The organism is Streptomyces sp. NPDC001889 (genome assembly GCF_053594535.1).
Map to the genome: position 1 here is coordinate 171,667 of NZ_JBSFER010000012.1, position 56,670 is coordinate 228,336.

General features: G+C 73.0%; 47 protein-coding genes, 1 tRNA gene and 1 pseudogene (2 of these 49 cut by a window edge). 25 read left to right on the forward strand and 24 right to left on the reverse strand.

The annotated features are described in order from the left end of the window. Positions 1-286, reverse strand: the beginning of a protein-coding gene (locus ACWCRA_RS15925; RefSeq protein ID WP_351550331.1) for an MFS transporter. The gene continues 1,058 nt to the left of window position 1, outside the view; only the first 286 of its 1,344 coding nucleotides appear in the window; the start codon lies at positions 284-286; the stop codon falls past the left edge of the window. Then, on the reverse strand, positions 283-924 hold the full coding sequence (locus ACWCRA_RS15930; RefSeq protein WP_351550334.1) for a GntR family transcriptional regulator: 642 nt from the start codon (positions 922-924) through the stop codon (positions 283-285). Before ACWCRA_RS15930 ends, ACWCRA_RS15925 begins: the two co-directional genes overlap by 4 nt. A gap of 234 nt (positions 925-1,158) precedes the next feature. Between ACWCRA_RS15930 and ACWCRA_RS15935 the strand changes: the two genes are divergently transcribed. Further along, positions 1,159-2,097: a D-alanyl-D-alanine carboxypeptidase family protein gene (locus tag ACWCRA_RS15935; RefSeq protein ID WP_351550528.1), complete on the forward strand. Its 939-nt coding sequence runs from the start codon at positions 1,159-1,161 to the stop codon at positions 2,095-2,097. A gap of 81 nt (positions 2,098-2,178) precedes the next feature. Here the strand turns inward: ACWCRA_RS15935 and ACWCRA_RS15940 are convergent, their stop codons facing one another. The 3 genes from ACWCRA_RS15940 to pdhA (ACWCRA_RS15950) are packed head-to-tail and all read right to left on the reverse strand — an operon-like array spanning position 2,179 to position 5,858. Then, positions 2,179-3,696: a dihydrolipoamide acetyltransferase family protein gene (locus ACWCRA_RS15940; RefSeq protein WP_451067887.1), complete on the reverse strand. Its 1,518-nt coding sequence runs from the start codon at positions 3,694-3,696 to the stop codon at positions 2,179-2,181. 29 nt (positions 3,697-3,725) lie between these two features. Beyond that, on the reverse strand, positions 3,726-4,706 hold the full coding sequence (locus tag ACWCRA_RS15945; protein WP_351550337.1) for an alpha-ketoacid dehydrogenase subunit beta: 981 nt from the start codon (positions 4,704-4,706) through the stop codon (positions 3,726-3,728). 3 nt (positions 4,707-4,709) lie between these two features. Continuing rightward, positions 4,710-5,858 (reverse strand): pyruvate dehydrogenase (acetyl-transferring) E1 component subunit alpha, encoded by a 1,149-nt coding sequence (gene pdhA / locus ACWCRA_RS15950; protein ID WP_351550340.1) that lies wholly within the window; start codon positions 5,856-5,858, stop codon positions 4,710-4,712. Positions 5,859-6,219: 361 nt separating this feature from the next. Here pdhA (ACWCRA_RS15950) and ACWCRA_RS15955 point away from each other — a divergent pair, with 361 nt between their 5' ends. From ACWCRA_RS15955 to ACWCRA_RS15965, 3 genes are all read left to right on the forward strand, one after another. Beyond that, complete coding sequence (locus ACWCRA_RS15955; RefSeq protein WP_351550343.1) at positions 6,220-6,885, forward strand: response regulator transcription factor; 666 nt, start codon at positions 6,220-6,222, stop codon at positions 6,883-6,885. Positions 6,886-7,001: 116 nt separating this feature from the next. Beyond that, positions 7,002-7,523, forward strand: coding sequence for a pyridoxamine 5'-phosphate oxidase family protein (locus ACWCRA_RS15960; protein ID WP_451067861.1), 522 nt, complete (start codon positions 7,002-7,004; stop codon positions 7,521-7,523). A gap of 15 nt (positions 7,524-7,538) precedes the next feature. Beyond that, positions 7,539-8,546 carry a phosphotransferase gene (locus ACWCRA_RS15965; protein WP_351550348.1) on the forward strand — a complete coding sequence of 336 codons (1,008 nt, stop codon included), beginning with the start codon at positions 7,539-7,541 and terminating at the stop codon, positions 8,544-8,546. Between the two features lie 443 nt (positions 8,547-8,989). Here ACWCRA_RS15965 and ACWCRA_RS15970 read toward each other — a convergent pair whose 3' ends face one another. Beyond that, positions 8,990-10,576, reverse strand: coding sequence for a protein kinase domain-containing protein (locus ACWCRA_RS15970; RefSeq protein WP_351550351.1), 1,587 nt, complete (start codon positions 10,574-10,576; stop codon positions 8,990-8,992). Positions 10,577-10,881: 305 nt separating this feature from the next. On the opposite strand from ACWCRA_RS15970, the gene ACWCRA_RS15975 reads away from it, so the two are divergent. The 6 genes from ACWCRA_RS15975 to ACWCRA_RS16000 all read left to right on the forward strand — a co-directional run bounded on the left by ACWCRA_RS15975 (position 10,882) and on the right by ACWCRA_RS16000 (position 18,910). Further along, entirely contained in the window at positions 10,882-12,609 is a 1,728-nt protein-coding gene (locus tag ACWCRA_RS15975) for a protein kinase domain-containing protein (protein ID WP_351550354.1), read from the forward strand. A 498-nt stretch (positions 12,610-13,107) separates the two neighbouring features. Beyond that, positions 13,108-13,482 (forward strand): hypothetical protein, encoded by a 375-nt coding sequence (locus ACWCRA_RS15980; protein ID WP_351550357.1) that lies wholly within the window; start codon positions 13,108-13,110, stop codon positions 13,480-13,482. A gap of 128 nt (positions 13,483-13,610) precedes the next feature. After that, the gene (locus ACWCRA_RS15985; RefSeq protein WP_451067862.1) at positions 13,611-14,306 is read left to right on the forward strand and encodes a PadR family transcriptional regulator; all 696 of its coding nucleotides are present in this window, start codon (positions 13,611-13,613) and stop codon (positions 14,304-14,306) included. 301 nt (positions 14,307-14,607) lie between these two features. After that, positions 14,608-15,378, forward strand: coding sequence for an ABC transporter ATP-binding protein (locus ACWCRA_RS15990; protein WP_351550363.1), 771 nt, complete (start codon positions 14,608-14,610; stop codon positions 15,376-15,378). Beyond that, positions 15,375-18,251 carry an FtsX-like permease family protein gene (locus tag ACWCRA_RS15995; protein ID WP_451067863.1) on the forward strand — a complete coding sequence of 959 codons (2,877 nt, stop codon included), beginning with the start codon at positions 15,375-15,377 and terminating at the stop codon, positions 18,249-18,251. The genes ACWCRA_RS15990 and ACWCRA_RS15995 overlap by 4 nt, the downstream gene beginning before the upstream one ends. A gap of 116 nt (positions 18,252-18,367) precedes the next feature. Continuing rightward, positions 18,368-18,910: a bacterial proteasome activator family protein gene (locus tag ACWCRA_RS16000; protein ID WP_351550369.1), complete on the forward strand. Its 543-nt coding sequence runs from the start codon at positions 18,368-18,370 to the stop codon at positions 18,908-18,910. A 137-nt stretch (positions 18,911-19,047) separates the two neighbouring features. On the opposite strand, the gene ACWCRA_RS16005 is transcribed toward ACWCRA_RS16000, so the two are convergent. Together ACWCRA_RS16005 and ACWCRA_RS16010 are read right to left on the reverse strand one after the other, a co-directional pair. Next, positions 19,048-20,028, reverse strand: a complete 981-nt coding sequence (locus ACWCRA_RS16005; RefSeq protein ID WP_351550372.1) for an NAD(P)H-quinone oxidoreductase — start codon at positions 20,026-20,028, stop codon at positions 19,048-19,050. A gap of 76 nt (positions 20,029-20,104) precedes the next feature. Continuing rightward, positions 20,105-20,785 (reverse strand): annotated as a pseudogene (locus ACWCRA_RS16010) (potassium channel family protein); the annotation flags it as partial. A 175-nt stretch (positions 20,786-20,960) separates the two neighbouring features. On the opposite strand from ACWCRA_RS16010, the gene ACWCRA_RS16015 reads away from it, so the two are divergent. After that, a complete protein-coding gene (locus ACWCRA_RS16015) occupies positions 20,961-22,067 on the forward strand; it encodes a potassium channel family protein (RefSeq protein WP_351550375.1) in 1,107 nt (368 codons plus the stop codon). A 7-nt stretch (positions 22,068-22,074) separates the two neighbouring features. Here the strand turns inward: ACWCRA_RS16015 and ACWCRA_RS16020 are convergent, their stop codons facing one another. The 5 genes from ACWCRA_RS16020 to pdhA (ACWCRA_RS16040) form a co-directional block, all read right to left on the reverse strand. Next, positions 22,075-23,655 carry a molybdopterin molybdotransferase MoeA gene (locus tag ACWCRA_RS16020; protein ID WP_351550378.1) on the reverse strand — a complete coding sequence of 527 codons (1,581 nt, stop codon included), beginning with the start codon at positions 23,653-23,655 and terminating at the stop codon, positions 22,075-22,077. Beyond that, positions 23,652-24,620 (reverse strand): NTP transferase domain-containing protein, encoded by a 969-nt coding sequence (locus ACWCRA_RS16025; RefSeq protein WP_451067864.1) that lies wholly within the window; start codon positions 24,618-24,620, stop codon positions 23,652-23,654. The genes ACWCRA_RS16020 and ACWCRA_RS16025 overlap by 4 nt, the downstream gene beginning before the upstream one ends. Positions 24,621-24,816: 196 nt before the next feature. Then, complete coding sequence (locus ACWCRA_RS16030; protein WP_451067865.1) at positions 24,817-26,322, reverse strand: dihydrolipoamide acetyltransferase family protein; 1,506 nt, start codon at positions 26,320-26,322, stop codon at positions 24,817-24,819. Between the two features lies 1 nt (position 26,323). Next, entirely contained in the window at positions 26,324-27,346 is a 1,023-nt protein-coding gene (locus ACWCRA_RS16035; protein WP_351550387.1) for an alpha-ketoacid dehydrogenase subunit beta, read from the reverse strand. Further along, complete coding sequence (gene pdhA, locus ACWCRA_RS16040; protein ID WP_351550390.1) at positions 27,346-28,470, reverse strand: pyruvate dehydrogenase (acetyl-transferring) E1 component subunit alpha; 1,125 nt, start codon at positions 28,468-28,470, stop codon at positions 27,346-27,348. The genes ACWCRA_RS16035 and pdhA (ACWCRA_RS16040) overlap by 1 nt, the downstream gene beginning before the upstream one ends. Before the next feature lie 208 nt (positions 28,471-28,678). On the opposite strand from pdhA (ACWCRA_RS16040), the gene ACWCRA_RS16045 reads away from it, so the two are divergent. After that, positions 28,679-29,212 (forward strand): Lrp/AsnC family transcriptional regulator, encoded by a 534-nt coding sequence (locus ACWCRA_RS16045; RefSeq protein ID WP_451067888.1) that lies wholly within the window; start codon positions 28,679-28,681, stop codon positions 29,210-29,212. Positions 29,213-29,300: 88 nt separating this feature from the next. On the opposite strand, the gene ACWCRA_RS16050 is transcribed toward ACWCRA_RS16045, so the two are convergent. Beyond that, a complete protein-coding gene (locus tag ACWCRA_RS16050) occupies positions 29,301-29,933 on the reverse strand; it encodes a TetR/AcrR family transcriptional regulator (RefSeq protein ID WP_351550396.1) in 633 nt (210 codons plus the stop codon). Next, positions 29,930-31,528, reverse strand: coding sequence for a 3-hydroxyacyl-CoA dehydrogenase (locus tag ACWCRA_RS16055; protein ID WP_451067866.1), 1,599 nt, complete (start codon positions 31,526-31,528; stop codon positions 29,930-29,932). Before ACWCRA_RS16055 ends, ACWCRA_RS16050 begins: the two co-directional genes overlap by 4 nt. A gap of 123 nt (positions 31,529-31,651) precedes the next feature. On the opposite strand from ACWCRA_RS16055, the gene paaN reads away from it, so the two are divergent. Continuing rightward, complete coding sequence (gene paaN / locus ACWCRA_RS16060; RefSeq protein ID WP_451067867.1) at positions 31,652-33,328, forward strand: phenylacetic acid degradation protein PaaN; 1,677 nt, start codon at positions 31,652-31,654, stop codon at positions 33,326-33,328. 19 nt (positions 33,329-33,347) lie between these two features. Here the strand turns inward: paaN and ACWCRA_RS16065 are convergent, their stop codons facing one another. From ACWCRA_RS16065 to ACWCRA_RS16075, 3 genes are read right to left on the reverse strand one after another with little or no spacing between them, the layout of a single operon-like run. Continuing rightward, positions 33,348-34,115: a TrmH family RNA methyltransferase gene (locus tag ACWCRA_RS16065; protein WP_451067868.1), complete on the reverse strand. Its 768-nt coding sequence runs from the start codon at positions 34,113-34,115 to the stop codon at positions 33,348-33,350. Between the two features lie 9 nt (positions 34,116-34,124). Next, a complete protein-coding gene (locus ACWCRA_RS16070) occupies positions 34,125-35,306 on the reverse strand; it encodes an HTTM domain-containing protein (RefSeq protein ID WP_451067869.1) in 1,182 nt (393 codons plus the stop codon). Further along, positions 35,303-36,226, reverse strand: a complete 924-nt coding sequence (locus ACWCRA_RS16075; protein ID WP_451067870.1) for a DUF5819 family protein — start codon at positions 36,224-36,226, stop codon at positions 35,303-35,305. The genes ACWCRA_RS16070 and ACWCRA_RS16075 overlap by 4 nt, the downstream gene beginning before the upstream one ends. A 113-nt stretch (positions 36,227-36,339) precedes the next feature. On the opposite strand from ACWCRA_RS16075, the gene paaA reads away from it, so the two are divergent. The 6 genes from paaA (at position 36,340) to ACWCRA_RS16105 (ending at position 41,322) form a co-directional block, all read left to right on the forward strand. Further along, positions 36,340-37,329 (forward strand): 1,2-phenylacetyl-CoA epoxidase subunit PaaA, encoded by a 990-nt coding sequence (gene paaA / locus ACWCRA_RS16080; RefSeq protein WP_351550412.1) that lies wholly within the window; start codon positions 36,340-36,342, stop codon positions 37,327-37,329. After that, on the forward strand, positions 37,326-37,616 hold the full coding sequence (gene paaB / locus ACWCRA_RS16085; RefSeq protein ID WP_351550414.1) for a 1,2-phenylacetyl-CoA epoxidase subunit PaaB: 291 nt from the start codon (positions 37,326-37,328) through the stop codon (positions 37,614-37,616). The genes paaA and paaB overlap by 4 nt, the downstream gene beginning before the upstream one ends. After that, the gene (paaC, locus tag ACWCRA_RS16090; protein ID WP_451067871.1) at positions 37,613-38,341 is read left to right on the forward strand and encodes a 1,2-phenylacetyl-CoA epoxidase subunit PaaC; all 729 of its coding nucleotides are present in this window, start codon (positions 37,613-37,615) and stop codon (positions 38,339-38,341) included. The genes paaB and paaC overlap by 4 nt, the downstream gene beginning before the upstream one ends. Next, the gene (gene paaD, locus ACWCRA_RS16095; RefSeq protein ID WP_451067872.1) at positions 38,338-38,847 is read left to right on the forward strand and encodes a 1,2-phenylacetyl-CoA epoxidase subunit PaaD; all 510 of its coding nucleotides are present in this window, start codon (positions 38,338-38,340) and stop codon (positions 38,845-38,847) included. Before paaC ends, paaD begins: the two co-directional genes overlap by 4 nt. Beyond that, positions 38,848-39,903 (forward strand): 2Fe-2S iron-sulfur cluster-binding protein, encoded by a 1,056-nt coding sequence (locus ACWCRA_RS16100; protein ID WP_351550422.1) that lies wholly within the window; start codon positions 38,848-38,850, stop codon positions 39,901-39,903. It begins immediately after the preceding gene. A 252-nt stretch (positions 39,904-40,155) separates the two neighbouring features. Continuing rightward, positions 40,156-41,322: an acyl-CoA dehydrogenase family protein gene (locus ACWCRA_RS16105; RefSeq protein ID WP_451067873.1), complete on the forward strand. Its 1,167-nt coding sequence runs from the start codon at positions 40,156-40,158 to the stop codon at positions 41,320-41,322. Positions 41,323-41,411: 89 nt separating this feature from the next. Here the strand turns inward: ACWCRA_RS16105 and ACWCRA_RS16110 are convergent, their stop codons facing one another. The 5 genes from ACWCRA_RS16110 to ACWCRA_RS16130 all read right to left on the reverse strand — a co-directional run bounded on the left by ACWCRA_RS16110 (position 41,412) and on the right by ACWCRA_RS16130 (position 47,159). Further along, on the reverse strand, positions 41,412-41,756 hold the full coding sequence (locus ACWCRA_RS16110; RefSeq protein ID WP_351550428.1) for a rhodanese-like domain-containing protein: 345 nt from the start codon (positions 41,754-41,756) through the stop codon (positions 41,412-41,414). Between the two features lie 111 nt (positions 41,757-41,867). Next, positions 41,868-42,701, reverse strand: coding sequence for a hypothetical protein (locus ACWCRA_RS16115; RefSeq protein ID WP_451067874.1), 834 nt, complete (start codon positions 42,699-42,701; stop codon positions 41,868-41,870). 34 nt (positions 42,702-42,735) lie between these two features. Beyond that, entirely contained in the window at positions 42,736-44,226 is a 1,491-nt protein-coding gene (locus tag ACWCRA_RS16120) for a DUF2252 domain-containing protein (RefSeq protein ID WP_451067875.1), read from the reverse strand. Between the two features lie 217 nt (positions 44,227-44,443). Next, positions 44,444-45,109, reverse strand: coding sequence for a response regulator transcription factor (locus ACWCRA_RS16125; protein ID WP_351550434.1), 666 nt, complete (start codon positions 45,107-45,109; stop codon positions 44,444-44,446). Positions 45,110-45,284: 175 nt separating this feature from the next. Then, positions 45,285-47,159 carry a sensor histidine kinase gene (locus ACWCRA_RS16130; RefSeq protein ID WP_451067876.1) on the reverse strand — a complete coding sequence of 625 codons (1,875 nt, stop codon included), beginning with the start codon at positions 47,157-47,159 and terminating at the stop codon, positions 45,285-45,287. 222 nt (positions 47,160-47,381) lie between these two features. Between ACWCRA_RS16130 and ACWCRA_RS16135 the strand changes: the two genes are divergently transcribed. Then, the gene (locus tag ACWCRA_RS16135) at positions 47,382-50,954 is read left to right on the forward strand and encodes an AAA family ATPase (RefSeq protein WP_451067877.1); all 3,573 of its coding nucleotides are present in this window, start codon (positions 47,382-47,384) and stop codon (positions 50,952-50,954) included. A gap of 176 nt (positions 50,955-51,130) precedes the next feature. Here the strand turns inward: ACWCRA_RS16135 and ACWCRA_RS16140 are convergent. Continuing rightward, positions 51,131-51,214: transfer RNA gene (locus tag ACWCRA_RS16140), tRNA-Leu, on the reverse strand. A gap of 387 nt (positions 51,215-51,601) precedes the next feature. Between ACWCRA_RS16140 and ACWCRA_RS16145 the strand changes: the two genes are divergently transcribed. The 5 genes from ACWCRA_RS16145 to ACWCRA_RS16165 all read left to right on the forward strand — a co-directional run. Continuing rightward, positions 51,602-52,462: a DUF3662 and FHA domain-containing protein gene (locus ACWCRA_RS16145; protein ID WP_351550442.1), complete on the forward strand. Its 861-nt coding sequence runs from the start codon at positions 51,602-51,604 to the stop codon at positions 52,460-52,462. Between the two features lie 10 nt (positions 52,463-52,472). Continuing rightward, positions 52,473-52,985, forward strand: a complete 513-nt coding sequence (locus ACWCRA_RS16150) for an FHA domain-containing protein FhaB/FipA (protein ID WP_351550445.1) — start codon at positions 52,473-52,475, stop codon at positions 52,983-52,985. Positions 52,986-53,117: 132 nt separating this feature from the next. Further along, a complete protein-coding gene (locus ACWCRA_RS16155; protein ID WP_351550448.1) occupies positions 53,118-54,614 on the forward strand; it encodes a PP2C family protein-serine/threonine phosphatase in 1,497 nt (498 codons plus the stop codon). Between the two features lie 25 nt (positions 54,615-54,639). Further along, positions 54,640-56,049, forward strand: a complete 1,410-nt coding sequence (locus ACWCRA_RS16160) for an FtsW/RodA/SpoVE family cell cycle protein (protein WP_451067878.1) — start codon at positions 54,640-54,642, stop codon at positions 56,047-56,049. Then, positions 56,046-56,670, forward strand: partial view of a peptidoglycan D,D-transpeptidase FtsI family protein gene (locus ACWCRA_RS16165; protein WP_351550453.1) — the beginning only. It continues 842 nt past the right edge of the window; 625 of the gene's 1,467 nt are visible here — the first part of the coding sequence; it begins with the start codon at positions 56,046-56,048; the stop codon falls past the right edge of the window. Before ACWCRA_RS16160 ends, ACWCRA_RS16165 begins: the two co-directional genes overlap by 4 nt.

Below are 56,670 nucleotides of genomic sequence, written 5' to 3' on the forward strand. Positions count from 1 at the left end.
GCATCCGCTTGGTGCCCAGCCGGTCGACCAGCAGGCCGACCGGGATCTGCATGCCGGCGTAGACCAGCAGCTGGAGGATGGAGAAGGTGGAGAGCGCCGAGGCGTTGACGTCGAAACGGTCGGCGGCGTCGAGCCCGGCGACCCCGAGCGAGGTGCGGAAGATGATCGCGACGAAGTAGACGCTGACGCCGATCGACCAGATCGCCGCCGCCCGGCCACCGCCGAGGGGTGTCCGGCCCGCGTCGCCTGGAACGGGGTCGCCGGCTATGCCGCCGGACGCGCTCACCGGACCTCTCCCCGCGCCAGGGTGCTGAACCAGCCGACGTGCCGGTGCACCAGGGCCGCGGCTCTCTCCGGGTCCCCGGCGCGCAGGGCCTCCAGGATCTCGCTGTGCTCGACGACGTTCTTGGTGATGCGGTCGGGGTGGGCGTGCATCACGGCCACCCCCATCCGCAGCTGCCGGTCCCGGAGCTGGTCGTAGAGGCGGGAGAGGATCTCATTGCCCCCGCTGCGCACGATCTCGGCGTGGAAGAGCCGGTCCGTGACGGCGACGGCGGCCAGATCCCCGGCCTCGCCCTGCCGCTTCTGCTGCTCCAGCAGCTCTTCGAGCCGGGCGAGCAGCCGGGGCGGGGCGGGGACGGCCTTGCGGGCCGCGTGCTCCTCCACCAGCAGCCGGGTCTCCACGACATCGGCGATCTCCTGCGCGGAGACGGCGAGGACCAGCGCGCCCTTCTTGGGGTAGAGCTTGATCAGCCCCTCGACCTCCAGTTTGAGCAGCGCCTCGCGCACCGGGGTACGGGAGACGCCCACCGCGTCGGCGAGTTCGCCTTCGGTGAGCAGGGTGCCGCCCTCGTAGCGGCGGTCGAGAACCGCCTGCTTGACATGGGCGTAGACGCGTTCGGCTGCGGGGGCTGCGACGGGCATGCACACAGCTTAGATACAACAAGGGTGCATCCACAGGGCCCTGTCCACCATGCAGGACGGCCGCCCCCGAAGGGGGATGAACCGGAGCTGGTTCATCCGAATGAGACATGTGCCACGGAGTCGCATCCTTTTGGCGCGCCACGGCGTCTCATGATGGGGCCCTTCTCTCGTCAAGGGCCCTCATCGACGAAGACCTTTGACGACGCACGTGCCAACTCCGGAGCGTTTCCTTTGATACTCAGCAACACGAGCGTTCGCCGAGCCGCCACGGTTGTTCTGTCCGGCGGCCTGCTGCTCACCGCCTCGCCGCTCGCCGCGCCCGCCCAGGCCGCAGCGAAACCCAAGCCGTCGATCAGCGGCTCGGGCGGCTATCTGATGGACCAGAAGACCGGCAAGGCCCTCTTCGCCAAGGGTGAGAACACCCGGCGCGAGATGGCGAGCACCACCAAGGTCGCGACCGCGATCACCGTCCTGACCACCAAGGGCGTCGACCTCAACCGCAAGGTGACGATCAAGCAGGCGTACCGCGACTACGTCACCAAGCAGGGTGCCAGCACCGCCGATCTGAAGACCGGCGACAAGGTCACCGTCCGTCAGCTGCTCTCCGCGCTGATGCTGCCCTCGGGCTGCGACGCCGCGTACGCCCTGGCCGACACCTTCGGCAAGGGCTCCACCACGGCGGCGCGCACCAAGTCGTTCATCGGCATGATGAACAAGAAGGCCGAGTCGCTGAAGCTGAAGAACACCCGGTTCGACTCGTTCGACGGCATCTCGGCGGGCGGGAAGAACTACACCACCCCGTCCGATCTCACCAAGCTCGCCCGGCACGCCTTCGGGAACAAGACGTTCCGCGATGTGGTGAAGGCCCAGTCCTACAAGACCACGGCCCCCACCGGCACGGCCGGCAAGAAGCGCACGTACACCTGGTACAACACCAACAAGCTGCTCGGCTCCTACAAGGGCGCCGTCGGCATGAAGACCGGTACGGGCAGCAAGGCCGGGCCCTGCCTGGTCTTCGCGGCCACCCGGGGCACCACGACGTACGTCGGGGTCGTCCTCAACGGCAAGGACCGCTTCAAGGACGCCGGCAAGATGCTGGACCACGGCTTCGGCAGCAAGACCGCCAAGTCGATGAAGCTGCGCTCGCTCCCGGCCGGCGCCCAGCGGGACTGACCGCCCCGCGCGGAACGGGAAGAAGGCCGAGGGCCCGTGACACTGTGCCGTGTCACGGGCCCTCGGCCGTATCCGGGGCCGCTACCCCCAGGTGATGAGTCTCCTCGGGTTCTCCAGGACGGCGGCGGTGTCGGCGAGGAGGCGGGAGCCGAGTTCGCCGTCGACGAGCCGGTGGTCGAAGGAGAGTCCGAGGGTGGTGACCTGGCGCGGCTTCACCTTGCCCTTGTGGACCCAGGGCTGGAGGCGGATGGCGCCGACGGCGAGGATGGCGGCCTCGCCGGGGTTGAGGATGGGGGTGCCGGTGTCGACGCCGAAGACGCCGACGTTGGTGACGGTGACGGTGCCGCCGCGCATCGCGGCCGGGGTGGTCCTGCCCTCGCGGGCGGTGGCGACCAGCTCGCCCAGGGCCGCGGCGAGTTCCGGCAGGGTCATGGCGTGCGCGTCCTTGATGTTCGGCACGATCAGCCCGCGCGGCGTGGCGGCGGCGATGCCCAGATTCACATAGTGCTTCTGGACGATCTCCTGGTTCTCCTCGTCCCAGGAGGCGTTGGCGCCGGGGTTGCGGCGGATCGCGACCAGCAGCGCGCGGCAGATCAGCAGCAGCGGACTGACCCGCAGCCCGGCCAGGTCCCGGTCCCGCTTCAGCTCCTCGACGAGCTTCATCGTGCGGGTCACGTCGACGGTGATGAACTCCGTGACGTGCGGCGCGGTGAAGGCGCTGGCGGTCATCGCGGCGGCGGTCGCCTTCCGGACCCCCTTCACGGGGACACGCGTCTCCCGCGCTCCTTCCGTGACCGCCGGTCCGGCCGTTTCAGCCGTTTCAGCCGTTTCAGCCGTTTCAGCCGTTTCGGCCGGCTCGGCGGCGGTCGCGGGCCCGGGGGCCGGGGCCACGGCCGCGTGGACGTCCTCGCGGGTGATGATCCCGTCGGGCCCGGTGGGGGTGATGTCCGCCAGATCGACCCCGAGGTCCTTGGCGAGCTTGCGCACCGGGGGCTTGGCCAGCGGCCGGGAGCCGGGGGCGGCCGGAGCGGGGGAGCCATGGCCGTTCACCCCGCCGGTGCGGGGCTCCGCGGTGGTCGCCTGGCCGGGGAGCCTCCCCGCAGAGGGCTGCGCGGGCGGCTGAGGCGTCTCCTGGGGCTCCTGGGGCCTCTGTGGCGCCTCCTGGGCCGTCCGGGGTGCCCGGGCGGCGGACCGCGGCGGAGAGGTCTGTGCGGCCGCCTTGCGGGGGCGGCGCTTGCCGGAGGTCTCGGCGACGCCGTAGCCGACGAGTACCGGCGTACGGCCCTTGGGCGCCTCCTCCTCCGTCGTGCCGGTCCCGGTTCCGGTTCCGGTTCCGGCCTCGGCCCCGGCCTCCGGGGCCGGTTCCGGGGTGGTGCCGCCCGCGGTGTCGACGCGGATGATGACCTGGCCGACGTCGACCGTGGTCCCCTCCGCGTGGTTCAGCTCATGGACCACCCCGTCGTAGGGGATCGGGAGTTCGACCGCGGCCTTGGCGGTCTCGACCTCGCAGACCACCTGACCGTCGGTGACCGTGTCACCCGGCTGCACGTACCACTTGAGGATCTCGGCCTCGGTCAGCCCCTCGCCCACGTCGGGCATCTTGAACTCACGGATCACAGCAGCTCTCCTCAGTACGCCAGCACGCGGTCGACAGCGTCGAGCACCCGGTCCAGACCCGGCAGGTACTCCTCCTCCAGCCGCGCCGGCGGATACGGCGCGTGGAACCCGCCGACCCGCAGCACCGGGGCCTCCAGATGGTAGAAACACCGCTCGGTGATCCGGGCGGCGATCTCCGCGCCCGACCCGTAGAACACCGGCGCCTCGTGGACCACCACCAGCCGGCCCGTCCTCTCCACCGACGCCTGCACCGCGTCGAAGTCGATCGGCGACATCGACCGCAGGTCCAGCACCTCCACCGAGGTGCCCTCCTCGGCCGCCGCCGTCGCCGCCTCCTGGCAGACCTTCACCATCGGCCCGTACGCCGCCAGCGTCACATCCGCACCCTGCCGCACCACCCGGGCCGCGTGCAGGGGGCCCGGAATCGCCTCCGGGTCGACCTCGCCCTTGTCCCAGTAGCGCCGCTTGGGCTCGAAGAAGATCACCGGGTCGTCGCACTCGATGGCCTGCTGGAGCATCCAGTAGGCGTCCGACGAGTTGGACGGCGAGATCACCTTCAACCCCGCCACATGCGCGAACAGCGCCTCCGGCGACTCACTGTGGTGCTCCACCGCGCCGATGCCCCCGCCGTAGGGGATACGGATCACCACCGGGAGTTTGATCCTGCCCAGGGAGCGGGCGTGCATCTTCGCCAGCTGGGTGACGATCTGGTCGTACGCCGGGAAGACGAACCCGTCGAACTGGATCTCCGCCACCGGCCGGTAACCCCGCAGCGCCAGCCCGATCGCGGTGCCGATGATCCCCGACTCCGCGAGCGGGGTGTCGATCACCCGCTCCTCGCCGAAGTCCTTCTGGAGGCCGTCGGTGACCCGGAACACTCCGCCGAGCTTCCCGACGTCCTCACCCATGACCAGCACCTTGGGATCGGACTCCAGCGCCCTGCGCAGCGACTCGTTGAGCGCCTTCGCGAGAGGAAGTTTCACAGCCGCCATGATTCAGATGCCTTCCTCGGCGAACGACGCCTGGTACGCGGCGAACTGCGCCCGCTCCTCGTCCACCAGCGCGTGCCCGTCCGCGTAGATGTGATCGAACATCGCCACCGGGTCCGGGTCGGGCATCGCCCGCACCGACTCCCGCACCCGCCGCGCGAGCACATCGCTCTCCTGCTCCAGCGCCGCGAACCACTCCTCGCCGGCGTGCCCCTCGTTCACCAGCAGAGTGCGCAGCCGCAGAATCGGGTCCCTCGCCTCCCAGGCCGCCCGCTCGTCGTCGTGGCGGTACTTGGTGGGGTCGTCGGAGGTGGTGTGCGCGCCCATCCGGTAGGTGAACGCCTCCACCAGCGTGGGCCCCTCGCCCCGCCGCGCCCGCTCCAGCGCCCAGCGGGTCACCGCCAGACACGCCAGTACGTCATTGCCGTCCACCCGCACGCCCGGGAACCCGTACCCCTGCGCGCGCTGGTACAGCGGCACCCGGGTCTGGCGCTCCGTCGGCTCCGAGATCGCCCACTGGTTGTTCTGGCAGAAGAAGACGACCGGGGCGTTGTAGACGGCGGAGAAGGTGAAGGACTCCGCCACATCGCCCTGGCTGGAGGCGCCGTCGCCGAAGTAGGCGATGACGGCCGAGTCGGCGCCGTCCTTGGCGACGCCCATGGCGTAGCCGGTGGCGTGCAGGGTCTGGGAGCCGATGACGATCGTGTAGAGGTGGAAGTTGTTGGCCGAGGGGTCCCAGCCGCCGTGGTTCACGCCCCGGAACATGCCCAGCAGCTTGGTGGGGTCGACCCCGCGGCACCAGGCGACGCCGTGCTCGCGGTAGGTGGGAAAGACGTAGTCGTCGTCGCGCAGCGCGCGGGCGGAGCCGATCTGGGCCGCCTCCTGGCCGAGCAGCGAGGCCCACAGGCCCAGTTCGCCCTGGCGCTGGAGAGCGGTCGCCTCCGCGTCGAAGCGGCGGGTCAGGACCATGTCCCGGTACAGCCCGCGCAGCTCTTCGGCGGTCAGCTCGATCTGGTGGTCGGGGTGCTCGATGCGCTCGCCCTCGGGCGACAGCAGCTGCACGAGCTGGTGCTCGGAAGGCTGTGGCTTCTTCGCGGCGCTCACGCGCCTGCCGCCGCGTCGCGGCTTGCGCGGGGCAGTGCTCTCCACGGTCACGTGCGTGCTCCTCCGTCTGTCCGGTCTCCCGGGGTTGCCGGGAGCCTGGGGTCGCCCCTGCCGATGACAGGGGGAGGCTCGCCCGTGTCCGTACCCGCGCACGGGGTGGGTGCGCCGGCCCGGAACAGGCGTGACAGGTGCCCCCGACGAGACCCTGTCAAAAAGCACGTTACCCAGTGCGACGCATTACTGCGAAACCCCTTTTGACCTGCGATTTTGCTTGGATTTCCAAGTAAATCGAGAAATAGGGGAACATCCACTGGTCACAGCGCTGGTCACGGCCTTGCGGGCCGCCGAGGACACGGGCACGTTATCCCGGCCACCCGGCGCACGGGAAGAGCCGGTGTGTGAGACTGCATTCGTGCGCGAAGAAGGAAAAATCACTGTATTCCTGCTGGATGACCATGAGGTCGTCCGCCGCGGCGTTCATGAGCTGCTCTCCGTCGAGGACGATATCGAGGTCGTCGGCGAGGCGGGCACGGCCGAGGACGCCATGGTGCGAATCCCGGCGACCCGTCCGGATGTCGCCGTCCTGGACGTGCGGCTGCCGGACGGCAGCGGTGTGGAGGTCTGCCGCGAGATCCGTTCCCGGGACGAGAGCATCAAATGCCTGATGCTGACCTCATTCGCCGACGACGAGGCCCTTTTCGACGCGATCATGGCCGGGGCCTCCGGGTATGTGCTGAAGGCGATCCGCGGCAATGAGCTGCTCACGGCGGTGCGCGAGGTCGCGGCCGGGAAATCACTGCTCGATCCGGTGGCGACCGCGCGGGTGCTGGAGCGGCTGCGCGACGGCAACAGCCCGAAGGGCGACGACAAGCTGGCCGGGCTGACCGAGCAGGAGCGCAAGATCCTGCATCTGATCGGCGAGGGGCTGACCAACCGGGTGATCGGGGAGCGGCTGCACCTCGCGGAGAAGACCATCAAGAACTATGTCTCCAGCCTGCTGTCGAAGCTGGGGATGGAGCGGCGCTCGCAGGCGGCGGCCTTCGTGGCGCGGATGCAGGCGGAGCGTCAGCACCACTGAGCGCGCCCCGGCCCGGCCCGGGTCCCCATGAGGGGGCGCGGCGGGACTTACGTCCCGAACGCCGGGGGGCGGGGGCCCCTTCCGCCGGGGCGGGCCGTTCGCCCAGAGTGGAGCCCATGCCCACCGAGGAACTCCGCGCCGCACCGCTCCCGGCAGCCGCACCGCTCCCGGCCGCCCCGTCCGCACCGCCCGCGGCGACTCCTCCTCCCCCCTCCCTCCCCGAGGGCTCCGACGAGCGCCGGGCCATGGAGCTGCTCAACCGGGTCTCGTACGGGAGGCTGGCGACGAGCATGCGGGCCATGCCCTTCGTCGCCCCGGCCCGGCACATCGTCCGCGACTGCGGGGTGATGCTCCGCATACACCGGGGCTTCGGCTACCACCGGGCGTGCAACGGCGCGGTCGTCGCCTACGGCGCGGACAACTTCCACTCCGGCGGCAAGGCCATGTGGTCCGTGCAGTTCACGGGTACGGCGGAGATGGCGCGGCCGACCGAGGACGACCTCCGGCTCTTCGGCGAGGAGCCGCTCCACGCGGACGGGGAGCGGTTCGAACCGGTCTATATGCGTATCGAACCCCAGTTCGTCACCCTGCATACCCTGGACTATCTCTCAGAGCAGCCAAACCGACACGCTGAGTGATCTACCATTTGGTGAGTGCCGCGCTCATCTGTCATCGCGCCGCCGGTCGCTGCGCTGCTGCGCCGCTACGAGGACCCGGGCGAACCGCTCTCCTGTGAGCGGGTCACCGAGGGGCTCCTCAATCGCGGCTACCGCATCGCCACGACCCGCGGGGCGTACTTCCTCAAGCACCATCTCGACGACGACCACGAGTCCATCGCCCGCCAGCACCGTGCCACCCTGCGCCTCCAGGCGCTCGGGGTGCCCGTCGCCCCGCCCCTCGCGGACGCGCACGGCGACACGGTCGCGGTGATCGGGGGCCGCTGCTATGCCCTGCACCCCTGGATCGACGGCCGCCACCGCGACGGGGCGCATCTCTCCACGCTCCAGTCCCGCCGCCTCGGCTCGCTCCTCGGGCTCGTCCACACGGCGCTGGAGCGGGTGATGCGGCGCACGGCACACGACCACCGGGAGCACGAGAGCGCCGACCCCGGGGAGACCTTCGCGCTCATCGACGAACTGCTGGGGCTGGCCAGGGCGGCCGGGCCCCGCGATCCCTTCGACACCCTCGCCGAACACCGCCTCCAGGAGCGCAGGGCGCTGCTGGAGCGCCATGCCCACCGCAGACCGCCCCCGGCGTCGGCGGGCGGCTGGGTGCACGGCGACTTCCACCCGCTGAACCTGCTCTACCGGGGCGGGGAGCCCGCCGCGATCGTCGACTGGGACCGGTTAGGGGTGCAGCCGCGCGCGGAGGAGGCGGTGCGGGCGGCGGCTATCTTCTTCGTCCAGCCGGCCGGCCAGCTCGAACTGCCCAAGGTGCGGGCCTACGCCCGCGCCTACCGCCGCGCGGCCGGCGCGGACGCGGCGGAACTGGCGGCGGCGGTGCACCGGGTGTGGTGGGAGCGGCTGAACGACTTCTGGATACTGCGCTGGCGCTACCAGCTCCACGACCGCAGGGCCGACCCGCAGTTCGCCGCGGTGTCGGCCCTGGCGGTGTGGTGGACGAGGGAGTACGAGGCGGTCCGCGAGGCTTTCACGGCGTAGCCGGCCCGCCTCAAGAACCCCTCCTGCCCCCCAGGAGAGCCCGCCCCACGAAACCCGGCCCGCCCGCCACTCAAGAACAAACCTCAGCCAATCCCAGCCCGCCCGGCGATTGAGGACGGACCCCAGGCAACTCCAGCCCGTCCGGCGATTGAGGACGAACCCCAGGCAATCCCAGCCCGCCCGCCACTCAAGGACAAACCCCAGCCAATCCCAGCCCGTCCGGCGATTGAGGACGGACCCTGTGCCACAGGACCCCGTCACGCTACGGGCCCAGGTCGGGGACCAGCCCCCGAACCCCCGCGCCTCAAACGCCGGCGAGGCTGGAATACCCCAGCCCGTCCGGCGATTGAGGACGGACCCTGTGCCACAGGAAACCCGCACCTGCGGGCCCGGGTCGGGGACCAGCCCCCGGCCCACAGGAAACCCGCACCTGCGGGCCCGGGTCAGGGAGTGTCCCCACCCTCACCCGGTCCGCCCGTGTCCGTCCCCGGGTCCGTCCCGGGATCGGTCCCGGGGTCCGTGCCCGGGTCAGTACCGGGGTCCGTGCCCGGGTCCGTCCCCGGGTCCGTCCCGGGCGTCTCCGAGGCCGGCGTCGTCGGAGACTGCTCCACCGGCGGGCTCGACTCCGTCTGCGACTGCGTGGGCGACGGGTTGTACGACGGCCGCGTCGGCCGATCCGTCTTGCCCGCCGGAGGCGACCACTGCTTCTGCGTGCTCTGCGTCGGCACCGACCCGGTCTCCTGCCGCGGCGGCTCCGGCGACTTCGACGGCGGCGGCGAGGACTTCGACTCCGACGGCGTCGACGAGACCTTCGGGTCGTCCTTCGGCGGCGTCTCCGTCTTCGTGCCCATGTTGTTCAGCGCGAACGCCACCCCGGCGATGACCGCCACCACGGCCAGCGCGGCCACCAGCCACACCTTCCCGCGCCCCCGGCCGCCGCCCCCGCCCCGGCGACCGCCGTCATACCCTCCGTCGTCCGGGTTCATCGGCGGCAGTATCGGACCCTGCGCGGTGTCCCCGTGCACCGGGTGCACGGTGGTCGCCCCGGCCGCCCCCAGCGCCGCGGTGGCCGCGCCGCCGGGCGCCTGGAAGAAGCCCGTGTTCCAGCTGCCGTTGTGGCTGCCCTGCTGCTGGAGCATCTGGAGCCCGTACTGCACCAGACCGCGCATCTCCTCCGCGCTCTGGAAGCGGTCGTCCGGGTCCTTCTCCAGCGAGCGCATCACCAGGCCGTCCAGCTCCGGCGGCACCACGTCGGAGGTCTGCGACGGCGGCTGCGGAATGTCCTGGACATGCTGATAGACCACCGACAGCGGCGTCTCGCCCGTGAACGGGGGCCGCAGCGCCAGCAGTTCGTACAGCAGACAGCCGGTGGCGTAGAGATCGGAGCGGTGGTCGACGGCCTTGCCGAGCGCCTGCTCGGGGGAGAGGTACTGCGGCGTACCCATGACCATGCCGGTCTGGGTCATCGTCGTGGACGCGCCGTGCAGGGCGCGCGCGATGCCGAAGTCCATGACCTTGACCGCGCCGGAGTGCGTGATGATGACATTCGCCGGCTTGATGTCCCGGTGCACGATGCCGTGCTGGTGCGAGTAGGCCAGCGCCTCCAGCACCCCGGAGACGATGATCAGCGCCTGCTCGGGCGGCGGCGCGTCCGCGTTGATCAGCAGATCGCGGATGGTGCGGCCCTCGACCAGCTCCATGACGATGTACGGCACGGACTGCCCGTTCACCACGTCCTCGCCGGAGTCGTAGACCGCGACGATCGCATGGTGGTTGAGCCCGGCGACGGACTGTGCCTCGCGGGTGAAGCGGGCCTTGGAGACCGGGTCCTCGGCGAGATCGGCGCGGAGCAGCTTCACCGCGACCGTGCGGCCGAGCCGCACATCCTCCGCCGCGAAGACCTCGGCCATGCCGCCGCGGCCGAGGCGGTGGGTCAGGCGGTACCGGCCGTCGCCGACCAGCCCGCCGGCGCCCCAGGAGTCCGCCGCATCCGGCACGCCGCCGCTGCCGTCCTCGGGTTCGGGTGCCATCAGTCCTCGCCGTCGTCATCTGTGTATCGGGTGCCGTGTGGCCTCACGCTACAGCCTTCATACGACAGCCCAACCTGGGAAGGACGGCCATCAAACCTCTGTGAGCACGGCCACGCTCATTTCGTGGCACTCCTGTGACGCTGACGGACCCTTCTTGTGCGTACGGTCACGGAACGGGTGCCCGGCTTGACGTGCCGTACCCCTCGGGCACACTGGCCCGGTAACAGGGAGAACGGATCACCGCGGACCACCAGGGTCCGGCCGGCCCGGGACACCGGTCTTCGCGGCCGAGGGGATGCACAGTCATGAGCCAGGACGGCGCGCAGGGCCGCTACGCGGGCGGGTCCCTGGCCGGTGGCCGCTACCAGTTCCGGGATCTGCTCGGCGAGGGCGGCATGGCCTCCGTGCATCTGGCGTACGACACCGCGCTCGACCGCCAGGTCGCCATCAAGACGCTCCGCACGGAGCTGGCGCGCGAGCAGTCGTTCCGCGAGCGGTTCCGGCGCGAGGCGCAGGCCGTTGCCAAACTGTCGCATCCCAATATCGTCTCGGTCTTCGACACCGGTGAGGATTCGGTCGTCTTCGGCGGCCCCGGGGGCCACCGGGGCTCCGAGCCGATGCCGTACATCGTCATGGAGTACGTGGAGGGACAGCCGCTCGGTTCGGTGCTGCACGCGGATGTGCGGCAGTACGGCGCGATGCCGGCCGAGAAGGCGCTGAGGGTGACGGCCGACGTGCTGGCCGCGCTGGACACCAGCCATGAGGTGGGGCTGGTCCACCGGGACATCAAACCGGGCAATGTGATGATCACCGGGCGCGGGGTCGTCAAGGTCATGGACTTCGGGATCGCCCGGGCCATGCAGTCGGGCGTCAGCTCGATGACCCAGACCGGCATGGTCGTCGGCACTCCGCAGTACCTCTCCCCCGAACAGGGCCTGGGCCGGGGGGTGGACGCCCGCTCCGATCTGTACTCGGTCGGCGTGATGCTCTTCCAGCTCCTGACCGGGCGGCTGCCGTTCGACGCGGACGCGCCGCTGGCGATCGTCTACGCGCATGTGCAGGAGGAGCCGGTCCCGCCCTCCTCCGTGAACCGTTCGGTGACCCCGGCGATGGACGCGCTGGTGGCACGGGCCCTGCGGAAGAATCCGAACGAGCGCTTCCCGAGCGCGGCGGCGATGCGGGACGAGTGCGCGCGGGTCGCGGCGGCCGGGCGGACGGCGGCTCCGGTGATCGTCTCCGGGGCTCCGCCGGCGAGCGGGGCGGGGGTGGGGTCCGCGGTCTTCCCGCCGCTGGACCAGCACCAGGCCCCGCCTCACCAGCCCCACCGGCCCCATCAGCCGGTTCAGGCCCCGTCCCCGCAGGCGGGGACGCCGTACCAGCCGGGGCCCTACGCCCCGGCACCGCAGTACGGCTATCCGCAGCCCTCCACCCAGACCGCTCCCCCGCTGTCCCACGGGCAGCAGGCGCGGTACGGGACCACGGGGCCCATGGCCCCCATGGCTCCGGTCGCGCACTCCTCGTACACCATCTCGCCCGCGCCGCCGGGTTCCGGGGGCGGGAAGGGCCGGGGGCGGAGGATCACCCTCACGGTGGTCGCGGTCCTCCTCGGGCTGATGGCGATCGGCGCGGTGCAGCAGGTGCTGGAGAACCGGAACACCCCGGGCGACGAGGAGCCACCGCGCACGGGCAGCACGGCGAGCCGCTCCGCCGGGCCGGACGGCTCGGCCGGAGCGCAGGAGGGCGAGGCGCTGCCGCCGGACCGCGGCCGGGTGATCCGGACCACGAAGTGCACGGACGCCATGGAGGACGGCACGGACCCGGCGAAGGTCCAGGCCCCGGGCCTCCTCTACAAGGACGTGCTCTCGGTGAAGGAGTGCCTGCGGTCGGCGGGGTGGACCTGGACGGTCCACGAGGTCGACGACCCCCGGTGGGGCAGGGACACCGTGGTCCGCCAGTTCCCCACGGCGGGGACGGCCGTGGTGCCGAAGAACCAGGAGTTCGAGCTGTACATCTCGACGGGCCGGGCGGGCTGACCCCCCTCTCTCCTCTGTTTCTCCCTCCATTCCCACCGCTGCCCGCCGCCCGCCGCCCGCTGCCCTCTGCCCTCTGCCCTCTGCCCGAGATGCCGGATCTGCCGGGTCATGTGACGCTGAGTCCGTCAGCGTGATCCGACGGGGTGCGTCCGGTGCGCCGGTACGCCGGCCCCTCGGGCGCGTCCGGCGGATGCGGCGGAATTCGGCGGACTCGGTACGGGAGGGGGTCACCCGGTGGCTCCAACACGGCGCACCCGGTGCGCCATCTCGGTCGTCTCGCTCCTGCTGCTGACCTCGCCACAGGCCCGCGCGGAGGAGTCAGGTCCGCCCGCGCCCCCCGCCGAGCCGACCGCCGCCGGCTCCTACGCGGGACGTCCGGCGGGCGAGGGCCGGCCGCGCCCGGGTCGGCCCCCGGCGAGCGAGATCCCGGACCCCGGGGAGCCGGACCACGGCTCCGGTCCGCCCACGCCGGCGGACACACCGTCCGGCGCCGCGTCCATGTCACAGTCCCGTCCCGATTCCCCGTCCGGCTCCACCGCCCCCTCCGCCTCAGCCGACGGCCCCTCACCGGCCGTGCCCCCCTCCGGGGCCCGGCGTCCCGGAGGCGTCGGCCCCGCGGAGGAGGAGATCCCCGACGAGGACGACCGGGAGGGCGCGGACGGGGACGCGCGGGAGGACACGGGGGAGGAGGCCGGGGAGCCACCGGCGGGCTCACTGAGCCCGTACGCCCCCGCCGCCGCACGTCAGCGGCGCTCCGAGAGGGCTCCGGAGCCGATGGCGCACCAGCAGGTCTCGCCGCTCTCGCTGGGCATCGGCATGGCGCTGATGGGGCTCGGAATCGGCTTCCTCGGGGTGCGGATGCGGCGGCGCTGACCGCCGCGCCGGGGTCCCGTCCCTCAGGAGTCCCGTCCGGGTCCTCCTCGTCCTCCTTGCGACGGACCCCCCGAGATCCGCCTCGCGGAGGTTGGCGCGCTCGGGCATACCCGGTATACATACTCAGTATGTCCATCCGTCACGGCCTTCTGGCCCTCCTGGAGCACGGCCCGCGCTACGGCTCGCAGCTCCGCACGGAATTCGAGTCCCGCACCGGGTCCACCTGGCCGCTCAACGTGGGCCAGGTCTATACGACCCTGGGCCGGCTGGAGCGCGACGGCATGGTGGCGCAGAGCGGCGAGGACGAGGCCGGCCACGCGCTCTACACCATCACCGACAGCGGCCGTGCCGAGCTGCGGAGCTGGTTCGAGACGCCGGTGGACCGGAGCAGTCCGCCCCGTGACGAACTGGCCATCAAGCTCGCCATGGCGGTCGGCGCCCCCGGTGTGGACATCCGCCATGTGATCCAGTCCCAGCGCCACCACACCGTCAAGGCGATGCAGGACTACACCCGGCTCAAGGCGCAGGCGCTCGCCGCGATCGAGAGCGGGGGCTCGCAGGAGCGGGACGACGTGGCCTGGCTGCTCGTACTGGAACAGCTGATCTTCCAGACGGAGGCCGAGGCGCGCTGGCTCGACCACTGCGAGGTTCGGCTCATCCGGCTCTCCGGCGCGGCCGGGCGGAGAGCCGCGAACCTTCCGACGGCCGCGCCGGCCGCCGGCCCAACGGGGACGCCCGGCCCGACGGGGACGCCCGGTCCGCCGGGTGCCGCCGAGGCGGCCCCGGCCGCCACCACCGCCCGGAACGGAGCCGCCCGGCCCTAGCGCCTCATCCGGGCGCGTCCGCACACCCGTCCGGGTACCCGCACCACCGCGGGCCCCGAGCGCCCGGAGTCCGTTCCGGGCGACCCGGTCACTCCGCCGCACCCCATCCCCACGGCCTTCCCGCGCTCTTCCCCACGCCTTTTCCCCACGCCTCTTTCCCACCTCTTCCCGCACCAGCACTCGCACCAGCACCCGCGTCCGCACCGCCCGGCCCGGCTCGCTCAGACCGGCCCGCAGGGCTCCGCAACCCCGGAAGCCCGGCTCAAACGACCACTCCATCAGTCCAAGGGGGGACCCTCCCATGTCCGCGTCCACGTCACATGAGTCACTAGAGCCCCAAACGTCACAGAAGCCGGTTCTCCAGCTCCAGCAGCTGGCCCGGGTCCACGGCAGTGGAGCCACCGAGGTGCACGCCCTGCGCGGCATCAATCTGGATGTCTTCCCCGGCGAACTCGTCGCCGTCATGGGCCCGTCCGGCTCCGGCAAGTCCACTCTGCTCACCATCGCGGGCGGGCTCGACATGCCCACATCGGGAAGGGTGATCGTCGAGGACACCGACATCACCACCTGCGGCCGCAAGACGCTCGCCGCGATGCGCCGCCGCAGCATCGGCTATGTCTTCCAGGACTACAACCTCATCCCGGCGCTCACCGCGGCCGAGAATGTCTCCCTGCCGCGCGAGCTGGACGGTGTCTCCGCCCGCAAGGCCCGGGTCGAGGCGCTCGCCGCGCTGGAGGAGATGGACCTCGGGCATCTCGCCGACCGCTTCCCCGATGAGATGTCCGGCGGCCAGCAGCAGCGCATCGCCATCGCCCGCGCCCTGGTGGGCGACCGCCGGCTGGTCCTCGCCGACGAACCGACCGGCGCCCTGGACTCCGAGACCGGTGAGGCCGTGCTCGCCCTGCTGCGCGCCCGCTGTGACGCGGGGGCGGCCGGCGTCCTCGTCACCCATGAGCCCCGCTTCGCCGCCTGGGCGGACCGGGTGGTCTTCCTCCGGGACGGCGCCGTGGTCGACCAGACCGTGCGCAGCCAGGCCGACTCCCTGCTCTCCGGCCAGGCGGCCGAGCTGTGAAATCCTGGTACCACTCCTGGCGGGCGGCGATCCGGATCGCCCGCCGTGACGCATGGCGCTCCAAGGGCCGGAGCTTTCTCGTCCTCGCGATGATCGCGCTGCCCATCATCGGAGTGAGCGCCGCGGATCTGACCTTCCGCAGCTCGGAGCTGTCCACCGAGCAGAAGCTCGCACGCGAGATGGGCCGGGCGGACGCCCGGATATCCGACGCCGGAACCGGCGGCGTGGCCGTCGACCAGAGCCCGGACGGCCAGCACAGCAACGCGGTCGGGGAGTACACGAACAAGCCCTACCCCTCGGGCCGGACCGATGTCTCCAAGGCCGTCCCCGCGGGAGCCACATCCCTGACCGACACCACGGGCCGGGCCAAGCTCCGTACCGAGCACGGTCTGCTGAGCACCGAGATCCGTGAGCTGAAGGCGGCGGACCCGATGGTCAAGGGCATGATGCCGCTGACCGGCGGGCGGTTCCCGGAGAAGCCCGACGAGGTCGCGGCCACCGACTTCTTCCTGGAGAACAGCGGTCTGAAGGTGGGCTCGAAGCTCACCGTCCGCCACCTGGACCGGACGTACACGATCGTCGGCTCGTACGAGCTTCCCGACGCTCTCAAGACCGACCAGGTCAACGCTCTTCCGGGCGCCCTGATCGCGCCGCTGGACCGGGGCCTCGCGAAGGCCGGACTCTCCTCCAGCGGGTCCGACACCACCTATCTGGCGCGGCTGTCGGGTGGTTTCACGTGGAACATGGTCAAGGAGATCAACGGCAAGGGCGTCACGGTCAAGTCCCGTGCGGTCGACCTCGATCCGCCGCCGGACTCCGCGGTGCCGCTGTATCAGCGGTCGGGCTACCAGAACTTCGCGAACGTCGGCGGGTCCGAGACGGCCGCGACGCTCGCGGCGGCGGCCACCGTGGTCGTCCTGGCCCTGCTGGAGATCTGTCTGCTGGCCGGACCCGCCTTCGCCGTGGGTGCCCGGCGCTCACGCCGCCAGCTCGGTCTGGTCGGCGCCAACGGCGGTGACCGCAAGCACATCCGCGCCATCGTCCTCGCGGGCGGTCTGGTGATCGGTGTGGCCGCGGCTGTCATCGGCACGGTCCTGGGTGTCCTGCTCACCCTGGCGCTGCGGCCGTTCCTGGAGGGCCTCGTCGGCGCCCGCTTCGGCAGCTTCGACATCCGGCCGCTGGAGCTGCTGGCCATCGCGCTGCTGGCCGTGCTCACCGGTGTGCTGGCGGCGCTCTTCCCCGCGATCACCGCCTCGCGCCAGCCGGTGCTGGTCTCGCTGACCGGTCGCAGGGGTATCCGCAAGAGCAATCGGGTGCTTCCGGTGATCGGGCTGATCGCCGTGCTGCTGGGTGCGTCCATCGCGCTCTACGGCTCGCTGGTGTCCGATCAGATCCTGCTGGTCGGTGGTGGCAGCGCCCTCGCCGAGCTGGGTGTCGTCGCGCTCACGCCGGTCCTGGTGGGCCTGTTCGGCCGGATCGGGCGGTTCCTGCCGCTCTCCCCGAGGCTGGCGCTGCGGGACGCGGTGCGCAACCGGGGACGTACGGCTCCGGCGGTGGCCGCTGTCCTCGCCGCCGTCGCGGGCACGGTCGCCGTGGCCACGTACACCGCGAGCGCGGAGGCCGGGTACAAGGCGGAGTACCAGCCCCAGATGCCGCACGGCTCGGTCGCGATGAATGTCGACGAGGCGGACGGCGCGCGGGATGTCCCCGCGGTGCGGGCCGCCGTGCAGAAGACCCTTCCCGTCGATGTGCGGGCGGATCTGCAGAAGCTCTCGGTCGGCGGCGCCGGCTGCCAGGAGTGGGACGACTACGGCAACCGGAACATGGAGTGCGGGCGGTACGAGCTCATCACCCCGCCCGCCCATGAGTGCCCGCTCTGGGCCTACGACCCGGCCAAGCCCGACGAGGACCCCGCGAGCAAGTTCAGCCCGGCGGAGAAGCGGAAGCTCGGCGAGGACTGGCGGTGCAAGAACAACATCGGCACCGGCCACTACCTCGATGTGATGGTGGCCGACGCCGAACTGCTGAAGGTCCTCCGTGTGACGGACCCGGCGGCCGGGGAGGCGCTCAAGGCCGGGAAGGCCCTCGCGTTCGACCAGAAGTACGTCAACGCCAAGGGGAAGATCGATCTCCGGATCATCACCGACACCAAGGCGGCCGAGGAGGCCGAGGCGAAGGGGAAGACAGCGCCCGGCAGGATCGTGTCGGTTCCCGCGCGGAAGATGGCCTTCGGGACGATGAAGTACGGCGTCCCGCTGATCATGCCGCCGGCGGCGGCGAAGGCGTCGGGCCTCGAAACCGTCCCGTACGGCGCGTACTACTCGACCGACCGGGTGCCCACCAGCGAGGAGCGGCAGCGGCTGGACGGTGAGCTGGACCGGATCGGCGCCGACGCCAGTGTGCGGGTCGAGGAGGGCTATGTCAGCGAGAACGACATCATCATGCTCTCGCTGGCCATCTTCGCCGGACTGATCACCATCGGTGCGGCGGGTATCGCCACGGGTCTCTCGCAGGCCGATGCCGAGGCCGATCTGAAGACACTGGCCGCGGTCGGCGCCCCGCCCCGGGTGCGCAGGACGCTCAGCGGATTCCAGTGCGGGGTGGTGGCCACCATGGGAGTGGTGCTCGGCTCGGTGGCGGGCGTCCTGCCCGCCGTCGGACTGCGGCTGGCGGAGCAGCGCGACCAGATGGCGAATTTCGAGGAGGCCCTGGACGCCGGGTACTCCACCCTGGCGGACAAGCCGTTCCTGCCGATCGTCCTGCCCTGGCCGACCCTGGCGGCCCTGCTGGTCGCGGTCCCGGTGGGTGCGGCGCTGCTGGCGGCCCTGCTGACGCGCTCGCGCGGCGCGCTGGCCCGCCGAGAGGCGGCGTGACCGGCCCGTAGACGGCCTTTGCCCCACCCTCCACGGTTCTGTGCCCCCGCACAAGATGATCATTCTTGTACGGGGGCACAGCCCTGCGCGGGGCGCATGTGCGAGAGAATGGCCGCATGGAGATGCCGAGGAATGAACGCTCGCAGGAGAGCCCCCACGTGCTTGTCGTGGGCCAGGACGGAATGGCGCTCGGCGGCGGTGCCGGGGACGACGAGCCGCGCGAGATCCCGGTGACGGAGATGGTCGAGCAGCCGGCGAAGGTCATGCGCATCGGCAGCATGATCAAGCAGCTGCTGGAGGAGGTCCGGGCGGCCCCTCTGGACGAGGCGAGCCGGGTCCGGCTGAAGGAGATCCACGCCAGCTCGGTCAAGGAGCTGGAGGACGGTCTCGCGCCGGAGCTGGTCGAGGAGCTGGAGCGGCTCTCGCTGCCCTTCACCGATGAGGCGATCCCCTCCGAGGCGGAGCTGCGGATCGCGCAGGCCCAGTTGGTGGGCTGGCTGGAGGGGCTGTTCCACGGCATCCAGACGGCGCTGTTCGCCCAGCAGATGGCGGCCCGCGCCCAGCTGGAGCAGATGCGCCGCGCCCTGCCCCCGGGCAGCGGCCACGAGGACGAGGACCAGCCGCAGCACGGAGCGCTCCGTTCGGGGCCGTATCTGTAGCGGCGGGCGGTGCCGCCGGGCCGGGTGCCGGGGACCGAGCCCCGGCCCGGGGCGTCGGGCAGCTGTTGGGCTGCCCGGCCGCCCCGGTCCGTCGGCCGTTCCGACCCGTCGGTCATTCCGGTCAGTCGGCCCGTCGGTCAGTCGTTGACCAGCAGTACCTTGCCGATGTGCCCGCCGGACTCCAGATAGCGGTGCGCCTCGGCCGCGTCCCGCAGTTCCATCCGGCGGTCCACCACCGGGCGCACCCGGCCGGACTCGATCAGCGGCCACACATGCTCGCGCACCGCCGCCACGATCGCGGCCTTCTCGCCGAGCGGACGGCCCCGCAGCGAGGTCGCCGTCACCGCCGCGCGCTTGCCGACCAGCGCCGCGAGGTTCAATTCGCCCTTGGCCCCGCCCTGGAGACCGATCACGGCGAGCCGCCCATTGACCGCGAGGGCCCGCACATTCCGGTCCAGATACTTCGCGCCGATGATGTCGAGGATGACATCCGCGCCCGCTCCGTCCGTGGCCCTGCCCAGCTCCTCCACGAAGTCCTGCTCCCGGTAGTCGATCAGGATGTCCGCGCCCAGCTCCGCGCAGCGCGCCAGCTTCCCGGGTCCGCCCGCGGTGACGGCGACCCGGGCGCCGACGGCCTTGGCGAGCTGGACGGCCATCGTGCCGATACCGCTCGCGCCGCCGTGGATCAGCACCGTCTCGCCCGGCCGCAAGTGGGCGATCATGAAAACGTTCGACCACACCGTGCACGCCACCTCGGGCAGCGCGGCGGCGTCGGCCAGATCCACACCCCGGGGCACGGGCAGCAACTGTCCGGCCGGAACGGTCACCCTCTGCGCGTAACCGCCCCCGGCGAGCAGGGCACACACCTCGTCGCCGACGGCCCAGCCGGAGACGCCGGGCCCCAGTTCGGCGATCCGGCCCGAGCACTCCAGGCCCGGGTGGGGGGAGGCGCCGGGCGGGGGGTCGTAGAGGCCCTGGCGCTGGAGCAGATCGGCGCGGTTGACGGCGCTCGCCGCGACATCCACCAGGACCTCGCCCTGGCCGGGTACGGGATCGGGAACCTCGGCCCAGACGAGCGCCTCGGGTCCACCGGGTGCGGGAATCGTGATCGCATACATGGCCGCGAGGCTACTCCCGGCCCGGGAACCCGCCCATGTCCCCCGGCGGGTGAGACCGCCGGAGTCCCGGAGCGGTTCACTCCACGGGTGCCCCGGGGCGGGGCGGGGCGACACCGCCCGCCTGGACGATCGTGATCAGCCGGTCCGTCAGCTGGAGCGGACTGGCCGTCGGGTCGTCGTAGCCGATCAGCCGGTGCCCCCGCAGCACGCTCACCACCAGGTCGTCCGTCTCCCGGACGCTCAGCCCGACCTCGGACTTTATGACCGGCCGCTCCACCAGATCGAGCCCGCTGCCCTGCTGGATCAGATCCTCCATCACCGCGCCCGCGCTCGGGCTGAGCACGGACAGCCCCAGCAGCCGGCCAGCCGCGCTGGCGCTGGTGATCACCGCGTCCGCCCCGGACTGCTTCAGCAGCGGCGCGTTCTCCTCCTCCCGCACCGCCGCGACGATCTTCGCCGCCCGGTTGAGCTGGCGCGCCGTGAGCGCGACCAGCACGGCGGTGTCATCGCGCTGGGTCGCGATAATGATCTTTCCGGCACGCTGGACCTCGGCCCGGATCAGCACATCGCTGCGGGTCGCGTCCCCGAGCACCCCGGTGAAGCCCTCCGCCACAGCGGCGTCGATCACCTTGCTGCTGGGGTCGATGATGACGATCTGGTCCTTCTTCAGACCCGTGGCGGTCAGTGTCTGGATCGCGGAACGGCCCTTGGTGCCGAAGCCGACGATGACGGTGTGCTCACGCATGTGAGACCTCCAGGGGTGCTCCGAGATCAATCCGCGCGCGATCGACCACCCGCGCGGAAAAATGACGCTACCCCCAACACGGAGGCGGGGCTCTCGTTCGGGCGGAGGATCGGCGACCATGGTCACTCACACAGACCGCCGGACCGGTCGGCGGACAGACCGTACAGACCAGAGGGGACATCCGAAGATGGGCGAGAGGCAACCGCCGCCAGAGGCAGGAAGGTTCTCGATCCTGCGCTCCCTCTGGAACCGCTCCACGCGTGAGGCCAGGGACGACGCCGAGGCCGGGCGCTCCATCACGATGCCCACCCAGGCCACCGTGCCGCCCCTCCAGCAGGTGCTGCGGCGCCTCGCCATGGCCATGCTGGTCCTGGCCGTCACCACCCTGCTCGTCTGGTTCGACCGGGCCGGCTACAACGACAACGCCGACGGCAAGGTCGACTTCCTGGACGCGGCCTACTACACGACCGTCACCCTCTCCACCACCGGCTACGGCGATATCGCACCGGTCAGCGACGGCGCCCGGCTGACGAACATCCTGATCATCACGCCCCTGCGGGTGGTGTTCCTGATCATCCTGGTCGGCACCACCCTCGAAGTCCTCACCGAGCGCACCCGCCAGCAGGTGCAGGTGCACCGCTGGCGCTCCCGGATGTCCGACCATGTGATCGTCGTCGGCTACGGCACCAAGGGCCGGCACGCCATCGAGACCCTGCGCGGCCAGGGTGTGCCCAAGGACAAGATCGTCGTGGTGGACCCGCAGCAGAAGGCGGTGGACGCCGCCAGCGCCGACGGACTGGTGTCGGTGCTCGGTGACGCCACCCGCTCGAAGACCCTCCTCAAGGCGGAGCTCCAGCGGGCGGCCCGGGTGATCATCGCTCCGCAGCGGGACGACACCGCCACCCTGGTCACCCTCACCGCCCGCCAGCTCAACCGGCGCGCCTCCATCGTCGTCGCGGTCCGCGAGGACGAGAACGTACCGCTGCTGAAGCAGTCCGGCGCCGACACCGTGGTCACCAGCTCCAGCTCGGCGGGACGGCTGCTCGGTGTCTCGATGGCGAGCCCGCATGTCGCCGACACGCTGGAGGATCTGATGACCCGCGGCAGCGGGCTGAACCTCGCGGAGCGCTCGGTGACCAAGAACGAGGTGGGGCGTTCGCCCCGCGAGTGCACGGATCTGGTGGTGGCCGTGGTGCGCCGCAAGCAGATGCTGGACTACGCCGATCCGCAGTGCGCCCAGCTCCAGTTCGGCGACCGCCTGATCACCATCAGCCGCGAGGAGCCCACCTACTGAGCCTGTTTCACGTGAAACGGCCCGGGGCCGCCCCGGCGGGCACCCCGGACATCCAGGGCAGATCCAGCACCTCCAGCCGGTCTCCGGGCCGTGCTCCGCCGGGGGGCACCACGGCGAGGCCGTCGGCGGCGGCGATGCCCCGCAGCATGGCCGGGCCGCTGTAGCGCAGGGGCAGCAGTTGCTCATCGCCATGGGCGAAGGGCTTCAGCAGGGTGTCGTGGGGGTGCCCGGCGAGCGAGCCGCGCACCGGCACCCGGTACGGCAGGGGGTCGGGGAGCCCGGACAGCCCGCGCAGCAGGGGCTCGGCCAGGGTCAGCAGACCCGACACGGCGGCGAGGGGGTTCCCGGGCAGCCCGACCAGATACCGGCGGCCCGCCGGGGTGTCGTCACGGCCCTCGTCGCACGGGGTGTCCCGGGCGCTCCGGCGCCGCCGCGCCGGGACGCTCCGGGGCGGGAGGGCGGCCAGCAGCATGGGGTGACCGGGCCGGACCGCCACCGAGTCCACCAGCAGCTCCGCGCCCGCCTTCAGCAGCACCGGACGGACATGGTCGACCGGGCCCGACGCGGTGCCGCCCGTGGTGAGAAGGAGATCGGCGGCGGAGCCGGTGATGGCCCGCTGGAGCGCCCGGGCGTCGTCGCCGAGCCGCCGGGTGGCGATGACCTCGGCGCCCAGCGCGCTCAGCCAGGGCCCCACCATCGGCCCCAGGGCATCGCGGATCAGCCCGTCGTGGGGCAGCCCGCCGGTGAGCAGCTCGTCCCCGAGGATCAGCACCTCCACCCTCGGGCGGTGGGCGATCTCCAGCTCGTCGTAGCCCGCGGCGGAGGCGAGCCCCAGCACCGCCGGGGTGACCACCGACCCGGCGGGCAGCAGCCGGTCGCCCGAGCGGCACTCCTGGCCCCGGGGCCGGATCTCCTGGCCCTGGGTGACCGCCCGCTCCGCGTGCAGCAGCCGCTGCCCGGCGTCGGTGTGCGCGTGCTCGCTGCGGATCACCGCGGTGGCCTCCGGCGGGATGCGCGCACCGGTGGCGATCCGTACCGCCGTGCCGTCCTCCAGGGCCGGCGGCTCGGCCCGCCCCGCGAGGACCGCGTCACCGCCGTGAACCGCCCAGGGGCCGGGACCGGCGACGGCCCAGCCGTCCATCGCGGAGGTGTCGAACGAGGGCAGGTCGCAGAGGGCGATGAGCGGTGCGCCGAGCACCCGGCCGAGCGCCTGTTCCCACGGCACCCGGAGGGTACGGGGCGGGGTGGCGCGCCCGGTCCGCGCGGCCAGCTCCCGGGCCTCGGCCCAGCCGGCCGGCCGGGGCCGCCCGGAGGGAGCGGTGGAGGCGGTGGAGGCCGGGGACGCGGTCGCGGCGGCTCCGCCGGACCGCCGGTCCCGGTCCTGGTCCTGCTCCCGGCCCGGGTCCCGGCCTGCGGCCCGGCCCGGGTCCCGCTCCGTGCCGGGGCCGTTCGTCCGGGGGCGGCTGACCAGGGCGAGGGCCTCCTCCACCCCGTCCGACTCCTGCTCGGCGGCGGCGCGGCCCTTCTCGCGCGCCCGGTCCGCGTCCGGGCCGCCCCGGGTCCCGCCCTGGCGGGTCCGGCCGGTCATCCGGCATCGGTCCGATCGGGGCCCCGGCCGGACCCGGCGGGCGGGTCCGCGTCCGGCCCGGAGGCCCCGGGGCCGGCCTCCTCGGCCTCCTCGGTCTCCTCGGCCTCCTCGGCCCAGCGCCGGGCGAGCGCCGCCGCCTTGCGGGCCGCGTCCGCGACTCCCTCCGGCCCCTTCCCGGCAGCCGCCGCGTACCCCACCAGGAAGGTGGTCAGCGGCGCGGCGGGACGGGCGACGCCGTGCGCGGCGTCGCGGGCGAGATCGAGCAGCAGCGTGGTGTCGACATCCAGCTCGATGCCGAGTTCGTCCTTGACCGCGGTGATCCATTCATCCAGCACATGGCCATGCTCCCTGATCCGGGCCCTGGCGGCCGAGAGGTCCTCCCAGGTGTCGCAGTCGAAGGACGCCGAAGACTCCGCGGCGATCCGGGCCAGGTCCAGCTCCGGCGGCAGCAGCCGCAGCGGCAGCCCGGCGAGACCTCCGTGTTCGGTGGCGAGCAGGGCGATCTCCCGGCGCAGGGGCTCGGTCCGGTAGGCGGCCACCAGCGGCTGGTCGCGGCCCTCGCCATCGGTGAGCAGCACCGCCTCGCGCCCGCCGGACGCGAGAGCGCCGAGCAGCCGCCGTACCGTCGCGGCCCCGAGGAAGGGCAGATCGGCGGAGAGGACCACGACGGTCGACGAGTCGGACCCGAGCGCCCGTGTCCCGGCGTCCAGCGCGGCGAGCGGGCCGCCGCCCGGCGGACTCTCCCGGGTCCAGACGACGGGCCGCGCGGTGGGCCTGCGCCCGCCGACGACGACGGTGCGCCCGGCGTCCCGGCAGGCGCCGAGGACCCGGTCGAGCAGGGACCGCCCGCCGACGCTCAACCCCGGCTTGTCCGCCCCGCCCAGCCGCTTCGCGGCCCCTCCGGCGAGCACGATGACGTCGTACGCGGTCGTTCCGGTGTTCGCGGTGCGCTCTGTCGCGGTCATGTCCGCAGTATGGGCCGCCCCCGGGCGGGCGTCGGGACGGGCTGTGGGTGGTCCGGCGGGCCGCCCACAGCGTGGGGTCTCCGGGCGGCCCGCCAGGACCGTGGGGGGAACCGGGCCTGGGGAGTCTCCTTCGGATCGAGCCCGGCAAGATCCGGAGGAGACGGCCCAGGGCTGCCCGGCCCGGGTGGAGGGTTGTTCACAGGGTGCGCAGCAGCACCGCCGGCCGCTCCACACAGTCGGCGACATAGCGCAGGAACCCGCCCGCCGTGCCGCCGTCGCAGACCCGGTGGTCGAAGGTCAGCGAGAGCTGCACCACCTGACGCACGGCCAGCTCGCCCTGGTGGACCCAGGGCTTGGGGACGATCCGGCCGACCCCGAGCATCGCCGCCTCCGGGTGGTTGATGATCGGGGTGGAGCCGTCGACGCCGAACACCCCGTAGTTGTTGAGGGTGAAGGTGCCGCCGGTCAGATCGGCGGGGGTGAGCCTGCCGTGGCGAGCCGCTTCGGTGAGCCGGCCGAACTCCTCCGTCAGCGACTCGGCCGAACGCCGGTGGGCGTCGCGCACCACGGGGACGACGAGCCCCCGCTCGGTCTGGGCCGCGAACCCGAGGTGGACCTCGGGGAGGCGCACGATCTCCCGGGCCGCCGTGTCCACCGTGGAGTTCAGCTCGGGGTGGCGGGCGAGGGCGGCCGTGCAGATCCGGGCGAGCAGCGCCATCAGGGCGACCTTGGGGCCGTCCCCGGCGTTCATGGCGGCCCGGGCCGCCATGAGTTCGGTCGCGTCCGCGTCGACCCAGCAGGTGGCGTCCGGTATCTCGGTCCGGCTGCGGGACAGCTTGTCGGCCACGGCTCCCCGGACCCCGCGCAGCGGTATCCGTTCACCGCCCCGGACCGGTGCGGGCGGTGAGGACGCGACGGGCGGCGCGGGCACCCGGGCGGGCTCGGACGCGGGGGCGGGGGCCGGGGCGGGCGCGGGTGCCGGGGAGCCGGTGGGGGCGGGCCGGCCGGTCAGACCGGCCGCGCGCATCGCGTACTCGACATCCGCGCGCAGGATCAGCCCGTCGGGTCCGGACCCCGTGAGCTGCCGCAGATCGAGCCCGTGCTCCCGGGCCAGCCGCCGCACCAGCGGGGAGATGACGGGCACGGGCCCGCTGTGCTCGATGTCCTCGTCCGGCCGGGCGGCGGGCCCGGCCGCGGGGCCGGGAACCCGCGGCTCCGCGTCGGCGGGCCGTATCCGCCGCCGCCTGGCCGCGGGCGCTCCCGTTCCGTATCCCACGAGGACATTCCCCGAGGACTCCCCGGACGGACCGCCGCCGTCGGAAGCGGACCCGGCGGGCCGGGCCCCGGCGGCGGGCCGGGCCCCGGCGGTGGGCCGTGACTCGGCGGTGGGCCCGGCGCCCGCGCCCGCCGTCGCGCCGGGAGCCGGGCCGTCGGACCCGTCGGACCCGTCGGCCGAGGCGCCCACGGCCACCGTCAGCAGCGGTGCCCCCACCGGCAGTTCGGTGCCCTCCTCGCCGAAGCGCGCGGTCACCACACCCCCGTACGGGCAGGGCACCTCCACCATCGCCTTGGCCGTCTCCACCTCCACCACGGGCTGGTCGATCGCGACGACATCGCCCACGGCCACCAGCCAGCGCACGATCTCCGCCCCGGTCAGCCCCTCCCCGAGATCGGGCAGCCTGAACTCCAGCACCTGTGCCATTTCAGCTCTCCGCCTCCCACTGCAACCGCGCCACCGCATCCAGCACCCGGTCCACTCCCGGGAGATGGTGTCGCTCCAGCATGGGCGGCGGATAGGGAATGTCGAAACCGGCGACCCTCAGCACGGGCGCCTCCAGGTGGTGGAAGCACCGCTCCGTCACCCGCGCGGCGATCTCCCCGCCGGGCCCGCCGAAGCCGGTGGACTCATGGACGACGATGGCCCGCCCGGTGCGCCGGACCGACGCGCAGACCGTGTCGTCGTCGAAGGGGACGAGCGAGCGCAGATCGACCACCTCCAGATCCCAGCCCTCCGCCGCGGCGGCCTCGGCCGCCTCCAGACAGACCGGCAGGGACGGGCCGTAGGTGATCAGCGTGGCACCGCGCCCGGGCCTGCGGATCACCGCCCGGCCCAGCGGCTCGACCGGGGCCGGGTCATCGGGCGACCAGGCCGCCTTCGACCAGTACAGCCGCTTGGGCTCCAGGAAGACCACCGGGTCGTCCCCGGCGATGGCGGCCCGCAGCAGCCCGTACGCGTCCTCCACGGTCGCCGGGGTGACGACCCGGAGCCCCGGGGTCGCCATGTAGTACGCCTCGGACGAGTCGCTGTGGTGCTCGACCCCGCCGATCCCGCCGCCGTACGGCACCCGGACGGTGATCGGCAGCGACACCCTGCCCCGGGTGCGGTTGCGCATCTTGGCGACATGGCTGAAGAGCTGCTCGAACGACGGGTAGGCGAAGGCGTCGAACTGCATCTCCACCACGGGCCGCAGCCCGTACATCGCCATGCCGACGGCGGTGCCGAGGATGCCCGCCTCGGCCAGCGGGGTGTCCGTGCACCGGTGGTCGCCGAACTCCTCGGCGAGCCCGTCGGTGACCCGGAAGACACCGCCGAGGGTGCCGACGTCCTCCCCGAGCACATGGACGGCCGGGTCGTCCGCCATGGCGTCGCGCAGGGCGCGCCGGAGCGCCTGCGCCATCGTGGCGGGCTTGGCCCCCGCGGGCGCCGGGGTCGTCGCCGCGCCCATCAGGCCTCCCCCTCCGCTTCCAGCTCGGCCCGCAGCCGCGCCGACTGCTCCCGCAGGACACCGGTCCGCTCCGCGTAGACATGGGCGAAGAGGTCCATGGGCTCCAGCACCGGGTCCGCGTTCATCCGTTCGCGCAGGTCGGCGGCCATCGACTCGGCCGCTTCGGCGACGGAGCGCCTGCGGTCGTCGTCCAGCAGACCCCGGTCGGTCAGCTCGCGCTCCAGAAGCCGGACGGGGTCGTGCTCGCGCCAGATCTCCACCTCGGGCTCGTCGCGGTAGCGGGTGGCGTCGTCGGCGTTCGTGTGCGCCTCGATGCGGTAGGTCACGGCCTCGACGAGGGTCGGGCCTCCGCCGCGCCGGGCGCGGGCGACGGCTTCGGAGAGCACCTGGAGCACGGCGGGCGCGTCGTTCCCGTCGACCAGGCGGCCGGGCATTCCGTACCCCACGGCCTTGTGGGCGAGGGAGGGGGCGGCGGTCTGCTTGGCGAGCGGCACGGAGATCGCGAAGCCGTTGTTCTGGACGAGGAAGACGACCGGGGCGCGCCACACGGCGGCGAAATTCAGCGCTTCGTGGAAATCGCCCTCGCTGGTGCCGCCGTCGCCGACCATGGCGAGCGCCACCACGTCGTCCCCCTGGAGCCTGGCGGCGTGGGCCAGGCCCACGGCGTGCGGCAACTGGGTGGCGAGGGGGGTGGAGAGGGGCGCGGTGCGGTGCTCACGGGGGTCGTATCCGGTGTGCCAGTCGCCGCGCAGCAGGGTCAGCACCTGCACCGGGTCCATGCCCCGGGCGACGGCCGCGAGGGTGTCGCGGTAGCTGGGGAAGAGCCAGTCCCGCGGCTCCAGGGCGAGCGCGGCGGCCACCTCGGCGGCCTCCTGCCCGGTGCTCGACGGATAGACCGCCAGCCGGCCCTGTCTGGTCAGGGCGGTCGCCTGCGTGTTGAACCGGCGACCGCGCACCACCTGGGCGTGGAGCCGCAGCAGCAGCTCCGGCTCGACGGCCGCCGCCGCCTCCGTGCCGAGCACGCGGAACGGCACGGGGTCGGGGAGCAGCGGGGCGGGGTCGGTGCGGGGCTGCCACGCCGGGGGCGGCGTGAGCCGGTGGGCGACGGCTTTCACGGCGAGCACCTCCTCATTGAGGGCGACGACGAAGCGGCCGGAATGTGGCGCGCCTCACCTACCGATTGTTCGGTCGTGGACGCATTTTGGCTACAGGCGGCTTCAGCCTGTGGACAAACGGTTCTCCACAGCCTGTGATGGGCACAGGCTGTCCATGGCAGGGAGGCGGGGGGATATGAGTCCTGAACAAATGGCCGAGAACGGGCACCTCGGCGAGATGGGAACGGACCGGGCGGACGCCGTGGGGTACCGGCCCGAGCCGGACCGGACCGCCCCGCCGCGCGCGCTCGACGCCATAGACCGCGACATCCTGCGCATCCTCCAGTCCGAGGGCCGGGCCTCCGTGCGCTCCGTCGCCGACCGCGTCCATGTGTCGCGGGCCAACGCGTACGCCCGGATCAACCGGCTCATCGACGATGGCGTCATCCGTGGTTTCGGTGCCCGGGTCAACCATGAACGCGCCGGTCAGGGCGCGTCCGCCTACATCACGCTCAAGATCGTGCAGAACTCCTGGCGCACGGTCCGCGAACAGTTGCAGGCGCTCCCGGGCGCCGCCCACATCGCCCTGGTCAGCGGTGATTTCGATGTGCTGCTGCTGGTCCACACCCCGGACAACCGGACCCTGCGCGAGCTGGTCCTCACCCGGATACAGGGCATCCCGGAGGTGCTGTCGACCCGCACCCTGCTGATCTTCGAGGAGACGGACCTCCACCCGGACCCGGCCGGGCCGCCGGAGAGCGAACCGCAGTGATCCGGGGCCGCCGGGCCCCAGGGAGCCCGGGGGACCGGGGAGCGGCCCCCGCCGGGCCCGGAGAAGCCCCTCGGCCCGGAGAGAGCCCTCAGGCGCCCCCGGCACCCCGGGGGGCGCCCTGGAGGCCCTGCGGCGCCGTGCGCAGCCCGTCGAAGGCGAGGCGTACGACCGTCTCGGCGAGCGGGTCGCTCTCCTGGCCGCCGTCCGGGTGCGGCCGGTACCACTCGACCAGCGAGTTCACCATGCCGAAGAGCAGCCGGGTGGCCAGCCGTATGTCGACATCGGTCCGCAGGTCGCCGTCGGCGGCGGCGGCCTTGAGCAGATCGGCCACCCGCTGGTCGAACTCCCGCCGGCGCTCCAGCGCCCAGCGCTCGGTGGCGGTGTTCCCGCGCACCCGCAGCAGCAGCGTCACATAGGGCACCTCGGTCATCAGCACCTCCACGGTGCGCCGGGTGACGTACTCGACCCGCTCGATGGCGCGCCCGTGCTGTGCGCCGGGCTCCTCCAGGACCGCGAAGAGCGCGTCCAGCGCCCGGCTCACGGCGCGGCGCAGCAGCTCCTCCTTGCCGGCGACATGGTGGTAGATCGACGACTTGGAGATCCCGGCCGCCTGGGAGAGGTGCTCCATGGACGTGCCGTCGTAGCCGCGCTCGTTGAAGACGCGCACGGCGACGGTGAGCAGGGTCTCCGGGGTGTAGGTGTCCCTCTTGGCGGTGCTCATGCGTCCGCTCCTTCTGCGTCGTCGGCGGATGAGCCGGAGGATGAGCGCCGGAGGAGCGCCAGGCCCGGGGCGTACCGTCCGCCGGGCATCCGTTCGTGCAGCTCTCCCAGTACACCCCGCGCGTACCCCCGGGGGAGCCGGCGGTTCCATTCCAGCGGCCCGACGGGGTAGTTGACGCCGAGCCGCATCGCGGTGTCGATGTCCTCCTCCGTGGCGACGCCCTTGGCCACGGCGTCGGCGGCGAGGTCGATCAGCATCACGACCGTGCGCGCCACGATCATGCCGGGCACGTCGCCGATGACGCTGACCTTCTTGCCGAGCGCCTGGAAGAGCCCGATGGCCTCCCGGAGCGTGCGCTCGGGGGTGTCCGGGGAGGCGGCGAGCGCGATCCGGGTCGCGGTCCGGTAGTCGAGGGCCAGATCGAAGCAGACGGTGTTCCGGTACTCGCCCGGCCTCCGTCCGCCGGCCGCCACCAGATGTCCGCCGCCGGGCAGGACCAGCCGGGTGCCGTCGTCCCCGCGCTCCCTGCGGAGGGGCACACCGGACTCGTCGATCAGGTCGAGCAGCCCGGCGGCGGGCCCGGGACCGCCCTGGGCGACGACGTACGCGGGAGGGTCGGCGGGCTCCGCCGTGCGGGGCGCGGGGCGTTCGGCGCCGGGGGTGTGGTCGTACCAGCCCCGGCCCGACTTGACGCCCAGCAGACCGGCCTCCACCAGCCGCCGCTGGGCCAGGGAGGGGGTGAACTTCACGTTCCGGAAGAAGGCCTCCCAGACGGAGTGGGTGACGGCCTCGTTGACGTCCTGGCCGATCAGATCGGTCAGTTCGAAGGGGCCCATCCGGAAGCCGCCGCACTCGCGCAGCACCGCGTCGATGGTCGCGGGGTCGGCCGCCCGGTCCTCGTGGATCGCGAAGGCCTCCGCGTAGAAGGGCCGGGCTATGCGATTGACGATGAAACCGGGCATGTCGGCGCAGCGCACCGGGGTCTTGCCCCAGGCCTCCGCGGTGGCCCGGGCGCTCTCGGCGGCGCTCTCGTCGGTGGCGGAGCCGCTGACGATCTCGACCAGCGGGAGCAGCGGCGCGGGGTTGAAGAAGTGCATGCCGACGAGGCGGCCGGGGTGCCGCAGGGCGCCCGCGACGGCGGTGACGGAGAGGGAGGAGGTGTTGGTGGCGAGCAGGGCGTCCTCGGCGACGATCCCCTCCAGCTCCCGCAGCAGCTCCTGTTTGGCGGGGAGCCGCTCCACGACCGCCTCGACGACGAGTGCCGCGTCGGAGAGTTCGGCGAGGGCGGCGGCGGGGCGCAGCCGGGCGCGGGCGGCATCGCGCTCCCCCGCGGTCATGCGCCCCTTGGCGACGAGCCGCTCCAGCCGGGCGCCTATCGCCTCGGCGGCGCGGGCCGCCCGCCCGGGGACGGCGTCGCAGAGCCGCACGGGATGGCCCGCGACCAGGGCGACCTGGGCGATGCCCTGACCCATGGTGCCGGTGCCGACCACGGCGACGGTACGGCTCCGGTCCACGGCACCGCCCCGGTGCGCGGCGGCGCTCCGGTCCGGGGCGGCGGCCCGTCCGGTGGTGGTGCTCTGTTCGACGGCGCTCATGGGAGTGATCCTCCCGGATGAGTTTTCCACAGGTCTGACAGGCCCCCTTGTCCCAACCGATCGTTCGGTTACTCTAACTCTGTCCCTCCGTCCCTGCCCAGCTCGACGAGGAGTTGGTCCGCCATGCAGCTCACCGAGGCCGTGCTGACCGAGCGCCACCGGCCGACGCTCGACCAGGCTCTCGAAGCGATCCGCACCCGCGCCTACTGGTCCCCCCACCCCGAGCACCCGAAGGCGTACGGGGAGAGCGCCCCGGCCGACGGCCTCGCGGCCTTCGAGGCGCTCCGCTCCACCCGCTTCGAGCTCGATCAGCCGGGCACCGACGGCTGGACGGGCGGCGAGACCTCGCCGTACGGCATCGGTCTGGACATCGAGTACCCGCACCCGGACCCGGAGGTGCTGCTCCCCGCGATGCGCGCGGGCATGGGGGCCTGGCGCGAGGCGGGGCCCGAGCGGCGCGCCCTCGTCTGTCTGGAGATCCTGGCCCGGATCAGCGCCCGCACCCACGAGTTCGCCCACGCGGTGATGCACACCAGCGGACAGGCCTTCATGATGGCCTTCCAGGCCGGCGGGCCGCACGCCCAGGACCGCGGCCTGGAAGCCGTGGCGTACGCCTGCGCGGAGCAGACCCGCACCCCGGATGCGGCCGACTGGTCCAAGCCCCAGGGCAAGCGCGATCCGCTCCGGCTGCGGAAGACCTTCACCGCGGCGGGCCGGGGCATCGCGCTGGTGATCGGCTGCAACACCTTCCCCACGTGGAACGGCTATCCGGGCCTCTTCGCCTCGCTGGCCACCGGCAATCCGGTGCTGGTCAAGCCGCACCCGCGCGCGGTGCTGCCGCTCGCGCTCACCGTGCGGGTGGCGCGCGAGGTGCTCGCGGAGGCCGGGTTCGCCCCCGATCTGGTCGCCCTGGCCGTCGAGCGGCCCGGTGAGGGCATCGCCAAGACCCTGGCGGTCCGCCCCGAGATCAAGATCATCGACTACACCGGCTCCACCGCCTTCGGCGACTGGCTGGAGACCCACGCCCGCCAGGCCCAGGTCCACACCGAGAAGGCCGGCGTCAACACGGTCGTCATCGACTCGACCGACGACTACAAGGGGATGCTCTCCAATCTGGCCTTCTCGCTCTCCCTGTACAGCGGCCAGATGTGCACCACCCCGCAGAATCTGCTGATCCCCCGCGAGGGCATCGCCACCGACACCGGCCACAAGTCGTACGACGAGCTGGTGGGCGATCTCGCCGCCTCGGTCGGCGGCCTCCTCGGCGACGACGCCCGGGCCAACGCGCTGCTGGGCGCGCTGGTCAACCCCGAGGTGCGGAGCAGGCTGGAGGGAGCCGCGCAGCTCGGCGAGGTGGCACTCCCCTCACGGAAGATCGCCCACCCCGACTTCCCGGACGCGGTGGTCCGCACCCCGGTGATCGTGAAGCTGGACGGCGCCAAGCCGGAGGCCGAGAAGGTGTATCTGGAGGAGTGCTTCGGCCCGGTCTCCTTCGCGGTCGCCGTGGACTCGACGGCGGACGCCCTCGCGCTGCTGCGGCGCACGATCCGCGACAAGGGCGTGATGACGGTCGGCGCCTACACCACGTCGGCGGAGACGGAGCGGGCGGTCGAGGAGGTCTGTCTCGACGAGTCGGCCCAGCTCTCGCTGAATCTGACGGGCGGGGTGTACGTGAATCAGACGGCCGCGTTCTCCGACTTCCACGGCTCCGGCGGCAACCCGGCGGCCAACGCCGCCCTGTGCGATGCCGCGTTCGTCGCGAACCGCTTCCGGGTGGTGGAGGTCCGCCGCCAGGCGTGAGGCCCGCCGGGGGCGGGGGTCAGGGGCCCGGCGCCGCCGCCGGGCCGCCCCAGTGGAAGAGCGCCATGGCCACACTGGTGGCGAGGTTGTAGCTGGAGACCTGGGGGCGCATGGGCAGCGACAGCAGCCGGTCGGCCCGCTCCCGCAGCTCCGGGGAGACGCCGTGGCGCTCGGAGCCGAAGACGAGCAGGGCCCCGTCCGGGACGGGGACCGAGCGGATGTCGTCCCCCTCCGGGTCCAGGACATGGAGCGGCCCGGGCGGAAGGCCGTCGGAGGGCAGCCGCTCCACGGCGGTGGCGTAGTGCAGGCCCGCGCCCGCCCGCACCGCGTTGGGGTGCCAGGGGTCGATGTCCCCGGTGGTGATCACCCCGGTGGCGCCGAAACCGGCGGCGAGCCGGACCACCGCACCGACGTTTCCGAGGTTGCGCGGATTGTCCAGGACGACGATCGGCGACCGCCGGGGCAGCGCGGCCAGGGTCTCGGTGTTCGCCCGGCGCCCGGGCCGGACCGCCAGCGCGGCGACACGTGTGGGGTGGAGCCGGGGCACCAGCTCCCGCAGGGTCTCCAGCGGCACCTCGGTGACCAGTTCCGCGATGCGCCCGGTCACATCGGGGGCGAGATCCCCGGCCAGCTCCAGCAGTGTCGCCGTGTCGCTGGTGATCGCTCCGGACACCTCCGCGTTGAACCGGAGTGCGTGCTTCAGGGCATGGAAGCCGTCGAGCAGCACCGCGCCGGGTGCCGCCGCACGCCACTGCCGTACCGCCTCGGCGGCGTCGTTCTCGCTCATCGCCTCAGGCTACGGCGCGGGGGCGCGGGCCCGGTCACCGGCGGGGAGCAGCCGGTCCCGTCCCCGGGCGACCGCCGCACCGAGCCGGACCAGGAAGGAAGTCGGGAGGAAGACGGAGTCGGCGGCGATCATCGCCAGCGAGAAGAAGGGGAGGCCGAGCACCACGGCGATCGCGGCGTGCTCCGCGATCATGACCACCAGGAGGACGTTCTTCACCCGCCTGTTGAAGAGGGTGAAGGGGAAGGCGACCTGCACGATGACGGTGCCGTACGTCAGCACCATCACCATCACCCCGCCGGAGGCGAGCAGATCGGAGAGGGCCGGCCAGGGAGTGAAGTAGTCCAGCTTGAGCGGGTAGTAGAGCGCGGTGCCGTCCTGCCAGCGCGAACCCTGGACCTTGTACCAGCCCGCCGTGGCGTAGATCAGACAGACCTCGGCCATGATCACCAGCAGGCCGGCGTTGTGGAGCAGATTCGCGGCGGTGTCCAGCAGGACGCGCGGCTGGCTCCCCGGCGCGTACCGGTCGACCAGCCACCACAGCCCCTGCGCGATCCACAGCGCCCACAGCAGCAGCAGGACGGACAGACCGGTCTGGTTCAGGAAGGAGCCGGTGGCGAGGAGGAAGCCGAGCACGGACCACAGGACCGGTCCGGTCCGGTCGGGCGGCGGACCGGCGGACTCCGCCCGGGGCGCGTCCGCCGCCCGCTCCGCCCGGCGCCGCGCACACCGGGCGTCCAGCGACCAGACCTGGGCACAGCGGGTGACGACCAGATAGATCGCCATCAGATGGATGACATTGTCGCCGCCGTCGCCCATGAAGATCGAGCGGTTCTGGAGCGAGAGCACCCCGACCATGAAGAGCGCGGACATGGCGCGGGTCCGCCAGCCGAGCATCAGCAGGGCGCTGGAGAGCACCGAGACCGCGTAGACGATCTCGAACCAGAGGCTCCCGTCCGTCCACATGAGGACGGTGAAGGAGTCGTTGTCGGAGATCAGCTCGCGCCCCAGCTCCCAGCTCCAGGGCCCCTCGGGCCCGTACAGCTCGTGGCGGTTGGGCAGCTCGCGCAGGAGGAAGCAGAGCCAGACCCCGGCGAAGCCGATCCGGACCACGGCGCTCTGGTACGGGCCGAGGGCCGTGGCGGTGATCCGCTGGAGGGCGGCGACGGCCCGGCCGCCCCGGGAGGGGGTCATCGCGCCGCCCCGGCCGGCCGCCCCCGGTCGTTGCGGACCCCCAGGGGCAGATCGTCACCGGTCACCGTCCACCACGGCAGCACCCGGTGGACGGGGCGGGTGTCGGTCTTCTCCTCGCTCCACGGCGGGGCCTTGACCGTGCGGGTCGAGGACCGGAGCCGGATGCGCTCCACGGCTCCCCCGAGGTCGTGCGCGTCCAGGCGGTGCATCGCGATCCGGCGCACATAGCCCTCCGAGAGCCGGCCGCGCAGCCCGTGGGGGCGGCCCTGGGCGTCGTGCGAGTTGACGAGGATGTCCCAGCCCCGGCGGAGCTGGTTCTGCTGGACATGGCTGGGCAGGGGGTTGCCGCGCACCTCGCGGGCGTCCTCGGCGGTGAGATTGATCCAGCCGGTGGTCTCCCGGCCCCCGTCCGCCCTTCGGATCTCGGCCTTGACCTGCACGGACACATTCTGCTGGAGCGGATTGGGGGCGAAGAGCTTCCAGCTCTGCTCGAACTCGGGGTAGATCCAGTCGTTCACCGTCTCGCCGTACCGCTTGGTCACCGTGTTGGCGGGGGCCACATGGAGGAAGACCATCGCCAGATGGACACCGGCGACCGCGGCGACCAGGGCGAGGCAGAGGGCAGCGGCGACCCGGTAGGGCGGGGAGAGGGCCAGAATGCCGGCGGCGGGGGGACCGGGGGCGGGAGCCGGCGGGTCGGGGTCGGCGGCGGCGGAAGCCGGGGGGGCAGGGTCGGCGGCGGCGGAAGCCGGGGGGTCAGGAGGCGGGACGGAGGGGCCGGGGGGCGGGGCGGGGGCGCTGCTCCGCTGGGATCTCCGCTGCTCAGGGGGGTGCGGCACGGTACGGGCCGGGCCGGCCGGGCCCGGGCCGGGGTCCCGCTCACGGGCGCGCCCGGCGCCGTCGTTCTCGGCTGAACCCATCCCGCCCCGATCCCTGACGCTCCCACCCGGTTATCCACAGGGTTGACACCCTAAGGGGCGGCGACCGACCATTGAAGCCGATGAACCGAACGATCGGTTGGTAGGGGGTCCGGATGACGGCAGTGACCGTGGACACGGCGGAGCGGTACGAGGCGGTGTTCGATGCCGCGCTCGCCGCCGACGAGCGCATCGAGCCGCGCGACTGGATGCCGGACGCCTACCGGGCGACGCTGATCCGGCAGATGGCCCAGCACGCCCACTCGGAGATCATCGGCATGCAGCCGGAGGCCAACTGGATCACCCGGGCCCCTTCGCTGCGCCGCAAGGCCATCCTCATCGCCAAGGTGCAGGACGAGGCCGGTCACGGCCTGTATCTGTACAGCGCCGCCGAAACCCTGGGCACCAGCCGGGAGGAGCTGCTCGACAAGCTCCACGCCGGCCGCCAGCGGTACTCCTCGATCTTCAACTACCCCACGCTGACCTGGGCGGACGTCGGAGCGATCGGCTGGCTGGTGGACGGCGCCGCGATCACCAACCAGGTGCCGCTCTGCCGCTGCTCCTACGGCCCCTACGCCCGGGCGATGGTCCGGATCTGCAAGGAGGAGTCCTTCCACCAGCGCCAGGGCTTCGAACTGCTGCTCGCTCTCTCCCGGGGCACCGCCGCCCAGCACGCGATGGCCCAGGACGCGGTGGACCGCTGGTGGTGGCCGTCGCTGATGATGTTCGGCCCGCCCGATGACGCATCGGCCCATTCGGCCCAGTCCATGGCATGGAAGATCAAGCGCCACTCCAATGACGAGCTGCGCCGGCGCTTCGTGGACATCTGCGTCCCCCAGGCCCGGGCGCTGGGCCTGACCCTCCCCGACCCCGATCTGCGGTGGAACGAGGAGCGGGGCCGCCATGACTTCGGCGCGATCGACTGGACGGAGTTCCAGGAGGTCCTCAAGGGCAATGGGCCGTGCAATGAGCAGCGGCTCGCGCAGCGCCGCCGGGCCCACGAGGAGGGCGCCTGGGTGCGGGACGCCGCGGCGGCCCACGCCGCCAGGCACACGGCCCCGGACCCCGCGGCGGCCCGGCCGGAATCCCCGGAGGCGACGGCATGAGCGGCTCGACCGAGTGGCCGCTGTGGGAGGTCTTCGTCCGCTCGCGCCGCGGGCTCTCCCACACCCACGCCGGCAGTCTCCACGCGCCGGACGCGGAGATGGCCCTGCGCAATGCCCGCGACCTCTACACCCGGCGCGGCGAGGGCGTCTCCCTCTGGGTCGTGCCCTCCACGGCGATCACCGCCTCCTCGCCGGACGAGAAGGACCCCTTCTTCGAACCGGCCGCCGACAAGCCCTACCGCCACCCGACCTTCTACGAGATCCCGGACGGGGTGAAGCACCTGTGACCGCCGCGGCCCCCGCCACGCCCCCCGTCGCGGCCCTCGCCCTCGGCGACGACGCGCTGGTGCTCTCGCACCGCCTCGCCCAGTGGGCGGGCCACGCGCCCGTGCTGGAGGAGGAGCTGGCGCTCGCCAATATCGCCCTGGACCTGCTGGGCCAGGCGCGGGTCCTGCTCTCCCTCGCGGGGGACGAGGACGAGCTGGCCTACCTCCGCGAGGAGCGCGCCTTCCGCAATCTCCAGCTCGTCGAGCAGCCCAACGGCGACTTCGCCCACACCATCGCCCGGCAGCTCTTCTTCTCCGCCCACCAGCACCCGCTGTACGAGGCGCTGGCGGCGGGGGGCGGCCCCTTCGCCCCCCTGGCCGCGAAGGCGGTCAAGGAGGTCGTCTACCACCGGGACCACGCCGAGCAGTGGACCCTGCGCCTGGGCGACGGCACACCCGAGAGCCATCAGCGGATGCAGCGGGCCTGTGACGCCCTGTGGCGGTACACCGGGGAGATGTTCGAGCCCGTCGAGGGGGTGGAGGTGGACTGGCCGGCGCTGGAGCGGACCTGGCTGGAGTCGGTGCCGACGGTGCTGGAGCGCGCGACCCTGACCGTGCCGACCGGCCCGCGCTCCGGCGGCTGGAAGGCGGGCGCGGGGCGCCAGGGCGTGCACACCGAGCCCTTCGGCCGGATGCTCGCGGAGATGCAGCATCTGCACCGCAGCCACCCGGGGGCGTCGTGGTGACCGGCCGCGCCCCCACGGGCGACACCCTGCTGGAGGCACGGCTGCGCGATCTCGCCGGGGCCGTGCCCGACCCGGAGCTTCCGGTGGTGACCCTGGAGGAGCTGGGAGTGCTGCGCGCGGTCCATCTGCTGGGCCCCGGCAGGGCCGAGGTCGAGCTGACCCCGACCTACACGGGCTGCCCGGCGATCGAGACCATGAGCAGCGACATCGAGCGGGTGCTCCACGACCACGGCATCCCGGAGGTCTCGGTCGTCACCGTGCTCTCCCCACCCTGGTCGACGGAGGACATCAGCGCGGAGGGGCGGCGCAAGCTCGCCGAGTCCGGCATAGCCCCGCCGCGGTCGCGGCCGGCCGGGGGGCCCGTCCCGCTCACCCTCTCCGTGCGCTGCCCGCACTGCGGCTCCACCCGGACCGAGCTGCTGAGCAGGTTCTCCTCCACCGCCTGCAAGGCACTGCGCCGCTGCACCGACTGCCGTGAACCCTTCGACCACTTCAAGGAGTTGTAGATGTTCCATCCGCTCCGGGTCAGCGAGGTCGAACGGCTCACGGACGACTCGGTGGCCGTCACCTTCGCGGTGCCGCCCGAGCTGCGCGACACCTTCCGCCACACCCCCGGCCAGCATCTGGCGCTGCGCCGGGCGACAGCGGGCGGGGAGGTCCGGCGGACCTACTCGATCTGCTCCCCGGCCGCCGGGCCCGGCGCGCACCCCGTGCTGCGGGTCGGCATCCGGCTGGTCGACGGCGGCGAGTTCTCCACCTATGCCCTCAAGGAGCTGGCGGCCGGGGACACCGTCGAGGTGATGCCCCCGATGGGGCGCTTCCGGCTCGATCCCCGGCCCGGGCACTTCGTGGCGATCGTCGGCGGCAGCGGGATCACCCCGGTGCTCTCGATGGCGGCGACGGCGCTGGCGCGGGAGCCGGAGGCCCGGTTCTGTCTGATCCGCGGCGACCGGACCGTGGCGTCCACGATGTTCCTGGACGAGGTGGCGGACCTCAAGGACCGGTTCCCCGACCGGTTCCAGCTGGTCACCGCGCTCTCCCGGGAGGAGCAGCAGTCCGGGCTGCCCTCCGGGCGGCTGGACCGGGAGCGGCTGACCGGGCTGCTGCCCCGGCTGCTCCCGGTGGCGGAGGTCGACGGCTGGTTTCTGTGCGGGCCGTTCGGCCTTGTGACCGGCGCCGACCGGGCGCTGCGCGGGCTCGGTGTGGAGCGCGGCCGTGTCCACCAGGAGATCTTCCATGTGGACGACGGCCCGGCGCCCGCCCCCGCCCGGGTGGCGGCACCCGCCGGCGCCGCGCTCACCGCGACCCTCGACGGCCGCTCCGGCACCTGGCCCGTACGGGAGGGCGAATCGCTGCTGGAGACGGTGCTCCGCAGCCGCTCCGGCGCTCCGTACGCCTGCAAGGGCGGAGTCTGCGGCACCTGCCGGGCCTTTCTGGTCTCGGGAGAGGTGCGGATGGACCGCAACTACGCGCTGGAGCCGGAGGAGACCGGGGCGGGGTATGTGCTGGCCTGTCAGTCCCATCCGGTGACCTCGGAGGTGGAGCTGGACTTCGACCGCTGAGCCGCCGCCCACTGAGCCCGCCGCCCCGCCGCCCCCTGTCCCGCCGCCCCCGCACCGGCGGCCCGCACCCCGCGCGGCCCGTCCCGCACCTCGCGCTCGGCCCCCGTGCGCTCTCTCCCCGCTCCGTCCCCTCCCGCTGTGTTCATTTTCAGGAACCTGTTCTATCTTGACGGACCGTCAGCCACGGCGGAGCCCGGGGAGGTTCCGGCTCCGGGCGGTGGCGCACCAGCGGGCGCGCGGGAGGACTGAATCGTGGACTTCACCTTCACCGAGGAACAGCGGGCCGCCACCGAGGCGGCGGAGGCGGTCTTCGCGGGGGTGGCACCCGATGCGGTGCCCAGCCCCGCGCTCACCCGGGGGGCGGTGGCCGAGGACTTCGACCGGGCGCTGTGGAGCAGGCTCGCCGGAGCCGATCTGCTGAGCCTGGTGCTGGCCGAGGAGCACGGCGGCGCGGGGCTGGACCCCCTCGCGCTCTGTCTGGTGCTCCGCGAGTCGGCGAAGGTGCTGGCGCGGGTGCCGCTGCTGGAGACCGCCGCCGTGGCCCTGGCCGTCGACCGCTACGGCGGGGACGCGCTCCGCGCCCGGCTGCTGCCCCCGGTCGGACGGGGCGACCTGGTCCTCACGGTCGGGGCCAGCGGGCGCACCGGCCACGACCCGGCCGAACTGGCCGTGACGGCCCGCCGGGACACCGGCACCGGCACCGGCACCGGACAGTGGGTGCTGGACGGGGTGCAGACGGCGGTGCCCTGGGCCCAGTCGGCGGATCTGATCGCCGTGCCCGCCCGTCTCGACGGGGGCCGGGCCGTGCTGGCCCTCGTCCCCCCGGACAGCGCGGGCGCGGTGCTCGCCGAGCAGATCTCCACCAGCGGGGAGCGGTTCGCCGAGCTGAGCCTCGACTCCGTGCGGATCGACGCGTCCGGGCTGATCGACGCCGAGGGGGCCTGGGAGTGGCTGCGGCTGCTGCTGACCACCGGGACCTGTGCCCTCGCGCTGGGGCTGGGCGAGCGCGTGCTGTCCATGACCGCCGAGTACACCGGCAAACGGGAGCAGTTCGGCTTCCCGATCGCGACCTTCCAGGCCGTCGCCGTGCAGGCCGCCGACCGCTATATCGATCTGCGGGCCATGGCGGCGACCCTCTGGCAGGCCGCCTGGCGGCTGGGCCCGGCACGGGGGAGCGCCGGGCTCGGCGGGCCGCTGCCGGTGGCCGCCGATGTCGCCGTCGCGAAGATCTGGGCCTCGGAGGGGGTGCGCCGGGTGGTGCAGACCGCCCAGCATCTGCACGGCGGCTTCGGCGCCGACACCGACTACGCGCTGCACCGCTACCACGCCTGGGCGAAGCAGCTGGAGCTCTCCCTGGGCCCGGCCGCGGCCCATGAGGAGGCGCTCGGCGACCTGCTGGCCGCCCACCCGCTCGACTGAGCCGGGCGACGGCGGCCGGAGCGGGCCAGCCACGGAAGCGGAGGCGGGGCCGGCGGCGGAACGGAACGGAACCGAGACGGGCCCCGGCCTCAGGCGACGGAGGCCGGGGTGCCGTTGTCGGTGACCATCGGACGCCCGGCGGCGTCCCAGGCGATCATGCCGCCCTCGATGTTCACGGCGTCGATGCCCTGCTGGACCAGGTACTGGGTGACCTGGGCGGACCGCCCGCCCACCCGGCACATCACATGGGCCCGGCGACCGTCCGCCACCGCCTCGGTGACCTCACCGAACCGGGCGACGAAGCCGCTCATCGGCACATGCAGCGCGCCCTCGACATGGCCGGCCGCCCACTCGTCGTCCTCCCGGACATCCAGCACCAGGCCGTCGGCCGGCACCGCCGCGGCTTCCACCGAGGGCAGCGGGGCGAAATTCATGGGTCATGCCTTCCTTCGTCTGGTGTCCGGACCACGCGGGCCGGAGGTGTCCGCGGGGCGGTTCCACGCCCCGCGGCCCGGCCGTGTGTCGTCCGGGCGGCCCTGCGAAACCTACTCCACGAGCCCGGAGAGTTCCCTCTCCCGCTCGGAGACCTGGGCGAGGAGCTGCTCGGCGATCTCCTCCAGCAGCCGGTCCGGGTCGTCGGGGGCCAGCCGCATCATCGCCCCGATCGCGCTCTCCTCCAGCTCCCGGGCCACCACGGTCAGCAGCTCCTTGCGCTGGGAGAGCCACTCCAGCCGGGCGTAGAGCTCCTCGCTCTCGCTCAGCCGGTGCTCGGGCGGCACCGGGCCCGCCGCCCACTCCTCGGCCAGCTCCCGCAGCGCGTCGGCGTCACCGAGCGCGTAGACGGCGTTCACCCGGATCAGGAACTCGTCGCGGCGGGCCCGCTCGGTCTCGTCCTGGGCCAGATCCGGATGCGCCCGGCGGACCAGCTCGCGGTAGAGCTTGCGCGCCTCCTCGCTGGGCCGCACCCGCTGGGGCGTCCGCACGGAGCGGCCGTCCAGCATCGCCGCGGCCTCCGGGGGCAGCCCCTCGGAGTCCATCCAGCCGTGGAACAGCTCATCGACTCCGGGCATCGGCATCACCGCGGCCCGGGCGTCCCGGGCCAGGCGCAGATCCTCCGGGTCGCCGCTGCGGGCGGCCTTCGCCTCGGCGATCCGCGCGTCCAGCTCGTCCAGCCGCGCGTACATCGGGCCGAGCTTCTGGTGGTGGAGCCGGGAGAAGTTCTCGACCTCCACCCGGAAGGTCTCCAGAGCGATCTCGAACTCGATCAGCGCCTGCTCGGCCGCGCGGACCGCCCGCTCCAGCCGGGCCTCCGGCCGCGGCTGCGCGTCCTGCTCTTCGTCGTTCCGGCCTGCCGTCCCGCCGGGCGCGTCCTGGGTCACCCGCCCAGCCTAAGGGCCGGAGCGGCCCGCCCGGTCACACCCCCGGCTCGGCGGGGATACGGCCGGCCCTGATCGCCTTCAGCAGCTCGGCGTGATCGGCTTCCGTGCGGTCCGCGTAGACCACCGCGAAACGGGCCAGGGCCGCGTCCAGCTCCTCGCTCTTGCCGCAGTACCCGGAGATCAGCCGGGGGTCGGCGCTGTGCGCGTGGGCCCGCGCCAGCAGGGCCCCGGTCATCCGCCCGTAGTCGTCCAGCTGGTCCGGGGTGAGCGCCGCCGGGTCCACGCTCCCCTTGCGGTTGCGGAACTGCCGCACCTGGAACGGCAGCCCGCCGACCGTGGTCCAGCCGAGCAGAATGTCGCTGACCACCTGCATCTTCTTCTGGCCGCACACCACCCTGCGGCCCTCGTGGCCCGTCTCCTGCTCCGGGAAGCCTGCCGCGGCGAGATACGGCAGCAGCGCCGAGGGCCGGGCCTCCTTGACCTGGAGCACCAGCGCGTCTCCCCGGTGGTCCAGCAGCAGCACCACATACGACCGGGTCCCGACGCTCCCGGTGCCCACGACCCGGAACGCCACGTCCTGGATCTCATAGCGCGCCAGCAACGGCAGCCGGTCCTCGGAGACCGTCGTCAGATACTCCTCCAGGGAGCCGGCGACGGCCGCGGCCTCCGCGTCGGACACCCGGCGCAGCACCGGGGGAGCGTCCACGAAGCGCCGTCCCTCGCCCGCGCCGTCGGAGAACAGCTCCGTCGCCTTGGCGGCGAAGCGGGCGCTGGTGTTGTTGCGCGCCTTCGCCGAGACCTGCTCCAGGGTTCCGATCAGATCCCGGGCGTCGGTGTGGGAGACCAGTTCCTCGTCGGCGATGGCGTTCCAGGCGTCCAGGGCGGGCAGCTTGGCCAGCAGCCGCATGGTGCGGCGGTAGGCGCCCATGGCGTCGAAGGCCGCCGCCCGGCAGACCTTCTCGTCCGCGCCCGACGCCCGGCCCGCCAGCACCAGCGAGGTCGCGAGCCGCTTGACGTCCCACTCCCAGGGGCCGACGACGGTCTCGTCGAAGTCATTCAGGTCTATGACGAGCCGGCCCCGGACATCTCCGTAGAGGCCGAAGTTGGCGGCGTGGGCGTCGCCGCAGAGCTGGGCGGTCACCCCTGTGACCGGGGTGCCCACCAGGTCATGGGCCATCAGCCCGGCCGATCCGCGCAGAAAGGCGAACGGTGACGCGGCCATCCGGCCCACCCGTATCGGTGTCAGCTCGGGCACCCGGCCACGGCTGGACTCCTCGACGGCCTCGACCACACCCGGGCGGCTCACCGCCAGCACCAGGGAGTCGTGCGAGGAGCGGGGGACCCGGCTCCTCAGCTCCCTGCCCTCGTGCTTCGGGGACACACCGGCATCGGCACCCCGGCGCCGGGCGAAGCCGGGCACCACCGGAATACGCCCGTCGCCCCCGCCCGGGGCTCCGCGCCCGGCCGTGCCGCGCTCCGTCCCCTGTCGCACCGTCCGGTCCCGCTCCGTCCCCGCACCGCTCATGCTGTGTGGCCTCCCCCGCGTCGTACCCGTCGCTGTCGCTTGCCCCGACCGTACCGCCGCCTCGAACAACCGTCCTCCCCGGTGGCCGGGGAACCGGGCGGGCTGTTTCACGTGAAACAGCCCGCCCGTGCCCGCCCGTGCCCGCCCGTGCCCGCCCGTGCCCACCCGTGCCCGCCCGTGCCGGCCCGGAGGGGGCCCACCGGGCCGGGCGTCGCGCTCAGTCGCCCAGACCCGCGTCCCGGGCCAGCAGCGCGGCCTGGACCCGGTTGTCGCACTCCAGCTTCGCCAGGAGCCGGCTGACATAGGTCTTCACCGTCGCCTCGCTCATGTGCAGCCGCTTCCCCGCGTCCGCGTTGGAGAGCCCCTCGCCCAGCAGGGAGAGCACCTCCCGCTCCCGGGCGCTCAGCCGGGAGACCAGGTCCCGGGCCCGCTCGCTCCGGGAGGCCGCGCGGCCCGAGGCCAGCCGGTCGACGACGTGCCGGGTGGCGCCGGGGGAGAGATAGGCGTCCCCGGCGGCGGCGGCCCGTACGGCCCCGATCAGCTCCGCGGGCGCGGTGTCCTTCAGCAGAAAGCCCGCGCCGCCGGACTCCAGCGCCCGCAGAACGTTGTCCCGTTCCCCGAAGGTGGTGAGGACGACGACCCGGGTGCCGGGAGCCGCCCGGCGCAGCTCCCCCAGGGCCGTGAGCCCGTCCATCACGGGCATCTGGATGTCCAGCAGCACCACATCGGCGCTGTGGGCCCGTACCTGCTCGATCGCCTCGCGCCCGTTGGACGCCTCGGCGACCACCTCGATTCCCCGGTCCGAGGTCAGGATCAGCCGGATACCCGCCCTGATCAGCGGCTCGTCGTCGGCGATGACCACCCGGATCGGCGCCCCCGTCATTTCCACCCCTCGCACTCCCCGCGTCCGTCCGGCGGCGGCCGGGACCGTTCGGTCCGCCCTGCCGTCCGCCCGTCTGCGGTGCCCAGTCTCCCCGAGCCTCCCCCGGCCCGTTCCCCGGGTCCGGTCCATCGTCCCGGGGCCGGCCCGCCCGGAGCGTCCTCGTCGGCACGGGGCGTCACGACCTGACGTGGTACGCCTTCTTCTCGATCAGCTCACCGTCCCGGAAGCAGAACCGGAACACCGGCTCCGTCTCGGCGGTGTCCGTCATCTCCCAGGAGCCGAGCGTCAGACACTCGGCGCCCCCGGGCACCCCGGGCCCCTGCCCGGCCCAGCGCTCCCCCGCGTCCGGGTCCCCGGCGGGCAGTCGTGCGCGCACCTCGTCCTCGGACTCCCCGATCTCCGCCCGCTCGTACTCGGACCGCTCGATCATGTGCTCCTCCAGGGAGTCCATGTGGAACACCGACGCGACGACGACGGAGCCCAGCACCAGCGCGGCCACCAGCGCCAGCCCACAGCCGGTCCCGAGGGCGCTGAAGGCACGGCGCCGCTCCGGACCGGGCGCGCCCGCCGCCGGCCCCGGGGGACTCCAGTCCATGACGGGCACCCCGCTCCCGGGGCCGTCCGGCCGCACCGGGGGCCCGGGGAGCGGGGGCGCCGTCCCCACCGCCGGCACCGTCCCCACCGCCGGCGCCGTCTCCGCCGTCCCGTACGGAAGCACCCCGGCCACCCGGAAGCCGCCGCCGGGAACGGGCCCGGTGTGCACCATCCCCCCGACCAGCCGGGCCCGCTCCCGCAGCCCGGTGAGCCCCTGCCCGCCGCTGACGGCGGCGGGGGCCCCGCTCGCGGCGCCGCTGACGATCTCGGCGACGAGGGCATCGGGCTCGTAGCGCAGCGCCACCGCGATCGGGGCGCCGGGGGCGTGCTTGTAGGCATTGGTCAGCGCCTCCTGCACGATCCGGTACGCGGCGTGGTCGGCCGCCGCCGCGAGCGGGCGGGGCTCCCCCTCGCGGCGCAGCTCCACCGAGGTGCCCGCCGCCCGCGCGGCCTCCACCAGGCCCTGGACACCGGCGGTGCCGCGCCGCGCCCGCCCCGGCCCGTCGGGCGCGCCCGGAACCGGCCCGCCCGCGCGCGGCCCCGCGCCCGCATCCGCGCCCGTGCTCCCGGCGCCCCCTGCCCGGACACCGCGCCGGCCCTCGGCTCCGCTCCCGCCGCCGTCCTCGATCCCGTCCCGCAGGATTCCGACGACCTCGCGCAGCTCGTGCATCGCGGTCACCGAGGCGCTCCGGAGCACCCCGACCGCCTCCCGCTGCCGCCCGGTCAGCTCGGGGTCCACCTCTAGGGCGCCGGTGTGCACGGCGATCAGCGCCAGCTGGTGGCCGAGGCTGTCGTGCATGTCCTGGGCGATCCGCTGCCGCTCCAGCAGCCGCGCCTGGCCCGCGACCAGCTCCCGCTCGAAGAGGAGCTGGGCGTTGCGGTCCTGCACGGCCCGGAGCAGGGTCTGCCGCTGGTTCCAGTGCCGGCCGGCCAGCCCCGGTATCACCGCGGTGGCCAGAAAGGCGAGGGTGAGGATCGGGAACATCGCCACCAGCGGCCCGGGCCCGGCGAGCGCGGTGGCGCCCAGAAAGGCGAGATACGCGCCGGTGAACGCGGCCAGGACCCTCCGGATCCCGGCGATCCGGCGCCCGGCCGACCAGCCGGCCACCAGCTGGAGCCCGAAGAGGCCCACGACCTCCGCGGCGAGCGCGGCGGTGACGACCAGCACCGGCAGCGGGAGCCGGCGCCGCAGCGGCGAGAGCACCGCGGCGCCGACGCAGGCACCCAGGACACGCGCTCCGTCGGCCCCCGCCAGCTTCTCGGTACCGGCGGCCAGCAGCGCCAGTACGAGCGCGAGCACCAGTTCGTCCCCCGCCCCGCGCCCCGGCACCGCCGAAGCCCCCGGCCGCGCGGACCGCGTCCCGTGTCCGCCGGCGCCGGGCGGGGGCGGTCCGGGCGCCCCCAGCCAGGTCCACCCCGCCCGCACCCCGGCCAGGACCCTCGAAGAGATGTTCACGTCCGGCACCCTAGATGGCGGTCCGGCCGGGAATCCGCCCACTTTCGTCCTCCCCCGGCACGACGAACGTCGCGCCCCGGCCTCCCCCGGGCCCGGCACGGGAGCGCCGGCCCACGAACCGGCGCACTGACCGCCCGTCACCGCCCGCTCTCTGATAGTTGTTTCAGCGGGGTACGGGCGCAGGCCCGTAGCGGCGTCCGTCGGCGCCGCAGGGAGGAGCGGATGAACGCCACCACACGGGACGAGGTCCTCGCCGCCGAGCAGCGGGCGGTGGACCACGCGTACGACTGCTACACCGCACGGCTGGCCGAGATGAGCGGAGCCCAGGCGGCGACGGCGTCGGCCAGCGGCAAGGACGGCATAGCCAACCGGAGGGACGCGGAGGCGCGGGCCGCGGCCTACGGCGGACTCGGCGACGAGGCCCTGGTCTTCGCCCGGGTCGACGCGCCGGACGAACCCGGTGAGGAGCCCCGGCCCTGGTACATCGGACGGCGGGGTGTGCGCGACACCGCGAACGATCCGGTGGTCCTGCTGTGGACCAGCCCGCTGGCGAGGAAGTGGGCCGAGGCGCGGCCCGACGCACCGGGCGATGTGGTCCTGCGGCGGCAACTGCGCTGTGTCCGCCGGGTGGTCGAGAGCTACTTCGACGAGATCTCCACGGCTCCCGCGAAGGCCGCCCCCGCCGGCGTACCGGAGCAGCGGCCGGCCGCGGAGGGGGCCGGGACGGCCGCCGGGCGCGCGGCCCCACCGGCCGTACCGGGCGGGGAGCCTCAGCCGCCCCGTACCCCCGGCGACGCCGTCCGCCCCGCGCGCCGCGCATCGCCCGAACCGGACGACTTCCTGCTCCAGGAGCTGAGGCGCTCGCGCGGCGGCCGGATGCGGGACATCGTGGAGACCATCCGGCGCGACCAGATGGAGCTGGTCACCGGCTCCCCCTCCGACATCCTCGTCGTCCAGGGCGGCCCCGGCACCGGCAAGTCCGCGGTCGGTCTGCACCGGGTGACCTGGCTCGTCGACAACGGGCACTTCACGGCCCGGGACATGCTGGTCATCGGCCCCCACCAGCGGTTCCTCGACTACGTCGGCCAGGTGCTGCCCACCCTCGGCACCCGGGACGTCAACGCGGTGCAGCTCAACCGCCTCTGGGACGGGGAGATCCTCGGCACCGACAGCGCCGCGGCCCGCCGGGTGAAGTCCGGCGAGCGCATGGCGGCCGTGCTGCGGCGCCGGATCGAGAACGAGGCCCGTCCCGAGGCGCTCGACGAACTCACCACCGCGCCCGCCTTCGAGGGCGACGAGCCCACCGTGGTCGTCACCGCCGGGAGCACGACCCTGCGCGTGCCGCGCTCGGAGATCCTGGCCCTCCTGGAGGAGGCCCGCGACGGCGACGCCCCCTACCGGCAGCGCCGCGAGCGCTTCCGCAGCCTCTTCGTCGACCGTCTGCTGCGGGAACTGGCCGCCATCGCCCCGCGCCGGGGCCAGGGCGGCACGATCCGCCGCGACCTGGAGCGCAATCGCCGGGTCGAGCGGCTCGTCGAGCGGCTCTGGCCGTCACCGGGCGCCCGGGAGGCCCTGCGCGGCCTCTACGACTCGCCCGACCTCCTGAGGGCCTGTGCCGACGGCGTACTCGACGAGGAGGAGCAGCGGGCCCTGCACCGCCCCCGGGCCGCCACCGCCGACGCCGACCCCTGGACCCTCGACGACCAGGTCTGTCTGGAGGAACTCCGCTTCCTCATCGCCGGGGAGACCCCCAGGCGGTACGGGCACATCGTCGTCGACGAGGCGCAGGACCTCACCCCCATGCAGGCCCGCGCCCTGCGCCGGCGCTGCGCCGTCGGCGGCTCCATGACGGTCCTCGGCGACCTCGCGCAGTCCACCGGCCCCCACATCCCGGCCGACTGGGATCTGCTCGGCACGATCCTCTCCGACCACGGGGACTGGCGGGTCGCCGTGCTGAACACCGGCTACCGCGTACCGGCGGAGATCATGGGGTTCGTCGCGCCCCTCGCCGGGGCGGTCGCCCCCGCGCTGCCCTTCCCGCAGGCCGTGCGGGAGGCGGGCGAGGGCGCCGTGCGGACCCTGCCGACGACGCCCGGGCGCCTGCTCGACGACACCGCCGCCGAGGTGAGCCGGCTGGTCGGCACCGACGACGGGCACACTCCGCGCTCCGTCGCCGTCATCGTCCCCGACGGCTGGGACCGGGTGGAGGAGATCGGCCACCGGCTCGACCGGAGCGACGGCGTCCCGGAGGCCCGGCGCGGGTCGGTCTCGGTGCTGGCCGCCGCGCAGGCCAAGGGGATGGAGTACGACCATGTCCTGGTCCTGGAGCCGGCCGGTATCGCCGACCGGGGGCCGACCGGCCTCCGGCAGCTCTACATCGCGCTCACGCGCAGCACGCAGAGCCTGACCGTGCTGCACACCTCCCCGCTCCCCCGGCTCCTCACGGGCGCCGAGGCCGCCCCGGAACCGCCGGCGCCCGAGGCCGGAGAGGACACGGCGGCCGGAGAGGACACAGCGGACACAGCGGGGGACGGGAGCACGGCGGCCGGGGAGGGCACAGCGGCGGGAGAGGCGCCGCCCGAGATCGGGACCGACATCCGGGTACGGGTCCTGGGCCCCGGTCCGGGCGGCCGGTACCGGGTCAGGGCGCTGACGCCCTCCACCGACCGGCCGCTGGTGCTGACCGTCCGGCACGGCTCCGCGCCCCCGCGCGCGGGCCAGGAGCTGGACTGCTGGGTCTTCGCCAACGAGACCAACCACAGTGTCCTCAGCGCCGATCAGCGCGGCCGGCAGCCCATCTCGCCGAGAATGGCGGAGCGCTACGCGGCGGCGCTCGGCGTGTTCGACGAACTGACCGGTGCCGGAGGGGACCTTCCGCCGGACGCCCGCGGCCGGCTCTCCGAGCTCCAGGGCATGGCCAACCGTGTGCTCCGCCGGGACCAGGCGGACTGGGTGGACGTGCGGCGGGTGCTCGGCTCCCCGGACAGGGAGCGCCTGGGCGTCCTGCGCGACCTGGTGGCGGGGGCCAACCGCGCGCTCAAGGACGGCAGCCTGGACGCCGGCGGCCTCCGGGACGAGCTGGCGGCCTCCGGCTGGACCGAGGCCCTGGCGCGGGCGCGGGAGACCCTCAGCGCCCGCCCGGCAGCCGCCGCGGAACCCGATCCGGAACCCGGCCCTCAACCGGAACCGACACCGGAGCCAGAACCGGAAGCCGGCCCGAGAACAGGCCAGAAAACAGAACCGGACCCGGACCCGGACCCGGACCCGGAACCGGAACCGGAACCGGACGCCGAGAACGCCCCCGAGCAGAGAGCACCCGAGCCCATGACAGCCACCGAAGAAGCCCCCGCCGCACCGGCCGTCACGACGAAGGAGGGCTTCCTGCGCGCGCTGGAGACCTCGGCCTCCGAGGACCGCACGTGCAGGAAGCACGAGGCGGTCCGCCACGCGCTGAAGTCGGCCCTGCTGTGGGCGGATCTCCAGCCCGGTGACTCACCGGTCGCCGATGTCAGCTGTGTCACCGGCGAGGGTCTGTTCCTCTACGAGGTCCTGGGCATCGGCCGCTCCGGCTACGCGGACCTCCGCTCGGGGGCGACCCGCCTCCTGGAGATCAACCACACGCTGCCCGCCCCGGCCGTCCGCCTCCACCTCGTCCTCTGCGAACCGCCCGCCGAGGACTGGTCCGCCGACACCGTCCGCGAGGTCTTCGGCGTCCATGTCCTGTGGCGCACCCCCGGGGGCTGGGGCGGCCGGGACCCGGACACCGCCCTGGGCGCCTCCGGCACCCGGCCCTGACCCCGGCGGTCGCGCCGGGCGCACCCCGAGGCGCCCGGCGCACCGCCGCACACCACGTGAGCTACGTCACATCCGTACACCGTCGACACCGGGGCGCACGACCGTGCGGATCAACGAAAAACGGGCCCTCACCAGGACTTTCGTCTCTGGTGAGAACCCGTTCAACGGTTTCTCTGTGCGCGAGGGGGGAGTTGAACCCCCACGCCCTTTCGGGCACTGGAACCTGAATCCAGCGCGTCTGCCTATTCCGCCACCCGCGCATTGGGTGCTGTCGTCCGGGCTGCTCACCGTGACCGGTGCTTCCCCCTGGCGACATGCAGAAGATTAGCACGGTGCACAGGGTGGAATCACATCCGTTTGTTTGCCCGACCCGGCGGGCGAACAGACGCGGGAACAGGGGGAGCGCACCGCCCCGTACAGGGAAGGAACAGGGAACGGGCCGGGAAGGGACGGCGGCCCGCGCCCGGTCCGCCCCCGCGCCCGACCGGGGTCCCCCGGGTGCGGGACACTGTCATGAGGCCGCCTCTACGATCCGTGTGAGAGGTGACACTCATCAACGGGGCAGACAAGGGGAACCAGCCGATTTCCCGACGCGTGGATACGATCAGTAAGCAGTATCAGGACGGCAGCAACGGAGGAGGTGCCCGATGGGAGTCCTGAAGCGTTTCGAGCAGCGACTCGAAGGCCTGGTCAACGGCACCTTCGCCAAGGTGTTCAAGTCCGAGGTCCAGCCCGTCGAGATCGCCGGCGCCCTCCAGCGCGAGTGCGACAACAACGCGACGATCTGGAACCGCGAGCGGACCGTCGTCCCCAATGACTTCATCGTGGAGCTGAGCGCCCCGGACTTCGAGCGCCTCAGCCCCTACAGCGGGCAGCTCGGCGACGAGCTGGCCGGCCTGGTGCGCGACTACGCCAAGCAGCAGCGCTACACCTTCATGGGCCCGATCAAGGTCCATCTGGAGAAGGCCGACGACCTCGACACCGGTCTGTACCGGGTGCGCAGCCGCACCCTCGCGTCGAGTACGTCACAGTCCTCCGGCGGCCCCGAGGCCGGCGCGCGCCCCGACGCGGGCGCCCCGGCGGCGGGAGCGGCACCCGGCGGGTACGGCTATCCGCCGTCCGCCGCGCCCCCGATGCCGCCCGGCCCGCCGCCCGGCGGCCGCCCCGGCCCCACCGCCGTACCGGACCGCGGCCCGGCGGGCGGCCCCGGGCCGCTGCCGGGCGCCCAGACGCGGCGCTGGATCGAGATCAACGGCACCCGCCATCAGATCTCCCGCCCGACGCTGGTGCTGGGCCGCAGCACCGACGCCGATGTGCGGATCGACGACCCCGGCGTCTCGCGCCGGCACTGTGAGATCCGGACCGGAACGCCCTCGACGATCCAGGATCTCGGGTCCACCAACGGCATCGTGGTGGACGGGCAGCACACCACCCGCGCTACGCTCCGCGACGGCTCGCGGATCGTCGTGGGCAGCACCACCATCGTTTACCGGCAAGCCGAAGGGTGAAGCGGGGGCAATGTCAGAGCTGACCCTGACGGTCATGCGGCTGGGTTTCCTGGCCGTTCTGTGGCTGTTCGTCATCGTGGCCGTTCAGGTCATCCGCAGCGATCTGTTCGGGACACGCGTCACGCAGCGCGGCTCACGCCGCAACGCCGACGCGCGTCCCCCGCAGGCGCGCCAACCCGCGGCGCCACCACCGCAGCGGCAGCAGTCCGGGAGCCGCCAGCGGCGCGGGGCGCCCACCAAGCTGGTGGTGTCCGAGGGCACCCTCACCGGCACCACGGTCGCGCTCCAGGGCCAGACCATCACCCTGGGCCGGGCGCACGACTCCACGATCGTGCTGGACGACGACTACGCGTCCAGCAGGCATGCCAGGATCTACCCGGACCGTGACGGCCAGTGGATCGTCGAGGATCTCGGGTCCACCAACGGCACCTATCTCGACCGGACCCGGCTCACCACACCGACACCGATTCCGCTGGGCGCGCCGATCCGCATCGGCAAGACCGTCATCGAGCTGCGGAAGTAGTACGACAATGAGCGAGCGGAGCGAGCGAGCCACAGCGGTCCCGGAAGCGGACCGGGACCGGCTCCCGACCGGAGGGTGGGCAGTGTGGCTCGACGAGACCGGCCGTACCCCGAGCCGACGGGCGAGGTGCGCATGAGTCTGTCTCTGCGCTTCGCCGCAGGCTCGCACAAGGGCATGATCCGGGAGGGCAACGAGGACTCCGGCTACGCCGGGCCCCGCCTGCTGGCCATCGCCGACGGCATGGGCGGCCAGGCGGCGGGCGAGGTCGCCTCCTCGGAGGTCATCTCGACCCTCGTGCAGCTCGACGACGATGTGCCGGGCTCGGACATCCTCACCTCGCTCGGCACCGCCGTGCAGCGGGCCAACGACCAGCTCCGGCTGATGGTCGAGGAAGATCCCCAGCTGGAGGGCATGGGCACCACGCTCACCGCCCTGCTCTGGACCGGACAGCGCCTCGGCCTGGTCCACGTCGGCGACTCCCGCGCCTATCTGCTGCGGGACGGCGTCCTGACCCAGATCACCCAGGACCACACCTGGGTGCAGCGGCTGGTCGACGAGGGCCGGATCACCGAGGAGGAGGCCACCACGCATCCGCAGCGCTCGCTGCTGATGCGCGCGCTGGGCAGCGGCGACCACGTCGAGCCCGATCTCTCCATCCGCGAGGTCCGCGCCGGGGACCGCTATCTGATCTGCTCCGACGGGCTCTCCGGGGTGGTCTCCCACCAGACGATGGAGGAGACCCTCGCGAGCTACCAGGGCCCGCAGGAGACCATCCAGGACCTGATCCAGCTCGCCCTGCGCGGCGGCGGCCCGGACAACATCACCTGCATCGTCGCCGATGTGCTGGACCCCGACGCCAACGACACCCTGGCCGGGCAGCTCAGCGACACCCCTGTCGTCGTGGGCGCGGTCGCCGAGAACCAGCTCCAGCTGAACGACGGCGGCGCCATGCAGACCCCGGCCGGCCGCGCGGCCGGTCTCGGCCGTCCCGTACCGCCCCAGGGCGGCGGCTTCGGCCCGTCCGGCGGCGGCGACGGCTACGACGGACCGCCGTCCGAGAACAGCTTCGACGCCTACGGCGACGACGACCTGGTCAAGCCCCGCGCCGGACGCGTCTGGCTGAAGAGATCCCTCATCGCCGTCCTCGCCCTCGCGGTCGTCGGCGGCGGTCTGTACGGCGGCTACCGCTGGACGCAGACCCAGTACTACGTCGGCACCAAGGGCGGGAACGTCGCGCTCTACCAGGGCATCAGCCAGGACCTGGCGTGGATCTCGCTCTCGAAGGTCGAGAGGGACCACCCGGAGATCGAGCTGAGGTATCTGCCGCCCTACCAGCGCAAGCAGGTGGAGGCCACGATCACCCAGAAGAGCCTCGGCAAGGCGCGCACCAAGATCGGCGAACTCGCCGCGCAGGCCTCCGCGTGCAAGAAGGAGGAGCAGCGCCGCGACGCCGCCGACCGGGCGAGCGCGCCACCGCCCGGCGAGGGCGAGGCGGGCGGCACCACCGGGGTGCCCACCGCCCGGAACGACGACAAGAAGAAACCGACCGCTGCCTCTCCCTCTCCTACTCCGGGCCCCACCCTCTCGGAGGACGAGCAGAAGCTGGCCTCGAACTGCGGTAAGCAGTAATCAGCCGTAGGGGGCCTTCTCCACCATGAGCGTTGTCACCAACACCACCACGATCGGCGCGATCGAAGCACCGAGCCGCCGCAACACCGAGCTGATGATGCTCGCGTTCGCGGTCGCCGTCCCGGTCTTCGCGTACATCAATGTGGGGCTCGCCCTCGACGGCAAGCTGCCCACCGGAGTCCTCGGGTACGGACTGGGGCTCGGCCTGCTCGCCGCCGTGGCACACCTGGTGGTGCGGAAGTTCGCCAAGTACGCCGACCCGCTGCTGCTGCCGCTCGCGGTGCTGCTCAACGGCCTCGGGCTGGTGCTGATCTGGCGGCTGGACCAGTCGCAGCGGCTGATCGAGCGGGCCCAGCGCCAGTGGGGGTCCTTCTCGCCCGACGCGCCCAAGCAGATGCTGTACTCGGCGATCGGCATCGCGCTCTTCGTGGCCGTGCTGCTGCTCCTCAAGGACCACCGCATCCTCCAGCGCTACACCTACATCTCGATGGCGGTGGCGCTGGTCCTACTGATCCTCCCGATGTTCTTCCCCGCCCGCAACGGCGCGAAGATCTGGATCAGCCTGGGCCCGGTCAACCTCCAGCCCGGCGAGTTCGCCAAGATCATCATCGCGATCTTCTTCTCCGGCTACCTCATGGTGAAGCGGGACGCCCTCGCGCTCGCCAGCCGCCGGGTGATGGGTCTGTACCTGCCGCGCGGGCGCGACCTCGGACCGATTCTGGTGGTCTGGGCGATGTCGATCCTCATCCTGGTGTTCGAGACCGACCTCGGCACCTCGCTGCTCTTCTTCGGCCTCTTCGTGATCATGCTGTACGTCGCGACCGAGCGCACCAGCTGGATCGTCTTCGGTCTGCTGATGTCGGCGGCCGGCGCGGTCGGCGTCGCCACCTTCGAGCCGCACGTCCAGCAGCGCGTGGAGTTCTGGCTCAACCCCTTCGGTGACGAGACCTGGGCGCAGAGCGACCAGATCGGCAAGGCGCTGATGTCCTTCGGCGCCGGCGGCACCCTGGGCACCGGCCTCGGCCAGGGCAACTCCGACCTGATCGGCTTCGCCGCCAACTCCGACTTCATCCTCTCCACGGTCGGCGAGGAGCTGGGGCTCGCCGGAATGATGGCCTTCCTCATGGTCTACGGCCTCATCGTGGAGCGGGGCGTGCGCACCGCGCTCGCCGCCCGCGACCCCTTCGGCAAGCTGCTCGCCGTCGGTCTCTCCGGCGCCTTCGCGATCCAGGTCTTCGTGGTCGCCGGCGGTGTGATGGGTCTGATCCCGCTGACCGGTATGACGATGCCGTTCGTCGCGGCGGGCGGTTCATCGGTGATCGCCAACTGGGCGCTGATCGCCATTCTGATCCGTATCAGCGATACCGCCCGCAGGCCCGCACCCGCGCCCGCTCCGTCCCCCGACGCCGAGATGACCCAGGTGGTCCGACCGTGAACAAGCCCCTGCGCCGGATCGCGATCTTCTGTGGAGTGCTGATCCTCGCCCTGCTGGTGCGCACCAACTGGCTCCAGTACGTCGAGGCGGACGAGCTGAACGAGAACCCGAAGAACCGCCGTATCCAGATCGACCGGTACGCCAGCGAGCGCGGCAACATCATCGTGGACGGCAAGCGGATCACCGGCTCCGTGAAGACCGACGACTCCGACTTCGTCTACAAGCGGACCTACGCCGACGGGCCCATGTGGGCCCCGGTCACCGGCTACGCCTCGCAGGCGTTCGACGCCAACCAGCTGGAGAAGCTGGAGGACGGCATCCTCTCCGGCAACTCCGATCAGCTCTTCTTCGACCGCACCATGGCGATGTTCACGGGTGACAAGAAGAAGGGCGGCAATGTCGTCACCACGCTGAACGGCGCCGCCCAGAAGGCCGCCTGGAAGGGGCTCGGCAAGAAGAAGGGCGCCGTCGCGGCCATCGAGCCGAAGACCGGGAAGATCCTCGCGCTGGCCTCCACACCGTCCTACGACCCCGGTTCCTTCGCCGGCTACGCGGACTCCGACGCCAAGGCGTGGAACGCGCTGGGCAAGGACAAGGACAAGCCCATGCTCAACCGGGCGC

What these genes read in the sequence shown, in the direction of transcription:
- ACWCRA_RS15930 (WP_351550334.1), bottom strand. Translation starts at nt 924, where the DNA reads ATGCCCGTCGCAGCCCCCGCAGCCGAACGCGTCTACGCCCATGTCAAG.
- ACWCRA_RS15940 (WP_451067887.1), bottom strand. Translation starts at nt 3,696, where the DNA reads ATGCCCGACGTGGGCGAGGGGCTGACCGAGGCCGAGATCCTCAAGTGG.
- ACWCRA_RS15945 (WP_351550337.1), bottom strand. Translation starts at nt 4,706, where the DNA reads ATGGCGGCTGTGAAACTTCCTCTCGCGAAGGCGCTCAACGAGTCGCTG.
- ACWCRA_RS15960 (WP_451067861.1), top strand. Translation starts at nt 7,002, where the DNA reads ATGCCCACCGAGGAACTCCGCGCCGCACCGCTCCCGGCAGCCGCACCG.
- ACWCRA_RS15970 (WP_351550351.1), bottom strand. Translation starts at nt 10,576, where the DNA reads ATGGCACCCGAACCCGAGGACGGCAGCGGCGGCGTGCCGGATGCGGCG.
- ACWCRA_RS15975 (WP_351550354.1), top strand. Translation starts at nt 10,882, where the DNA reads ATGAGCCAGGACGGCGCGCAGGGCCGCTACGCGGGCGGGTCCCTGGCC.
- ACWCRA_RS15980 (WP_351550357.1), top strand. Translation starts at nt 13,108, where the DNA reads ATGTCACAGTCCCGTCCCGATTCCCCGTCCGGCTCCACCGCCCCCTCC.
- ACWCRA_RS15985 (WP_451067862.1), top strand. Translation starts at nt 13,611, where the DNA reads ATGTCCATCCGTCACGGCCTTCTGGCCCTCCTGGAGCACGGCCCGCGC.
- ACWCRA_RS15990 (WP_351550363.1), top strand. Translation starts at nt 14,608, where the DNA reads ATGTCCGCGTCCACGTCACATGAGTCACTAGAGCCCCAAACGTCACAG.
- ACWCRA_RS16000 (WP_351550369.1), top strand. Translation starts at nt 18,368, where the DNA reads ATGGAGATGCCGAGGAATGAACGCTCGCAGGAGAGCCCCCACGTGCTT.
- ACWCRA_RS16005 (WP_351550372.1), bottom strand. Translation starts at nt 20,028, where the DNA reads ATGTATGCGATCACGATTCCCGCACCCGGTGGACCCGAGGCGCTCGTC.
- ACWCRA_RS16015 (WP_351550375.1), top strand. Translation starts at nt 20,961, where the DNA reads ATGGGCGAGAGGCAACCGCCGCCAGAGGCAGGAAGGTTCTCGATCCTG.
- ACWCRA_RS16020 (WP_351550378.1), bottom strand. Translation starts at nt 23,655, where the DNA reads ATGACCGGCCGGACCCGCCAGGGCGGGACCCGGGGCGGCCCGGACGCG.
- ACWCRA_RS16025 (WP_451067864.1), bottom strand. Translation starts at nt 24,620, where the DNA reads ATGACCGCGACAGAGCGCACCGCGAACACCGGAACGACCGCGTACGAC.
- ACWCRA_RS16030 (WP_451067865.1), bottom strand. Translation starts at nt 26,322, where the DNA reads ATGGCACAGGTGCTGGAGTTCAGGCTGCCCGATCTCGGGGAGGGGCTG.
- ACWCRA_RS16035 (WP_351550387.1), bottom strand. Translation starts at nt 27,346, where the DNA reads ATGGGCGCGGCGACGACCCCGGCGCCCGCGGGGGCCAAGCCCGCCACG.
- ACWCRA_RS16045 (WP_451067888.1), top strand. Translation starts at nt 28,679, where the DNA reads ATGGGAACGGACCGGGCGGACGCCGTGGGGTACCGGCCCGAGCCGGAC.
- ACWCRA_RS16050 (WP_351550396.1), bottom strand. Translation starts at nt 29,933, where the DNA reads ATGAGCACCGCCAAGAGGGACACCTACACCCCGGAGACCCTGCTCACC.
- ACWCRA_RS16055 (WP_451067866.1), bottom strand. Translation starts at nt 31,528, where the DNA reads ATGAGCGCCGTCGAACAGAGCACCACCACCGGACGGGCCGCCGCCCCG.
- paaN (WP_451067867.1), top strand. Translation starts at nt 31,652, where the DNA reads ATGCAGCTCACCGAGGCCGTGCTGACCGAGCGCCACCGGCCGACGCTC.
- ACWCRA_RS16065 (WP_451067868.1), bottom strand. Translation starts at nt 34,115, where the DNA reads ATGAGCGAGAACGACGCCGCCGAGGCGGTACGGCAGTGGCGTGCGGCG.
- ACWCRA_RS16070 (WP_451067869.1), bottom strand. Translation starts at nt 35,306, where the DNA reads ATGACCCCCTCCCGGGGCGGCCGGGCCGTCGCCGCCCTCCAGCGGATC.
- ACWCRA_RS16075 (WP_451067870.1), bottom strand. Translation starts at nt 36,226, where the DNA reads ATGGGTTCAGCCGAGAACGACGGCGCCGGGCGCGCCCGTGAGCGGGAC.
- paaA (WP_351550412.1), top strand. Translation starts at nt 36,340, where the DNA reads ATGACGGCAGTGACCGTGGACACGGCGGAGCGGTACGAGGCGGTGTTC.
- paaB (WP_351550414.1), top strand. Translation starts at nt 37,326, where the DNA reads ATGAGCGGCTCGACCGAGTGGCCGCTGTGGGAGGTCTTCGTCCGCTCG.
- ACWCRA_RS16100 (WP_351550422.1), top strand. Translation starts at nt 38,848, where the DNA reads ATGTTCCATCCGCTCCGGGTCAGCGAGGTCGAACGGCTCACGGACGAC.
- ACWCRA_RS16110 (WP_351550428.1), bottom strand. Translation starts at nt 41,756, where the DNA reads ATGAATTTCGCCCCGCTGCCCTCGGTGGAAGCCGCGGCGGTGCCGGCC.
- ACWCRA_RS16120 (WP_451067875.1), bottom strand. Translation starts at nt 44,226, where the DNA reads ATGAGCGGTGCGGGGACGGAGCGGGACCGGACGGTGCGACAGGGGACG.
- ACWCRA_RS16125 (WP_351550434.1), bottom strand. Translation starts at nt 45,109, where the DNA reads ATGACGGGGGCGCCGATCCGGGTGGTCATCGCCGACGACGAGCCGCTG.
- ACWCRA_RS16135 (WP_451067877.1), top strand. Translation starts at nt 47,382, where the DNA reads ATGAACGCCACCACACGGGACGAGGTCCTCGCCGCCGAGCAGCGGGCG.
- ACWCRA_RS16145 (WP_351550442.1), top strand. Translation starts at nt 51,602, where the DNA reads ATGGGAGTCCTGAAGCGTTTCGAGCAGCGACTCGAAGGCCTGGTCAAC.
- ACWCRA_RS16150 (WP_351550445.1), top strand. Translation starts at nt 52,473, where the DNA reads ATGTCAGAGCTGACCCTGACGGTCATGCGGCTGGGTTTCCTGGCCGTT.
- ACWCRA_RS16155 (WP_351550448.1), top strand. Translation starts at nt 53,118, where the DNA reads ATGAGTCTGTCTCTGCGCTTCGCCGCAGGCTCGCACAAGGGCATGATC.
- ACWCRA_RS16160 (WP_451067878.1), top strand. Translation starts at nt 54,640, where the DNA reads ATGAGCGTTGTCACCAACACCACCACGATCGGCGCGATCGAAGCACCG.